Origin of the sequence: Nitrosopumilus sp. (assembly GCF_025699125.1) — an archaeon.
Taxonomy (GTDB): domain Archaea; phylum Thermoproteota; class Nitrososphaeria; order Nitrososphaerales; family Nitrosopumilaceae; genus Nitrosopumilus.
On record NZ_JAILWC010000001.1, the window covers coordinates 623327 to 679567 of the forward strand.

Consider the following 56241-nt stretch of genomic DNA (forward strand, 5'->3'; position numbering starts at 1 on the left):
GACCTTATCTGTTATTCGGACATAATTTTCTGGAGGAAATCATGGTAGAACTTTGGATGGAGTTATCTGCTTTAGCTATTCTCATAGGATTATCTGGTTTCTTTAGTGGTTTGGAAGTAGCTCTAGTTGGAACTAGACATTCAAAAGTAAATCAATTAAGAAAACAAAAAGTAAAAGGTTCCGAAGCCCTCTACAAATTAAAACATAATCCTGGATGGATGATGTCAAGTGTAAATCTTGGAAATAATCTAGTTAATGTAGGATCTTCTGCATTTGCAACTAGCGTTGCAATTAGAATTTTTGGGAACGATGGTTTGGCAATAGCAGTGGGAATCATGACATTTTTGATTCTAGTGTTTGGAGAAATAACTCCAAAAACATATTGTAATGCCAATGCTACAAAGATTGCATTACGATTTGCACCTGTATTATTAGTATTTAGTTATGCATTTTGGCCCGTAGTGAAACTATTTGAAATAATTACAAAAACAATGGTGAGAATAACTGGAAGTAGTTATCATGCACCACCAATTACAGAAGAAGAAATCAAAGGAATTATAGAACAGGGTTTAGCAGATGACGCATTAGAAAAAGATGAAAGTGATCTTGTTCACAGTGCATTGGAATTTGATGATACTGTAATTCGAACAGTGATGACCCCACGAACTAAGATGACAACACTACCTGCAAAAATGTTGTTGTTTGATGCTTTGCCTTTAATCAATCAAAATGCTCACTCAAGAATACCGATTTATGGAGAAACAAATGATGACATCATAGGATTTATTCATGTCAGAGATGTGTTAAAAGAAGTTGAATTAGATAACAAAATGAAAACTTTAGAACAAATTGCAAGAGAACCAGTATTTGTATCTCAAGAAAAGATGGTAAGTTCCCTATTAAAAGAAATGAAAGGCAGGAAAACACACATGGCAATTGTAATTGATGAACATGGTGGGGTAGAAGGTTTGGTAACACTAGAAGATTTAATCGAGGAGATTATAGGAGATATTGAAGATGAAACAGATATTTCACCAGGTGTAGACCATCAATCAATTGACAAAGATACCATCATCACAAGTGGAGAAATAGAAATAGAAAGAGTAAATGATATTTTTAAATCAGATCTACCAGAAGGAGATGATTATAGCACCCTTAATGGTTTATTGCATGAAAGATTACAAGATATTCCTCAAGAAGGAGACAAACTAGAACTTGAAAATCTTAGAATAATCGTAGAGAAAGTTAGTAAGAACATTCCAGTAAAGATAAGAATAGAACGTATGAAAAAATAAATTACTTTTTAGCAAAATACTCTTGTAGTTTTTCTTTTTTTTCCTTCATATGAAATATTGATTCAGTATGAACAAAAGCATCTTCGTATGATTTTTCAAACAGCATTGCTTGTAAAAGCATGTGATTTTCAGGAATTACAATACCTGTTTGGTCATCAGAATACATCATTTGAACGGTGTCGCCGATAGACGTAGTCATGTTTGCATGAATATGAATCATGTTTGTATCTGTAAAATTAAAGCCCATCTTTTCGGCATAATCTCGTATATCTTTAGTTCCTTTAGCAGTCCAAATAGTTGCAACACCGAATTCATTTGTAAAAAGTTCATGAATTTCAGAGGGTTTTGGAGCCACGTCTTGGAATCGAATATCCATAATGTGTAAATGCATTTGCCGTGTTGGAACCTTGATTGCCCGAACATAAAGGGGGGCTTCTTTTCCAAAATACATCTTAACATCATCTCCATGATGAGGTTTTTCAGACATTTCTATTGTATCTACAACATTTTTTTCTGTTTGCTCAATATCAGCCCATCTTCGTACTAAAGTTACATCAAAACGAATTAGCCTATCTCCAAATTTGACACGCAATGGTTCTAAAATTCTACCCATCCCAGTAACATTACAGCTTCCTTGCATTACATGCCGTTTTCCTAATGCTTGATCATAATTTACTCTTGAATTAAACAATAAATCCGAAACAGCTTCGTTTCCAACAACTGTTTCACCACCTTGATAAATTGCAGGGATATTTTTTGGCTCATAGAGATTTATTTTATTTTTATAACCATGGCCTCCAGGTGCTGCATCTATAACTAAATCACAATCATTAAGTGCAGATTCTATAGAGCCTGTAATTTTATAATTTGCAAAATCATCCATCTTTTTTTCTGGAACATATACATTCAAACCTCTAGAAATTGCGATGTTCACTTTGTCATCGGGAGAATACTTTCCCACACCAATAACCGTAATCTCAGGATCATCTTTTAGAAACGAAGTAATTCTACTGCCAATAGAACCATATCCATTAACAAAGATTTTCTTCATAAATCGTGTAATCTGGACCCTTTTATTTAGATTAATAATTAAAAATCATACATATGAAACGAATTTTGTAAAGACTATTTTCGAGGTCTTCTACGAGGATTTTTTTCAAAAAAACTTTCTATGTTTTCATTCCATTGTTTATTTTCGGTCAAACGTGAACAAGTATGAGGTCTTTTTCCTTTATTTGATAGAATTTCACTATGTTTTTCATAGAATTTGTCAATTTCATCAATCAGTACGTCAAGGAATTCAGAAGCTCCTTTTGCCTCCACACTTTTAGGATCTTTGTGGGCCATAATAGAATTTGATAATGTGTCAATTTTGGATTTTTTTATTTTAAATTCACTGAGTATTCTATAATCAAAAGAAATCAATTCAATTTCAGAATATCACACTAGTGTATGTTCATTGCGGTTATAGCAAAAAAGAACAAAATAGGTAATTAGACAAATTCGGATTTCAAAATGGTAAAAAAATAGACATAAAGGAGAATTTTCATGACTGACTCACATATAATCCTAAAATATGCATTCATAATAAAAATTGGACAAAAATTTCCTGATTTCAAAACTCACAGAGGCTATGAAAGAATCAAAGGGAGACTATGGGAGAAATCAATATCTCCTAAACAGGATCAAACATAACAAGGAGATAGTTAATTCAGATAAAATATATTTTAAGAAAATTACAGGATATGATATTAAAGAATCATTTGAGATTGAACCCAGACCATTAGAACCAACCATAAAAAAAAATGAATCATTTTTACTTAATCCAAATTTAGTAAATTGTACAGAATGTGGAAAAGAGATAAAGTTAGATGAGAGATCATCACGAAATCAAAAATTATGGTATCATGAAACATGTTATAAAATCAATCATAAAGATAATCCAGAACAAAAAATTACATCAATAGGAAAAAATCAAAACAGTTTTGGAAAAACCAAGCATAAAGACAGTTCATTTACTAAAGAAATTGGAAAAGCCACAAATCAACGTGTGAAAATCAAACAAGATCCTATACTAATCACACTTGCACTAACAATTTTTGTTTTTTTATTTTCCGTCTCATACCTATTAATTGGAAGTTTCAGTTTAGTAGCAATGATTCTAGGGGGAATTTTAGTTGCTTATCAGTTAACAGATGCAAGAAAATGGAGTACCAAAAAATACAGAACCGATAGAAAAGTTCCCGCAGTTTTTCCGATGTTTCTACTATTCTTGCCTTTTGTACTTGCAGGAATATTAGCATATGAAGGATTTACTGCATGGGAATCTGGATATAGAGCAATCATATTATGGGGATTAACATTAGTTTTCTGGAATACATTATTGATGATTCCGTTAGCAATTTACACTAAAAACAAAGAAGATAATGTACCAACAACTCCAAACACACCACTTGTGAGTATTATTATTCCTGCATACAATGAAGAAAAAGTAATTGGCAACACCATAGAAAGTACCATCGAGATCAATTATCCAAATAAAGACATCATAGTGATTGACGATGGTAGTGAAGACGACACATTACAAATTGCAAAAAGATATGAGAGTAAAGGAGTGAAAGTACTACACAAAGTCAATGGTGGAAAAGCATCGGCACTTAATTTGGCATTAAATTTTGCCAAAGGTGAAATAATTGCCATATTGGATGCAGACACACTGGCATCCAGAAATTCATTAACAGAAGTTGTCAAAGTGTTTGAAAATGAAAAAGACATAGCTGCAGTTGCTGGAAATATAAAAGTCAGAAATAAAAATAATTGGATCACGTGGTGTCAAGCATTGGAATATGTCGCAGGAATTCAAATTACACGACGTGCGTTTGACATGTTTGGAGCAATCACAATTGTACCAGGAGCTCTGGGTTGCTTTAGAAAATCAATATTAACAGAAACTGGAGCGTACGATAAAGGAACAATAGTAGAGGACTTTGATACGACAGTAAAAATTCTCAAGTCAGGAGCGATTATACGAGGAACAACAAAATCAGTTGCATATACAGAAGCACCTAATACATTAAAGGATTTTTGTAATCAGAGGAAGAGATGGTATAGAGGAAATTTACAAGTGGTATCTAAACACCATGATGCTCTAACAAACCAGCGATTTGGATTTTTACAAAAATTGGCATTTCCATACATGATAATTTCAATGATTGTTGTGCCAATAACGGGTTTTTTCGTTTTAGCCTCAGCTATTTTATCAATATTGGGAGGAGACATATTTTTTGTGATATCATCATTCGGATTCTTTATTGCATTACAATATCTAATTAATGCCATGGCAGTAAGGATAGATGGAGATGATCCAAAAATAATTCTCTATTCAATATTTTTCAATTTTGGGTACAAACAGTTACTTGATATATTATTACTTCATGCTGCTATATTACACCTCTTTAAACGAAAAGCAAAGTGGACTAGTGCGAAAAGGATTGGCATTGATGAAAAATAATAAAATAAAACCCATAATGGCAAAACTCATTTTAGTACTGCCCTTACTGATTTTTATATCTCTTACAGATATGACCACAGCAAATGCTATAGAAGATTTAGGCATAATAACAATTGATTTAAAATATACTTCAGGGGACAGAATAGACACCTATCAAACAGTTTTAAAAATATTCCAAGATGAAAACGAAATTCCATATCGGGTTATAGAATTCCCAGAAAAGAATCCAATTATAATTGATTTACTTCCAACAGGATTTAACTACAAAATTGATGTTTATGTAAACGGAATGTTAAGTGGTACGACTAAAAATGTAGTGGGTGACAATGTTGTTTTGTCAATTCCTGCTTCAGGAGGGATAATATTTCAAGCATTATACAAAAATGGGGAAACGCCGATAGAAGGAGCTGAAATTCTTATAAGATCTAACGATGGTCATATTTGGCAACAAGATACTGTAGGTAAAGATGGCAAATCAAAAAGATTTTGGATGCAGTCTAACAACCTAATTGATGATTATTACATAGCTGAAGTAATAATTGAGAAAAATATTTCATACACAAGTGATGAAAAAATTAAATTTTTTCCAAATTATCAGGGAGAAATTAAAATCAAGACACCTTGGCCTAAAATAATAGATGACCTAATTACTGTATCTGTTTATAATGACACATCTAACAAAGTCACAAAAACTGATGGGAAATTCATTGTAGAATTATATGATAATAAAAATAACAAAATATCTCAATCAATAGTAAATGATAGAGGAGAGAGTTATTTTTCAAACATAAAGGTAGGTCAATATACATTCAAAGCAATCATACAACCAAGCGATACAATTCCAAAAGCCAAAGTCTTTGCTGAAACAAATAGAATAATCACTGGAGAGGAATTAGAAATTAAAATTCCCAGAGACGAATTTGCGTCTAAAGGTTTAGAAAACACATGCAATTGTGTGGCATTTAGGCTAGATGATGTTCAAGATTACTATCTGAATGTCCCGCAAATAGAAATCATGTCAATGTTCCAGAAAAAAGTAGCTCCGTTAACCATAGGGATCATAGGCGGTTTTTGGGGAGAGGATCCAAAAATATTAAATTTTGTAAAACAAGATATGACTCGGCCAATCAAAACATTAGAGATTGGAAGTCATAGTTGGAATAATTCGCCACTTACGAACTATGATAAAGATGGGCAGCGGGAATTGCTACTAAAAGCAAATAATGCAATTAATAAAACTTTGGGAGTTGTGCCTAAATCATTCATAGCCGTAGAAAACAAATTCAATGAAGATACAAAAACGGTATTGCAAGAACTTAATTTTACTCACTTTACAGCACACATACAAGAATCACATTCGCCACCATATCCCCTTGAAAATTCAAAATTGTATTATCTACCAGCAAGTACTCAAACTGCAATTCTTAATGTAGAGACAAATCTTTGGGAAAACATCAGCAACGATGTCACATATAATGAAGCAAATAATTTTCTAAAACAACATGGATTTGCAGTAGTAATGATGCACCCATATGAATTTGCAGAAACAGATCTTGGGGTATATACTGGTAAAGCTGATTTAGCAGAAATAGAAAAGTTAGGAAAACTTATTGATCAATTTAGAATTAATGGAATAGAAATTGTAAGTTTAAGTGAGATTACCAAATCATCTGTTGATGAAGACATCCAGATTAAAGAAGAGTTGGAGCCAGATCTTGTAGAAGATACAGTTCAAGATTGTAATTGTGTAGCATTTAGATTTGTCACAGTTCAGGATTACTGGCTAAATGATGTACAAATAGATGTGATTGACACATTTATCAGAAATAATGCAGGACTTACAGTAGGAGTAATAGGAGAGTTATTTGGACAGGATGCAAAACTTACAAATTATTTGAAAACAAAAATTAACGTAAACAACAATATTGAAATTGCAAATAATGGATGGAGTTATGATAAATTTTCAGAATTAACAGAGTCAGAACAAAATGCACAGTTAAAACAAAGCAACGATCACATCAAAAATATTTTAGACAAATCCCCATCAGGATTTATTCCACCTTTTGACATTTTCAATCAGAATACAATATCCTCTCTAAACTCAAACAACATGAAATACATTAGCTCAAATGTACAAAATGACCCTCCCCCATACAACCCAAAATCAGAGATCCGTCATTTTCCTGCAAGTTCTGCCATCGGAACGTATACAGTAGAATTTAATGTGATTCAAGGGGTTGATCATGAAAAAACACTAAAAGACATACAAACCAGTCTGGAAAGAGATGGGTTTGCAGTGGTCGCATTATCCCCACAGGAATTCTCAAAAACTGAAAAGGACAAATATGTAAATCAAATTAATGAAAAACAAATTTATGAATTAGAGATCCTTTTAGAAAAAATACAAAAACAGGGTTTGGAGATAGTTCCAATAGTAAAAATAGACCAGTTATTTACAAAGAGAGCGATTACTGATACTGACAAAAATCTTGTAGAACATTGCAATCAACCATTAGCACCAAATGTTGATTTAAGTGGATGTAAACTAAAAAATCAACTCATCGAAGAGATAGAACTTGGAAATGCGATTCTGAGAAACACTGACCTTAAAGGTACAACAATAAGAAATGTAGATCTTAGAAATGCCACTATTACAGATGCAGATCTTAGAAGAGCTCAATTTTCAGGAGTAAGTTTTGCAGAAGGAAAGTTATCTGGAAGTAATTTATCAAATGTGAATTTATATGAAACTGATCTTAGAGGAACAGACTTTCAAGGAGCCACAATAAGATACTCAAATTTTGGAAATTCGGATGCTAAAGGGGCTAGTTTTATCGGAGCTGATTTAACAGGTAGTATTTTCAAAGGAGTTGGTTTTTCCAATGTAGATCTTGTAGGAGCTGATTTAACAGAAACAGACTTCTCAGGTATTAATTTTGGCGAATCAACGCTAGATAATGCCAACCTATCAGGAGCAAATCTTACAGGAGCTGTATTCATCAAATCAAAACTACTAAAAACTAAACTAATAGGAGCTGATCTTACCAATGCGAATTTTAAAGATGCCAACCTATCAGGAGCTGATTTGTCAGAAGCCAATCTAAAAGACATTAATCTATCAAATGCAATTTTGACAGAAATAGATTTGAGAGGAGCTGATTTAACGCAAGTTATTCTCAATGGGGTAGACCTAACCAATGCGGACCTTACAAATGCCAACCTATCAGGAGCTGATTTATCAGGGGTGAATCTAAATGGAGTAAATCTGTCTGGAGCTGATTTAACAGGGGTGAATCTGTCCGGAGTGCAAATTAAAAATGTAAAACTTACAGATGCTAATTTATCAGGGGTGAATTTATCAGGGGTGAATTTATCAGGGGTGAATTTATCAGGGGTGAATTTATCAGGCTCTAATTTAATGAAGGTAGATCTTACAGGTAATAACTTAACACAAGTGATTCTCAAAGGATCGGATCTCACCGAATCGGATTTGCATGGAACTAATCTCAATGGGGTAGACCTAACTAGTGTGAATCTAAATGGAGTAAATCTGTCCGGAGCTGATTTAACGCAAGTTATTCTCAATGGGGTAGACCTAACCAATGCGGACCTTACAAATGCCAACCTATCAGGAGCTGATTTAACAGGGGTGAATCTAAATGGAGTAAATCTGTCCGGAGCTGATTTAACGCAAGTTATTCTCAATGGGGTAGACCTAACCAATGCGGACCTTACAAATGCCAACCTATCAGGAGCTGATCTTTCTGGAGCTGATTTATCAGGCTCAGACCTAACACGTGTTAACTTTGAAAATTCCAACATGAACAGAATAAATCTTCATGCATCAAATCTTTCAGGAATTTTACTGAAAGAAGTAAATCTCTCAAATTCGGATCTGACTGCGACTGATTTAACAGGAGCTAACCTTTCGGGAGCTGATTTAACAGGAGCTGATTTAACAGGAGCTGATTTAACAAATGCCAACCTATCAGGAGCAAGTCTCACAGGAGCTGATTTAACAAACATTAAACTGAATGGAGCTGATTTAACAGGAGCTGATTTAACAAACACAGAAATTAATAAGAAAGATCTTGAAAATGCAAAATCAGACGATAAAACAAAGTTGCCTGAAAGAGGATTCTTTTTCTTCAGAGAATTATTTGCGTTCTTTGAATCTCTTTTTAATTGATCATAAGTATCGAATAAAATAAAAAATATTTTTTACAAATAATTTTCAATTATCTGATGATCTAATACAAACATCATTACCTGAATTTGTAATTCGAAATGTTTCTAATTCAGCATACTTTCCCTCGCCAACATACACATCAATATGTTTTCCTTTTATTGATGGACCAATATCTGAGGATTCAAAAATTATTTTATTCCATGGACTTGGCAACTTTGGAATAATCAGACTAGTTTTTTGATTTATTATTTCAGAGTCAACTGCGACTGATTGCACTAAGAGATTATCTCCGTGCGAATCAAGAGGAGCAGTACTAAGATGAAATGACTCATCATACCATCCAATGTATGTGCCCATTCTAGTTTTGCCCCAACCTTCAGTTTTAACTACAGAGATAAAATCAGATTTAAAATATTGAGGCTCACCATCCAACATAATTTTTAAAAAATTACCAGAATAATCAGTTTCGACAGGAGTAAAATATCCAGTAATATACCAATCAGAACTGCAATCATGAAATTCATTTAACAGTGATTCTTGTTGCATGGATGAGGTAATCAAAAAATTAGTTACTGGATCATAGTCTTCACCCATAATCAATTGAACAATTTCATGTTTTTGCAAATATTCAATCATAGTACCAAACTCAGTATATGATATTTTTTCATCAATAAAAAAATCATGTACAACAAATATCCAATCAGGTAAAATTAATTCTGCTGCAAAAGAAGCATTTATTGAGAAATTAACAAAAATTATGAACAGAATTAGAATTAAATATTTTTTCATAGTCATATTCACCAAATTAATTGTTCAAACATACGCTAATAATTAAAGAAATATAAAAAATCAGTAGGCATGTGTTAACTTGTATTCCATGCTTTCTCGCCAACGACCGTTATCAATTTTAAATGAAGTATTACATTTCAAACAAAGAGATTCATTAGATATGTCTTGAAAAATTTCATCACACTTCTTGCACAGATATCTATTATGCAATACTCTATAATCAACACCCAACGCCTTGATTTGTTTTTTACATTTAGGACATTTGTCATTGCCATATGTTGACTCAGGAGAAAAATTTCCACAGTCAAAATGTTCAATTAATTTTACTTGATCAAAATTAGAATTTTTGCAATTTGGGCATTGATAAATCTGAGCAAGTTTCAAACTTCCACAGGCATTACAACAAATCTCACGAATATTTTGTAGTTCTACAACTTTTCCTTCAGAAATAAGTTTTTTAAGATATGTTGTGACATCCTTTTCAGACAGATTGCTCTGTTCGATTAATCGTGATAGAGTTACACGTTTGTAAGTATTAAAGTAACGATCAATGAGATGATAACCATCATTGTCTACAGACGAAGTATGTTCAAGAATGGATTCTTCTTCTTCTAAAATTTTCATTACATTTTTTATCGCTTCAAAATGAATTGGCTTTTGAATGTAATGATAGGCTCCCAATCCAATTACTTCTTTAATTGGATCTTCGTCTTTACCGCTTGCGGTTTCGATTATGATTTTTGTATCGGGTTGAATTATTAAAATTTGAGACATTACAGATTTTGCATTTGTATCAGGAAGATTATAATCTAAAAACACCAATGGAATAATTTTGTTATTTATTAATTCTTTAAAAAGAGCCAATCCAGATTCTCCAGTAGTAGTAGTTTTTATGTCAGCATAACCTAATTTTTTAAGAAATTCAGTTAGTAAAATCCCAATAGCCGTACTATCATCAATAATTAAGACGACATCTTTTGCACCCATAACAAACTCTCTAATTTATTCTAGAATAATAATTGTTTATAAAACAATAAACGCTTATTTTTGATGCATAGAATGAAATTTTTCACATTATTTGGAATGTTAACCTTTTTGAGTTTTAGTATTTTTGGGAATTACCTTGCAGAAGCACAGGTTGATCCATTGAGCAATATTGTATTTTTACAGACAGGACAAATTAATACAGATGAAAATCAATTTCAAATTAGTAATGATGTAACGGTAAGGGAATTTTTTGGTGGAAAAATTATTCGTATTTCAGGTCAGACAATCGAAGGCTTTCCATACATAACATATTCCAAAGTATCTGAGGAAAAAACAGATTCAAGAGGCATAATTTTCATTAACGGTCAATTTGCCAATTTGAGTTTTCTGGAAAAAACAACAGACGATAAGACAATTACTGAAAAAAATGATGAACTAGCAATTGTAGTACAATATACTCAAAGAGTATATTCAGAAAAATATGTAAAGATAGATGTCAAAATTTTTGAAAAATCACAAAACAAACTAAATGATTTTTATCAAAATTATGGTTACAAACAAAACACAAACATTAGTGTGTCAATAATTAATGAGGATGATCAAAAAGTTTTTTCATCCAATGGGATTACAGATAAAAACGGCCTATATCAAACAGAATTTTTCATTCCAGAAAATTTCAAAAGACAGACATTGATAGTGACAATTACTGCAGAAAATAATGATTCAAAATCATCAAGAGTTTTACAGATTTTTAGTCTAGGCCAACAATCTGACGATGGCAAATCATCAATACCATAATAGCACAAAAGACTAAATGGGTCAGAAAAATTAATTCTTCATTGATACACGGTCCATCGCTTGGAATAGGTGCAGGTATTGCATCAATAGTCATAATTGTCATATTTTTAGGATTTCAAGGTAGTCAACCAGAATTAACAATAGAGCCAGCTCCTGAAATTCAAGAGTCAGGATCGTCAAAAATAACTATGAATACATTTTTGGCAAATGGTTCACCTATTCTTGGCAATCCAAATGCACCTGTCACACTTGTCGAGTTTGGGGATTACCAATGTCATTTTTGTAATGTATTTTTTCATTCAACTGAGGATCAGATATTAGAAAATTATGTAGAAACCGGAAAAGTACGAATGATTTTCAAAGACTACAACATTATTGGCCCTGATTCTGTTACTGCATCACATGGTGCTCATTGTGCTGATGATCAGAAATTATTCTGGGAATATCATGATATTTTATATTCAAACTGGACTGGAGAAAATAATGGGTGGGCATCATCAGAAAATCTTGTGAAATTTGCTCAAGAGGTCGGATTAGATTTGGATGAGTGGTCTGAATGTATGAATACTCAAAAACACTCACAAATAATTCTTGCAAGTAACGAGGATGCCCGATCTCTTGAATTAACAGGAACGCCGGCATTTTTTGTAATTGGTCCTGACGGAAAAACTACTCGTATTTTTGGAGCTCAGCCATTTGAAGTGTTTGAAAACATTTTTGAAACTGAACTTGGAAAAACAAAATAGCGATCAAATTATTTATAAATAATTTAAAAAAATTAGGAAAATTTCCTTCCTAGTTAGTTAGAATTCACACAATAACCTTATTAATGAAATATCGGAGCGAAGCTTATGGCAGCTGGTATTGATGATATTGCAATATACATTCCTAGATTGTATATTGATGCAGCTGATTTTGCAAAAGCAAGAGGATTAGACCCAGTTAAATTACAAAAAGGCTTGGGAGTGTCACAAATGGCAATCGTTGATGCAAATCAAGATCCAGCATGTCTTGCAGCAAATGCATGTTTGAAAATTATGCAAAAAAATAAACTGTCTCCAGAAGATATTGGTAGATTGTACGTTTCAACAGAATCTGCATTTGATGAATCAAAAGCAATGAATTCATACGTTATTGGAATGCTAGAGCAGGTTTATGGTCAGGGTGCTTTTGAGCACTGTGGAGGAGTTGAAACTAAATTTGCATGTGTTAGTGGTTCATATGCGCTTTATGACAACACAAATTGGATTAGAGCAGGAGAAGCAGAAGGGAAGCATGCACTAGTAGTAGTCTCAGATATTGCAAAATACGACATGGGTTCTAGTGGAGAGATGACTCAGGGTGCAGGAGCAGTTGTGATGTTATTAAATGATAAACCACGATTGTTGGCATTTGACCCTAAAGTAACAGCTACATCAATTAAAGACGAATATGATTTTTACAGACCATTTGGGAAAGAAACACCAATTGTGCACGGACAATATTCAAATTTACTTTATATGATTCAAGTTAGAAAAGCGCTTGAATCATACAAGAAAAAAGTAATTTCATCAGGATTAATCAAAATAGAACCTGGAGAAACAATTTTAGATCATATGGATTACATCAATATGCATTTACCCTATAGCAATATGGGAAAGAAAGCATTAGCATATCTAGTAAGACATGAATGGCGTCAACTACCCAGATGGAAACGAATTTTGCAGGAAATAGGAATTGACGAACCAAGACCAAAAGATCCTCGTGGAACAATTGAATCAGTATTGGCTGATGAAGAATTTATGGCAAAAGATCATGAATTTACAAAACTGTTTACCAAAACTCACGAATATCAAGAGGTGTATGAATCCAAACTTTCAAGTTCTTTAATTGCATCAAGCATGATTGGGAATTTGTATACTGCATCACTGTATTTGGGCTTTAGAAGTAGTTTGGAATATGAATTTCAGAAAGGTATTGATTTAGAAGGGAAAAGAATAGGATTTGGATCTTATGGAAGTGGAAGCAGTGCAATGGTGTTTAGCGGAGTAATTCAGCCAGAATTCAAAGAGATTGTCAAAGACATGAATTTAGAGGCAGAAATTGGAGACAGAAAGAAATTGACATGGGAAGAATATGAGGAATTACATGAAAACAGGCTTCTACCAGAAGAGTCCATGGTTCATTCAAAGAAAGAGTTTGTACTAGTAAATGTAAAAACAGATACGGAATCTAGAGGCGAAAGACGTTACATCTTTAATGAATAGATTTTAAAATAATTTTAAACATTGAATACCTTTTTCAAAATTTCCATGACTGTAAATATTAGCAATCATAGAAATTTTATAAAATTAAAAAAGGACTTAATTGACTAGGATTTTTTTATTGCCCCATTTTTGAGCAAATTCCTCCTTAGTAATTGGAATTCTAGATTTGCATTTTACACATCTACGCATTTTGGTGTGTTTTGAAAATCTCCAAACATGGGCTTCACTTTTTTGATGGCAGTTCATAACTATCTAAAGTTTATAACGACTTAAGCGTGTTGTTACTTGAATAGTTCTAATTCTTGCAATATTTTACTCATAGAATGTTTCCATCCTCTCATTGCAGCAATATCATGAGGACGATTCTTTTCCAACTCATCTTTTTGTTTTAATAATTCCTGATGTCTTTTATCCTCAATTCTAATCATCGTTTGTAACTCAGTTTAATCCTAAATTAAGCCTGTCTTTAATTGAATTTGATGGATTTCCAAGAGGATTGAAGAGTATTTTATCAAACACACATCTCCTTATTATAATAAAAAAGATAGTAAAGTTATGAATTCCATAGCTTGGAAATGTTATAGATGTGATTTGACTTTTAGAGAAAAACCTACTGCCAAAATACACAATGAACTTTCAAAACATCCAGTAGGGAAAATAGAATTAATTTCAGGATAAACCCAAATACATGAAGATAATCTCAACAGGATAGAGAATGGTCGAAGATTGCAATCCAATTAAGGAATACATATTTGAATATATTGAAAATTCACAAACTATTCCCAAATTAATTTCTGAGAAAAAATTTGATCAAATAATTGAGAATGTGACAGAAAATTGTTATGATAAAATTGTGTCAATGGGAGAAAAAGAAGAAGCAGTTGGAATTTTAGCAATAGTATTACTGCATTATTTGCTGACAAATGCTCTAATCACCAGTCAAAGAAAAATAAATTATCAAGGAACAGAGATAGACATTGTAATTCCAGACATTAAAACTCTAGAAAAAGACCAAAAAAAGACTTTATTAATTTGCATACCAAAATCTTCAGATGTAAACACAATTAATGAAAAAATATCCTTATTAGAAAAGATTCAACATGAAAAAGAAAACATTTGGCTAGTTTTATCAAAAAACACACCCATTAAAAAAAGATCATTCATACTATCTAAAAAAAATAATTCATTTTCAAAAATTATCTTTGAGATTGCACAGTTTAGCAATGTAGGTGGAATAAACAAATTTAAAATTTTACGAATTTGAATAATTATTTTAGAAAAATTCCCATATCTAGATTTTTTGTAAATATTCTATGCAATGAAGAATCACTCATGTTTTTAATGAACGGAATTGAACCTAACACTTTAACACCTGTTAGGTTTTCTATATCTCGTTTTAATTCAGATATGGAATAACCCTTTTCAAAATTATTAATTATGATTCCTTTAATTGGGATTTTGTAATTTTTACACATAATACAAGTCATTAATGTATGATTTACGGTTCCAATTCTACTACTAGCAACAATAACTGTGGGAATATTCATGTCTTTAATCAAACTAGAAACATAGTAATTTTTCTTAATTGGAGTCATGATCCCACCCATTCCTTCAACTAGAATTAATTCATGAAGTTGAGATAATTTTTTGAGGCTACTCAACACAGTTGCAATTTTTGGTTTAATTTTTAACATTCTTGAAGCAGTGTAAGGCGAAGCTGGAATAGGGAAAAATTGAGGGTTTACTAAATTTTCAGGATCACTTATACCTGCAGCGTTTGATAAAATTTCAATATCTTCGGATTTGAATCCCTTCTTTTGAGCCACGCCGGCAGCAAAAGGTTTCATCACGCCAACGTCAATCCCCATTTTTTTTAGTGTCACCGCTAATCCTGCAGTCACATATGTTTTACCCACATCAGTATCAGTTCCAGTAATAAAGAAAGACTTCATCAAATATCATCTAAAATTATAATTGATTAATCTTATCGTTTGATTATTAAGAAGATCAGAAATAACAGGTTTGTTTGAAAAATACAAGTTTTGTTTGGCATCCAAATACGCAGATGAAAGAATGGGGTTTGTTTGATGAAATTACTAGTGCGAAAGGAGTATGGTTAAAAGATTCAAAAGGTAACAAAACACTAGATGCGGTAGCATCAATGTGGTGCAATGTTTGGGGGCACTCAAATCCAGAATTAATAAATGCAATTACAAATCAAAGTAAAAAACTACAGCATTCCTCAATGTTTAATTTAACTAATGAACCTGCAGAAAAATTAGCTAAATATCTTGTGAAAATTTCTCCAAAAATGCACAAGGTGTTTTATTCAGATAATGGTTCTTCAGCAATGGAAATTGCCATCAAAATGGCATTACAGTATTGGAAAAACATAGGAGAGAAAAATAAAACAAAAATTGCAACGTTGGAAAACGGATATCATGGAGATACATTTGGGGCAATGTCAGTAGGATATATTCCAGAATTTTTTGGTAAGTTCAAAAAACAATTATTTACAACATTGCAATTTCCGGTACCTAACAAATACAGAGTTCCAAAAGGATTTACTTTTTTAGATTATCAAAATCATTGTTTAGAAAAAATAGAGAATGAATTTGCAAAAAAGAACAACATTGCAGCGTTTATCATGGAAAGTGGAGCACAAGTTGCAGGTGGGGTGATCATTTATCCAAAAGGATTTCAAAATAAAATAAATAAATTGTGTAAGGAATATAATGTAATATTTGTATTAGATGAAATTGCTACAGGTTTTGGAAGATTAGGTTCGATGTTTCAATTTCAAGAACAAAAAAGCACACCAGACATAGTAGCATATGGAAAAATGTTAACGGGAGGATATCTCACAATGGCTGCAACATTAACAAGCAAAAAAGTATATGATTCATTTTTAGGTGAATTCAATGATTGGAAACACCTCTTTCACGGACATACATATACCGGCAATCCAATTGCCGCAGCCGTTGCATTAGAAAATCTAAAGATGTATAAAAAATACAAATTGATTGAAAAAATTCAAAGCACATCTAAAATTTTTGAAAAATACTATCAAAAAATTTTGGAAATCGATATTGTGGGAGACATTAGACATAAAGGAATGCTAATGGGAATAGAATTAGTCACAGACAAAAAGAAAAAAACACCAATACAGCCTAAAAAGTCAATAAACAAAATATTTTTTGAAGAAGGGAAAAGGCAGGGGATCTATCTTAGAACTCTTGGAAATATTGTAATGATAGTGCCTCCATTGGCCATTACTAAAAAAGAACTAGAATTACTCTTAGAGAAGACAATTTTAACCATAAAAGCTGCAAGATCACAAGTGATTTGACCGTTAACCCCCATGATAAAGAAAGGTTAACCTTTCCATTATTGTTATAAATGGAATATTTATTATTCTGATTATGAGTACACTAGAATTTATCAAAGAGTGTCAAGAAAAAGTATTTTCAGGAATCAGTATTTCTTCAGAAGACGCAAAAAAATTATTGAATATACAAGACGAAAAATTAAAAGAATTAGCAAAATGCGCAAATGAAATAACTCGTGAATTTAACGGGAATAAAGTCGATGTTGAACAATTAAACAATATCAAAAAAAATGCCTGTAGTGAAGACTGTACATTTTGTGGACAATCGGCATTTTTTGACACTGATATAGACACATATCAATTACCTTCACCTAAAGAAGTAGTAAATAAAGCGCAAAAAGCTAAAGAGGACGGTGCGGAGTCATATTGTCTTGTTGCAGCTTGGAGAGAACCATCGACTAGGGATTTCGAAAAAGTTTGTAAAATTATAAGTGAGATCAATGATAAAGTAGGGATCAATGTGGAGTGTAGTTTGGGATTTCTAACACCAGAACAAGCAAAAAAACTAAAAGAACTTAAAGTCAAAAGATACAATCACAATTTGGAAACTGCAAAATCAAAATTTCCTGAAATATGTACAACACATACGTATGAAGATAGATTGAAAACATTGAAAATTGCAAGAGACGCAGGATTAGAATTGTGTACTGGCGGGATTATTGGATTAGGAGAAACACGAGAACAGAGACTGGAATTGGCACTTGAATTAGGAAGACTATATCCAGAAGAAGTAACAATTAACATTCTAGTTCCAATGCCTGGAACTCCATTAGAGTTACAAACAGATCTTCCAAATTCAGAAATAGTTAGAATTTTTTCAGTTATACGATTTTTACTACCTGAATCAGTAATCAAAATTTCTGGCGGTCGAGAATCAAAGTTAGAAGATTCTGGAGAGGAACTTCTCCAAAGTGGTGCCAATGGGATAATCACTGAAGGGTATTTAACTATGGGAGGAAATGAGGCTAAAAAAGACCGAGAATTAATAGAGAAAATTGGCCTCCAATCATAAACTAAATTTTGTTGATTCTGAATTAGAAAATCTAAAACGACTGAATCTTTATAGAAAATTACGATATGGAAAATCCAAAGGGTCTCACATTATTATCAATAATAAAAAATCATTGAATTTATGCTCAAATGATTATTTAGGGATACAGACATCACAAATTCAAATTAATCAACTTCAATCAAGTTCAAGATTAGTATCAGGAAACGATGAATTATATAAAAAATTAGAAAGCATTCTTGCAAAACATAAATCGCAACAAAACAGTCTGGTATATCCTACAGGATATATGGCAAATCTAGGGGCAATAAGTGCTATTGCCAAGAAAAGAGACATTATTCTAAGTGATGAGTTAAATCATGCAAGCATTATTGAATCATGTAAGCTTACTGATTCAAAAATTATTATTTACAAACATAATGACATGCAAGATTTAGAAAAAAAACTCAAATTAAAAGCAAATAACAAGTTCGTAATCACTGAAGGGATATTCAGCATGGATGGAGATTTTTCGTCATTGAAACAAATATCAGAATTGTCAGAAAAACAAAATGCAATAACAATAGTAGATGATGCGCACGGAGATTTTGTTGTTGGAAGAGATGGAAGTGGAACTCCGAGTTATTTTAATGTGGAAAAGAAAATTGATTTGTACATAAGCAGTCTAAGTAAAGGTTTAGGATCTTTTGGAGGGTATGTTGCGTCAAAAAATAATGTAATTGATTTATGTATAAATAAATCAAAATCCTTCATTTACACATCAGCGCTTCCTTCATTTTTAATTGAATATTCAATAAAGAGATTCAAATCAAATAGAGAAAAACGAAAGAAAAAACTAGAAAGAAATACTAGAAAATTAATTAAAGGATTAAAGCAAATTGGATTTGAAATTAATTCCACCACTCATATAATTCCAATAATCATAGGAGATGAAAAAACGGCCATGGAATTTGGAGAATTCTTGATGAACAGGGGAGTTTTTGCCCAGCCAATTAGATATCCGACAGTTCCCAAAAACAAGGCAAGATTAAGAATTTCGGTCACAGCATGGCTGTCAGATAAAGACATTGAAAGATCGCTTGAAATTTTTGAGAAAGCATTTAGAAAATTTTGCAACTAGCGCATAGAATCAAATCCACCAATAGCAGGAGAACCAATAATTACAGCTAGTGTAATTACTATGCCCAAGGCAATACCCACTAGGATAAATCGCTTATTCACACTAAAAGTTACAATGACCTAGATAAAAACGGATTGTAGATTTATCGAATAATTTGGAAGAATGCTTTAAAGGAAAAATAGTACATTTAATGCATGAGTGAGATCAATCTGGCAGTAGCTGCACTTGCAGGATTAGGATCATTTGTAGCTCCATGTATCTTACCAATGATACCGGCATTTTTGGCATATATTTCAGGAACAACACTTACAGAATTAAATCAAGCAGGAAATGCCAAAGTATTCACTATAAACAGAACCAATATTGTTTTAAACTCAGTATTCTTTGTTCTAGGATTTTCAGTGGTGTTCTCAATATTAGGAGTAATTATTAACAGTGTGCTAGGAACAGCATCTGAAGAATTTATAGATGTATTAAATCAAGTAGGAGGAATTATCATCATAGGGTTTGGAATATTCTTACTTCTTTCAACAAAGATCAATAAATTAAACATAGAAAAAAAATTCTTTCCTAAAAGATCAAAAGCAAGTTATCCTATGTCATTTGTTTTTGGATTAGCATTTGCTGCAGGTTGGACACCATGTGTTGGTCCAATATTAGGCACAATACTTACACTGGCTGCAACAACTCCATCTGTTGCATTTAATTTATTATTAGTTTACTCCTTAGGATTAGGAATTCCATTCATTTTGATTGGAGTGTTTTATTCTAGGGCAACCAGAATGATTCGTTCTATGAGCAAACATTTGAAATATTACAATTTAGTATTAGGTGGATTTATTATGATTTTAGGAATTTTGGTTTTCACAAATCAATTGGCATATATTGCAAATTTTCCACTGCTTAACGAATTATTATTTTTAGGGTGATCATTTGAAATCGGAAATTAAAACTGCATCAATCTTAGGAATTGTGATAGCCATGGGACTTGTGATTACAAGTATTACTTTCTCAACTTTAGATGAAAAATCTGAAACAGCAAATATTCAGGAAACAAAAACACTTGGTAAAATTGACAAATCAGGATTCAAAATGGCTCCAGATTTAGTAGGCATATCAAATTATTTGAATACCACTCCAGAAGAATTAAAAAAACAAATTGAAAATAAAGTGGTGCTTTATGATATTTGGACATACAGTTGTATCAATTGTGTAAGAACACTACCTTACATCACTGCATGGGACGATAAATATGAAGAACAGGGATTATTAGTTATAGGAATTCATTCACCAGAATTTGAATTTGAAAAAAATCCTGAAAATGTCAAAATGGCAATTGAAAAATATGGCATAGAATATCCTGTTGTGATGGATAATGATATGGAAACATGGAAAGCTTTTGAAAACAGATATTGGCCAAGAAAGTACATTGCAGATCATGAAGGATACATAAGATATGATCACATTGGAGAAGGCGGATATCAGGAAACTGAAAAAATCATTCAACAGCTTTTAGAAGAACGCGATGCATCACTTGGAATTCAGATGGCATCATCTGCACCACTTGTAGAATTAGAAGAATTTGAACATACAATGTTCAGAACACCTGAATTGTATTTTGGTTACAATTTTGCTCAGAATAGAAATCAGTTAGGAAGTGATGAAGGGTTTCAACCAGAAAAAGTTGTAACTTATTCAGATCCGGAAAAAATTGATCTACACAAGTTTTACCCAATAGGAGATTGGAAAAACCATGAAGATAGTATGGAATTGGCATCTGCAAATGGATCAATCAAATTACTTTACAACGCAAAAGAAGTAAATCTAGTTACTGCAAATAATGCAGAACTAGAGATATATCTTGATGGAGAACCACTGCCATCAAGATATTCAGGTAAAGACATCACATTTGAAAATAAAATAGCAGTTTCAGAACCAGGATTATACAATATCATTAGCAGTGAAACTAGTTCTTCACACACTATGGAAATTAAGGTTGTAGGAAAGGGGTTTCAAATATTTACATTTACATTTGGATAGTGTATCCAAAGCCTCTTGTCACCCCAGTTACAGTACCAATGGTGACAAACCTCTTTAAAACAAAAATTTTCATTAATATTGAGGAAATTAAGGTTTGATAAGCAATTCATGGAATAAAGCAGAAAGAGAAAGCATATCTCAGAAAGTAATGGGAAGGGTAAAACCAGACGAGCCATTAAAGAACAAAATTGACTTTGCACAAAAAAAATTACAATTTCAAATTTCAAAATTAGAATCAATAAATGAAAAATTGCAGAAAAAACACGATATTATCTTTGAGAAGATAGTAAATGCACAAAGAAACAACAAACCCAGTTATGCACAAGCATATGCAGGAGAATTAACTCAAGTTAGAAAAATGAAAAACATGGTAAGCGGTGCCAAACTTTCAATGGAGCAGGTCAAACTTAGACTAGACACAGTATCGGAATTAGGAGATGTAGTCGTAACACTTAGTCCATGTATGTCAATCATTAAAGGTCTTAGTCCTTCACTTAATGGAATAATGCCAGAGGCCAATGCTTCAATGCAAGATTTGTCACAAATACTTGGCGATGTGATGTCAGGCTCATCAGTAAACATGGGAGATGCTATGAATATGGGTACCGAGACAAATGCAGACACATTGGCAATTCTTGAAGAAGCACATAATGTAATTGCAGGTCAAACCAAATCATCAATCCCAGATGTTCCAGACAGTCTGAAAAAACAAATTGTTGAGAGAAAATCAGATATTTTTATCTAGAAATTTTATAGATTTGAAATAAAAATCACTGGAAATTGGTTGTTGACCAAAAGTGCCAATAGAAATACTTCTTGTCGGGCAGAATGAAGACTATTGTAAATTCCAATTTTCCAATGATTTTGGTCTTGGTTGACTTGTATGGTATGATAGACCAAACATACAAGACCAATATTATTGAAATTATGAAATTATTATAGATGTCTGAAATTATATTTTCATATTATATGATAATAGATTCATAATTTTTGTGATTTCATTTCACAAACATATAACAAAAAACTGGATCAATCATCATGTTTAATACGAAAATTGCATTATAAAAAATATGAATCAAGAAACAAAGCCTTGGGTAATAGTAAGTAGTATACAAAAAGAAACAAAACCAGTTGATCTTGAAATGATAACCCCTCAGATATCAACTCTTGTGGATGAATGGCAATCACACGGAAAAATAATGTGGTCAGGGGCATTTGATAATCAAGTTTCATCTATGGCAGTTTTTGAGGCAACAGAGCAAGAAGCAAAAGAATTTTTCAAAAAATATGAAAAGATTTGTTCAGGAATACTAACTTATGAAATGTATCAATGGGATGCAATGCCAATTCTATCAATCTTATCAAATTAATGATAAGACTTTTTCTTATTCTAAAAATAGAACAAACCGTAAAAACAAGAATTGAATTAAAATGTAAAGTGAAGAAGAAAAATCATAATGAATAAAGCAATCCGTTAAAATATATCTAATATATTCGAAAAGAATTACTTTGATTTCTTTTTACTTTTTTGAATTAATATTTTCTTTATTCTAGAAATTGTAGGATAGCTGTATCCACGTCGACGATAATTTGCTATCATCATCTTCCAATTTTTTAATCTCCATTGAGCTTGTTCTGCAGTAACAGAATGAACTTCTTTTTGAATAATGCTTTTTCTTCCAACCTTGAGAGTTCCCGCATCTTTTGCAGACCATCGGTTTTTTGCAAATTTTAAACCTGTAAGAATTTCTTTTACAGGCATTTCTTTGAAATATTCTTTAATCTTTTTTAATTCTGCATCTGAAGGGTTATCAGAAATAGGTAATTCAATAGTGGTTTTTATCATAAATAACCTATTACCCAATACTTTAAGAGAATCATGCTAAACCAGAATTAACTAAAATAGAGAAAATTAGAAATTATTTGATACTGATTAAATAATTCAAACAATGAATGAAGTTTGATTAACAAGGCAATGGAATGGCGGTATTTTTACACAAGGTATTATACATGCCAAATCCAAAAATGATGGTTGCAAAAACAACTAACGGAATCAAAATAAAAATTTTAGTTTTAAGACCCATGTTTAAAATAAAATGAGTCAATATAAAATTGTGACAGTTTCAATCAATATTAATAGTAAAAGTACCTTTTGTTTTTGGATTTTGTAATAAAGATACCATCGTCCTAGGCAACAAATCCGATGCCTTATCACATTTTATTGCCAAAGTTCTAGGACAAATAAAATCACTTTTTCGTATTACAATGTCTTTAGTATGAGCAAGGATCAATTCTGGATGCCCTCTTCCTTCTAAAGTAAATTTATCATCACCTACACTAATAGTGAATTTTATTTTTGAATTAGAATTTTTCAATTTATTTTTTAATTCTAATGGTAAATCAGCACAACTGGATGTTGCATTTACACCCACAATGCAATCCCCTTGAGGGGTTAAATGAGATTCCTTTGTAATTTCAATAGTTTTTTGATGGTTGGATCTAATATTTTTATGTCCAAAAAATTCAATTTCAAATTTCACAATACTTGAATAAAAAAAACTCAAATTAAACGTTCATGAAGATTATTTTAAATCATAATTCATCGTTTCCATTTTTGTGCTTCTAGAATACATTTATCATAAAAATCAGCAGACACATAATTACAAACTCTATCTTGAAATTTTCGAAAGAATTTACTTAGACAATCATATTGATTTTCTTCTTCTTCAAGATAGTTCAAACATGTTTGTGGACTTCGTTTCATGTATGCAAAATTACTAATACATTCTTGAGGATTGTCAAATTTCAGACACATTTTTGGTTCGTCCATATTTAATGCAGAATTTACTTCTTTTACTAAAGACTTTTCAGAAGACACTGAAGTAAATGAGCCAATTATTGAAAATGCAATAACCATGATTACTGCTATCATCATCAAACCGCCAATTGTAAAACCAAACATGGGATTCATTTTCTAGGATCTATAATTGTGTAAAATTTTTAATAAAATACTGGGTATTTTATTTTGATAAACACGATATTATATGTAAAATCAATTTTTTGCAAAATAATAAAAACGATCAGTGTTTTTTCGAGCCTAGTTAAAGTAGCTAAATATTTCTCAGAGTACGGTTTAAATTGTACATTCAAAGCATTGGAATCAAATGCTTCCTGCACAACAAGGTTACGATAGAGCAATTACTGTATTTTCGCCTGATGGCAGATTATACCAAGTAGAGTATGCAATAGAGACGGTACGAAGAGGAACAATTGCTGTAGGAGTAAAATGTAAGGAGGGCATAATTATTGCAGTAGAAGAAAAACCAAGAAAATTACAAATCTCAAACACTGCTCAAAAGATTTTTCAAATTGATGATCATGTAGGAGTGGCTGCAGCAGGATATATCCCAGATGCAAGAAGTCAAGTAGACAATGCACGATTCTTTTCTCAAAGTAATAAAATGATTTATGATGAACCAGTTGAAGTTGAAACTATTGCGAAACATCTAGCGGATCAATGTCAACAATACACGCAATATGCAGGAGTAAGACCTTACGGTGTTGCGTTAATTCTTGGTGGAGTTGTAAATAATACACCACAATTGTATCTAACAGATCCTAGTGGAACTTACATATCATATGATGCAATTGCAATTGGTTCAGGTTCAGATCAAGTTACAGACTTTTTAGAAAAAACATACAAAGATGATCTTTCACTAGATGAAGCAGCAACATTAGCCGCTGCCGGAATTTATCTGTCAAGTGAAGATAAAGAAGGAACAAGCCATATCAGAATGGCACATATTAAAACAGAAACTGAGTTGTATGAACTAGTTTCAGATGAGCAAATTGCAAATTATGCAAAAACTGCAAGAGAAAAATACCCACACGACCAAAAATAATTACATTGAGTGGTTTGGAGAGATCAAATTACATTGAAATTATCTGTTGCAATACCAGAATCAGCATTATCTGACGAATCACTTAAGATAGATAAAACAAGGAAAATTTCTGTTCTTGCAAGAGCATGTGCCATTTTTAAAATTGATACGATATATGTCTACCAAGAAGGAAATAACAGAACAGATGGAAGTCTAATGGTAATGATTTTAAAATATTTAGAGACACCACAGTTTTTGAGAAGAAGGTTATTTCCAAAAATGAATGATTTAAAATTTGCAGGAGTTTTACAACCGCTAAAAATTCCAAGCCACATAACTCCAGTGAATTCTAAAAAAATCAATGCAGGAGACATCAGAGAAGGAATTGTAATCAGTGTGAAAGGTAAAAAGTTTGTTGATGTAGGAATAAATCAACTAATCCCATTTTTTGGTAAGACATCAATTGGTAAAAGAGTCACAGTTCAATTTAAAGAAGGATTTCCAAAATTATCTGTAAAAGAGATAGACAAAAGTGAAGTTAAAACATATTGGGGGTATTCTGTCAAAGAGAGAGCAAATTTATTTTCAGTATTGACAGAATGGAAAGGAAATGTAATCATCACATCCAGAAAAGGCAAAACTGCGACAAAAGAACAGATTTCCAAATACACAAAATCAGAACAACCCACACTCATAGTTTTTGGATCTCCCGAAAAAGGAGTTCATGAAATTCTTGGAGGTAAAATGAAAAATGTTCAAAATGCAAAAGCATTGAATTTTTTCCCCAATCAAGCCACTGAAACTATACGGTTAGAAGAAGCATTGTTAGGAACATTGGCAATAATTAATGCTCAAAGTACTTCATAAAATGGCAGAAAGAAAAAATTTCTTATTGTTGGCTATTGCATTAGGGGTTGTAGGAATTATAATTGGCGGAATTACTATTTGGAATAGTGCATCAGATTTGATAAAGCCATAATATTTTAGGCACATATGGTTAACCAGTATTTTTTTAGTGGTTAACGAAGTCTCACATGGTTTAATAGAGGGAAATCGAGACGCGTTTTATCCATGGGCGCTAGAAAGAACCATCAACCACGTAGAGGAAGTCTTGCATACTCACCTAGAATACGTGCTAAAAGTATGGAGGCACGAATTAGATCATGGCCAAAATTAAATTCAGAAGAACCAAAGATTTTAGCTCATTGTGGTTTCAAAGCAGGGTGTGTACAAATAGTAACTATCGATGATCGTGAAAAAGTTCCAAATGCAGGAAAACAACTCGTAAGCCTTGGAACAGTTCTAGTTACACCACCGGTATTAATTCTAGGAATTAGAGGATACTCGAAAGATCATGATGGAATGCATGCAGAATTTGATGTATACGCAGAAGATATTCCAAAATACATTTCAAAAGAAATTACAGTGAAAAACAAAGAAGGTGCATTAGATAATGCAGAAAAATCCCTTCGAAAAATTAAAGAGATTTTTGCAATTGTTGCTGTATCTCCACGTGCAGCAGGATTAGAACAGAAAAAACCTTACATCTTTGAAGCTTCAGTTAGCGGAGGAGACATACAAAAACAATTTACTCATGTCAAAGAATTACTTGGAAAAGAGATCAAGATTGATCAGATTTTTGAAACAGGCGCAAGTGTAGATGTTGCAGCAATCACTAAAGGTAAAGGATGGCAAGGAGTTATTCAAAGATGGGGAGTAAAAAAGAAACAACACAAATCAAGAAAGACAGTTAGAGAAGTAGGTTCACTTGGTCCAATTTCCCCACAAAGTGTTATGTATACAGTACCAAGAGCAGGACAAATGGGATTCCATCAAAGAATAGAATATGATAAACGAATCATGATTATGGGCAACACAAATGACGAACAGATTAAAATCAATCCAGACGGAGGCTACAAACACTTTGGATTAGTAAAAGGAGACTTCATTATTCTAAAAGGATCCGTTCCAGGAACATATAGAAGATTGATTAAACTCAGAAGTCAGATTAGAAACGTACCAGTTAAAATTACCAAGCCAAACATTTTGGAGGTTGTAATTTAATGAAAACAGCATCTTATTCAATAGCAGGAGTAAAGGATGGCGAAATAGAGCTTCCACTAGTATTTTCAACTCCTTTTAGAAGAGAATTGATTCACAAAGCTTTCACCAATTTAACTTCACATAAATTCCAACCACAGGGAAGACACCCATCTGCAGGTCAAGATGTGGTTGCAGATTCTAATGATCCGCCAACAGGTCAAGGTGTAGCACGTGTTGCTAGAAGTACTGGTGGCGGTGGCGGAAGACAAGGACAAGGTGCAGAAGTTGCATCAACCAGAGGCGGGAGACAAGCACATCCACCAATTGTAGGTAAAGTGATTTATAAAAAATTAAATAAAAAAGAAAACAAATTAGCATTATGCTCCGCAATAGCTGCAACTGGATCAAAAGAACTTGTTAAATTACGAGGCCATAAAATTGAAGGTATTGAATCATTCCCAATCATAGTATCTGACGAAATAGAATCAATGTCAAAAACAAATGACATCTTCAAAGTATTAGACGCATTAAAACTCACACAAGATGTAGAAAGACTAGAATCAAGAAGACCACGTTCAGGACAATCAAGACTTAGAGGACGAAGTAAAAAAGTTGGAAAGAGCGTTTTGTTTGTTACAAAAGACGCTTCAAATATCAAAAAGGCAATAGGCACACTACCAGGGGTAGAAGCAAAAAGTGTCAAAGATTTAAGCATATTAGATTTAGCTCCAGGTTCAGATCCAATTAGATTAACAGTATATTCCAAATCAGCAATTGAAGAAATTGCAAAAATTAAATCAACACATCTAGAGGTTATGGTGAAAACACAATGAACGTAGATCAAGCAAACAAAATCATTCTCAAACCATACATTACAGAAAAAACGTTTGCCATGGTAGAAAACGAAAGCAAAATTTGTTTTATTGTAGAACGATCAGCAAGTAAACCAGAAATTGCCGAAGCCGTAAAAGCACTATACAAAGAAAATGTCACTAACGTTAACACCGCAAGAACAATTTATGGTAAAAAAGCATTTGTTCAATTCGAAAATACAGAAAAAGCAAGAGATTTGGCGACAAAGATAGGAATGCTATAATATGGACCACAAAGCTCGATGTACATTAACAGAGGAGAAGAAGATTGGTTAAAGAATTTCTATACAGAGGCATTCCAAAAGAGGATCTTGACAGCATGTCCTTAGAAAAATTATTCCTATTATTCAATTCTAGACAAAGGAGATCCCTTACAAGAGGAATTACCGATGGAAAGAGAAAATTGATTGAAGAGATCAAAGCTGCAAAAGCAGGAAAAGTAAAAAATCCCATAAAGACACATGTTAGAGACTTGATTGTTTTACCATACATGGTGGGTGTTACAGTAAATGTATTTTCAGGAAAAGAATTTCGTCCAGTAAGTATCACCGCAGAAATGATTGGGCATTACTTAGGAGAATACGTAATAACAAACAAGAGAGTTTCACACGGTGCACCAGGTGTGGGTGCATCAAGATCCAGTCTCTACGTACCACTAAAGTGATTATTATGGGCAGATTCAATTACGCTTTCCAAAATTATGATGCAACAAAACACGTACGTTCATCATTACGAGAAAAAGATATTTCACACAAGCATGCACGTGAAGTAGCTGTTTCTATCAAAGGATTATCAATTGAGAAAGCAAGAGATTATCTGATTGCAGTAGTTAACAAAAAAAGAGCGGTTGCGTTTAGAAGATATAAGAATCAAGTAGGACATAAATCAGATCCAGGAATGATGTCAGGACGTTATCCACAAAAAACAGCAAAGGAGTTTATCAAAGTTTTAGATAATTTAGAATCAAATGCAGAATACAAAGGAATGGATTTAGATAGATTACGAATTATCAATGCCACTGTCCACAAAGGAGTAATTGTCAAGAGATTCATCCCAAGAGCTATGGGAAGGGCAACTCCCAAAAACAATGTATTGACACATGTAGAATTGGTGGCACAGGAGATTTAGAAATGTCAGCGGTCAAAAACGTAATCAAAGATAACTACAACATGATGCTTCTGAAAGACTATCTAAGAGAAGCAATTAAGGATGCAGGATTTTCTCATGCAGAGATTTCAAAAACTCCAGTAGGAACCAGAGTTGCGTTACATGTAACTAGACCAGGTATAGTTATCGGAAGAAAAGGTTCTGGAATCAGAACATTAACAGATAAACTTGCATCAGACTTTGGATTAAAAAATCCACAAATATCAGTAGTAGAAATTGAAAAACCAGAATTATCTCCAAGCGTCATGTGTAATAGAATGGCGGCTCATTTAGAGAGAGGAACTGCTTTTAGAAGAGCAACTATGTGGACACTAAAACAAATCATGGAAAATGGTGCCATGGGCGTTCAAATTACAATATCTGGTAAGCTAAGAGGAGACCGTTCTGCATTTGAGAAACACACAGCAGGAATTTTACCAAGAGCAGGTCACCATGCAGAAGTAATAGTTGCAGAAGACATTGCACATGTAAAAACAGCCATGGGTTTAATTGGAATCAGAATAAGAATTGCTAGAAAAGATAAATTAATTCCTGAATTTGAAATGAAGACTCAGAAAGCAATGAAGATTAAACAAGTCAAAGATGAAGACACAGGAAAAATGAGAGATGAAACTATAGCAGAGACAAAAGCAAGAACAGAATCAGAACAAATTGCACTTGAAGAAGAAAGAATGAAAGAGCTTGAAACACTAGAGGAAGAAGAGGCCAGATTCAAATGACCAGGATAAGCATGAAGACAATAAAGCAGTTAAATGAAAAAGATCTTAAAAGTAAGATTCAAGAGGCACGTAGTGAACTTGCAAAACTCAGAGTCGATGCTTCCAAAGGAACTCTAAGAAAAGAAAGCGGTAAACTAAAACCCCTTAGACACGATATTGCAAGGATGCTAACTAGAATAAACGAGATGAAGAAAGAGAAATGATCACAGCAGACAATATTACGTCACATGAATTTATTGGATTACACACAGAGATTGTCAAATCTACAAATCCACAAGTTATAGGATTAAATGGAAGAATCATAAATGAAACAAAATCGATGTTTACAATAAATACAGAAAAAGGAACAAAATCAATTGCAAAATCAACAAACAATTGGAAATTTTCAATTGAGAATAAAGATGTGATTATAGAGGGATCTAGAATTACAAAAAGGCCATTTGACAGGATAGGAGCTAAGGCATGACACGTGATATTGGATTAAAAGTGAAAGAACCAAAGGAAGAATGCGCAGACAAACATTGTCCATTCCATGGAAATTTGTCAATTAGAGGAAAGCTCTTTGATGGCAAAGTGACAGGAAGTAAGGCAAGACAAACAATTACGTTACAAAAAGATGCACCAATTTATTTTAGTAAATTTAAGAGGTATGCAAGAGGGACAAGTACGATTCATGCACATGTACCTGAATGCATTAATGTTGAAACAGGAAATCATGTTTTAACTGCAGAGTGCAGGCCGATATCAAAATCAGTATCGTATGTAGTTGTAGAGGTTAGATCATAATGGCAAAACAAGCAGGTAAGGGAGTAGAGGAATTCCGCCCATATGTCACACGTTCAATACCCGTAGGAGCAAATATTGTATGTGCAGACAACTCAGGTGCCAAAATTTTAGAGATTATCAATGTACCAAGACATAAAACAAGAGTATCACGACTTCCTGCAGCAGCAGTAGGAGATTTCTGTAATGTCGTAGTAAAGAAAGGACCAGCAGAGTTAAGAAAACAAGTGTATGGCGCAGTTATTGTTAGACAAAAATATGCAGTTCGTAGATTAAACGGCGTTAGAGTTTGTTTCGAAGACAATGCAGCGGTATTAATCACACCAGAAGGAGAAACAAAAGGGACAGACATCAAAGGACCGGTAGCTGCAGAAGCTTCAGAAAAATGGCCAAGAGTAGCTAACTTGGCATCAATGGTGGTATAAGAAAATGAAGCCAACAAAAATGCGTAACAAGATGATTTATCAAGCAACATTCCAGACCAGAAGTAAGCAACTTGGAAGTGCGTTATCAAAAGAACTTCGTAAAAAATATGGCAAGAGAAGTGTTCGTGCTATTGAAGGGGACAGTGTAACTATACTTAGAGGAGAATTCAAAGGGGTCGAAGGAAAAATATCCAAAGTGTCTACAGAAAAGAGCAGCGTTGCAATTGAAGGAGTCAAAAAAGAAAAAACAAAAGGAGACAAATTTGATGTTTATATTCACACATCCAATCTGGTAGTAACATCACTTAGTACTGATGATAAGTGGAGAATTTCAAAACTTGAAGGTAAAGATCCAAGGAAACAACCTAAAGAAACACCTGTAAAAGATAAACCAGTTGAAGAAGAGACTAAAGAAACAAAAGTAGTAAAGAAAGAAGAAAAAAAGGAAGATGAGAATTAATGGTAAGTATTAGCGGAAGTAAAAAACTCAAACGTCAAATGGCCCCACAGTTTTGGGGGATTGCTAGAAAAGATAAAAGATTTGTAATTAATGTAAAGCCAGGTCCACATAAAAGGAGCCATGCAATACCAACGGCAGTATTTCTAAGAGACATGTTAAAAATCGTAACTAGTCTTAGGGAAGCAAAAGCTTCAATTTATTCTGGTAAAGTAAAGGTTGACGGGGTTGTAAGAAAATCATTACATCATGCAATAGGATTAATGGACGTAGTAGAATTAGAAAATGTTTCAGATATTTATCGTCTGGTTCCAACCGAAGAGAAATTACTAAAACCAATAAAGATTAACGAATCAGAGAAATCAAAAAAATTAGTTAGAGTCACAACCAAAACTACAATTGGCAAAGGCCAAACACAAATAGGATTTCATGACGGACGTTCAATCATTTCAGACAGTAAAGTAAATGTTGGCGATACATGCTTGATACAAATTCCAGATGTAAAAATACTTGAAACAATAAAACTGGAAGTAGGAAGTCACGGATTAGTCACACGTGGAAATAATACTGGTAGAATTGGCAAAATAGAAACAATCGAAGCAGGAACATTCATTCTTCCAAAAAGAGTTATCCTATCATTAGATGAAAGAAAAATCGAGATTCCAGCTGACATCATTATGTCAATAGGTAAAGGAGAGCCAGTTATTCAAATAAAGTGATCATATGTCTCAAACAACAGAACCAATAATGAAAAAAATATCTCTCGAGAAAATAGTTCTCAATATGGGAGTAGGTAAATCAGGAGATGTAATTAACATTGCAAAAAAAGCACTTGATCAAATATCAGGAAAAAAATCATCATCGAGAGCTGCCAAAGAAACACAAAGAGATTGGGGAGTTAGAAAAGGCGAACCAATAGGTGTAGCAGTAACAATTCGTGGAGATGACGCAAAAGAATTACTAAAAAGATTGTTAGAAGCAAAAGGAAATACAGTCAATGGCAAATCATTTGATAATTTTGGAAATTATTCATTTGGGATTAAAGAACACATAGACATTCCAGGGGTAAAATATGATCCACAAATAGGAATTTTGGGTTTAGGAATCTCAATCACATTAACAAGACCAGGTTACGGAATTAGAAATAGAAGTAAACACAAAGCAAGTATCGGAAAAAAACACATAATCAGCAATCAAGAAGCAAAGGATTATCTAGTAAAAGAATTCGGAGTGACAGTAGCATAATGGCAAAAGATAGATCATACGAAGCTACTGGAAGAAAAAAGCATGATTTTGGCAGAGGTTCAAGATGGTGTAAAAGATGCGGAGATTATACAGCTGTAATTCAAAAATATGATTTAATGCTATGCAGACGATGCTTCAGAGAAGTCGCAACATCTTTAGGGTTTAGGAAAAATAAGTGATATAACATGCCAGCAACGAATATTTTAGCAAATCTATTTGTCACACTATACAATAATGAAACAAGAAGGAAAAGAGATTGTGTAATTCTTCCAACGTCAAAACTTGGAATCGAAGTTTTAAAGACACTTCAAAAGGATGGGTATATCGGAGAGTTTGAACATATTGATGATAAAAGAGGAGGCAAATTCAAAATCAAATTATTGGCCAAAATTACAAAATGTGGAGCAATTTCTCCAAGATTCAAGGTAAAAAATGACGAATATAATAATTGGGAACAGCAATACTTACCTGCATACGACAGAGGCATGTTACTTGTTACAACTAATCAAGGAGTAATGTCCCATCATGACGCATTAGAAAAAGGAATTGGAGGATTTTTAATCGGATATGTCTACTAAACAAATGGAAAAATTTCAGGATGAAGTGATCATTCCAGAAGGCGTTAAAATCACATTAAACAAACACATGTTGTCATTTGTAGGACCACTTGGCAAAACTTTCAAAAATTTTAGAACTATACCAGTAAATCTTGAGATCACTGAAAGTAAAGTTATCTTAAACACTATAGGCAGTAGAAAGAAAGATTATGCAATTTTACATACAGCAAGATCTATTATTAGAAATATTTGCGAAGGCTTGGTAGAAGGATATACAATTAAAATGAAAATTGTTTATGCACACTTTCCAATCACATTAAAAGTAGAAGGGAAAAAAATCCTAATTGAAAATTTCCAAGGAGAAAGAGCTCCAAGAATTACAAAAATTGTGGGAAACACCAAAGTAATTCCTAAAGGTGAAGATGTAATTCTAACAGGTGAAGTATGGACAGACATCACTCAAACTGCAGCAAATATTGAACAAAAAACCAAAGTAAAAAATAAAGACCACAGAGTTTTCTTAGATGGAATATACGCTTTTGAGAAAAAGAAAGGCTTAGAAAAATAAAATCACTAGTTTTTCTAATGACCCTTGATCCTGAATTTTCAAAACAAACAATAGATTTGATTGAACAGACTCTAGAGTTATACAAATCTGCCGGGGCATCACCCAGAGTTGGAGAAACGTGGGATTGTGTAAACATAGGAGATTTTTTGTGTGGTTTTTTTGTTGGAGAGATGGTGGGTTCAGCACTCAGTGCATTTCAGATTGTGCATCAAAGAGAACCAACAGCTGATGAACACCTAGAAATCATTGAATTAGTTGAAAGTCATGCAAAAGAAATCAAAGAATTTTTTGCAAAATTCAATTAAGTCTTGTATTTAGTTACTCTATATGGCTAGTCGGAAAGATTAAATCACTTTTGCCAAGGTACAATCTTGTGCCTCCCTAGCTCAGCGTGGTAGAGCATCCGGCTGTTAACCGGATGGTCAACAGTTCAAGTCTGTTGGGAGGCGCCTCATATTTTTAAACTCGAGTTATGAAACATTATTTTTTCACTTATTGGATAACACCGTAGAAAATCAATATATTTCTAAATTCGAATTTAGAAATATTGATCGGTTGATAGTAATTAGTTTAGACTATTAGACAACATAGATCTAATAGATGATCGCATATCAAGAATAATGCAGGAGGTTTACATTGGTCAGGACTAGAAGGGCCAACAGATATTGCGTAGATTGTGGGGCAAGGTTGGTGTATTATCCAAGATTATCCAATCCTAAAGCACCAAATGAACATAGAGTCTTAGTATATGCATGTCCTGATTGCACTGACGACTTTGAAAAGCCTAAAATGTTTTCCATAAGACGAAATCAGGTGGAAGATCCGTTAGAAACAGTAGAAATAGAGATCACACAACTACAGAAAAAATCAATAGTTACAAAATAATTAGAAAAGTATGACATATTCTGAAAAACCAAGAAGTAATGCATGGTTTTTGTTGCCAGTATTTTTAGGAATAATTGGAGGGATAATAGCGTATTTTATTTTACGTAACGATGATCCACATAAAGCCAAGAATTGTTTGTATCTAGGTCTTGTTTTGATGGGAATAGGTATAATATTCAACATGTTGGTGGCATCGTCAATTCCAGGCATGGAATCAGGATTCAATGTTAATGTATAGCCACAAAAGACATTGTTTTTCAGATAGTAATTTTGAATATTTCTAAACTCGAAATTAGAAACATCATTAATTTACACTTGTAAACTATTGAATTTAGAATCATATAGAACTAGTTTAAGTTGTTTTAACATGAGTGCATCTAGGTTACGCGATAATGTTGAAAGATGGCTAATACACGAAGGGCTTTCTTTCGAAGAAATAAAGAGTAAAGAAAATTCTTTCCAAATTTTAGCAAAACATGCAGGTAAAACAGACATCCCTGTGGAAATATTTGAACCAAAAGGACAGCCAGGAATTCTAGTAATCGGAGCCAAAGTTGTAATGAAAAACAACCAAATTGCACGTTATTTGGGATTTAATGAACAAGAAAAAGAGAACTTTGAAAAAAAAGTGACAGACTTTTGCCATTCAATTCAAGCTATTAATAAAATCATTACAGAAGATGGCAAACAAAAAATTGGAGTTTATGTTGTTCTAGACGATAAAGAAAATATCAACCAGCAAGCAGTTTTTGATGCAATAGATAGCGTATCAGAAAAACATGAAAAGACGTCGAGATTTTTGTTAAAGACTTTCTAAAAATAGATGATTTATCAGTTCTACGCGGGTCTTATATCTAAAATTCACCAAGATAGGGTATGAAAACAACAATTTTTCCAAAAAAAAATACAAAAAGACAGAGTTCGAAAGGAAATTTTTTAGAAAACCAGATTTTGAAATTCAAGGCTTCAAAGAATAAAGTATTCATTTTGACAGCAATTGCAACAATAATGGTGGTTGTAAAATGAGTATTTTCAACATATTATTCAAACACACCGCAAAGAATTATGAGATCAATGTAAGCATCAATGTCAATAGACTCAGACTAGAAAAAACAACATCAAGATTGGAGGTCATTCAAAATTGAGCATATTAGAAATCATAGGAGAAATTCTAGAAGCATATGAAAAAACAGAAGGTCAGCCACCATGAGTAATTTTTTCAAAGTAATCGGGATTGCATTAGCCATACATTTCATTGTGAAAACAGTTCAAAAAGAATTGAAACAATTTGAAGTGTAGATGGCCGTGTACCTCTTTTGGGGGATAAACCCCCCTTATCAGACATAAAATGTGTGTTCAAAATGCATACACACCATAAAATCAAATTTTGAACAAGAATGAAAAAATAGAATTGCAGATTGATGAATCAGTAATTAATAACACACTTGCATCCATAGATAATATCTTTGATGAGTTTAAAGAATTATCATCAATTCTTTTTTTCAAATATTTGATTGGACAACACATATTTCTGAAAATAGTCTAAAATGACAGAGTTTATCAAAATCAAGCCTAGGCGTTAAACCCCCCTTGAAAAATGGTGTATTTAGTCACAAGATGATTTTTTCAAAAGTACTCGTTTTGAGGGGGGGTGTAACACTTGTGCCTGAATATGAGATGCAACCATCAAACCACCAAGATCTCCCATCTAATCATGCCCCAAGTTTTATTGTCGTGCGTAAAAGCTAAACCCCCTAAATTTTGATCAAAAAAGTATCAAAATCAGACAATATTATGATCAAAGAATTTAGGCAATTACATATTCAAAAACCACGAATATTCATCAAATCTCAAGATGACAAATGTGCGCTTTTAACAAAAAATTTGGCTGAAAAAGAGGGGGACATAGGATATCTTTTTGCCATTATTTGGTGCGTTTCAACTATATATCAAAATAATCAGAGTTATTTCATGGCAGGAATGGGCGTAATTATTGTGATCGGCGCCATCATAGTTTCGATGGTTGTTGCAAATTACATGTATACACAATATACAACAAATTACATCGAGGCAGTTGCAGGAAAGCCAATAATGGTAGGTCCAGTGGAATACACCATAACATTTGAGGGAACTCATGAAGGAAGTAAAGAAATGAAGCCAGAAAACACATTTGTAAAAATTGGAATCACAGCTAAAAACACCAGTGATGAAAAAACAATCCTTTCGGGAGGGCAATTTTACATTGTTGATGAAAAAGATCAAAAACATGAGGCAGTATTCGGAGAGTTTTCTTCTAAAGACTTATTCCTAGAATCATTAGAGCCAAACAAACCGGTTGAAAGAACAACTCAATTTGATATTCCATTTGATGAAGAAAAAAAATACAAAATAATTATTCGACCACAAAAAGATCAATCAACAGTTGATACAGCTGTTGTTTGCATAAGAAATTGTTGATCGTAAAGCAAAAAATGTGTCAAATTTTTCTATAGTTTGTGTTGTAATGTATGACTTTTACCATATAACACACATGATTTTCGCAAAAAGTTATGGCAATATCCAAAGCCAAAAGAGCAGAAGCAGCTAAAAAAGCAGCAAGAACTCGAAAGAGAAATGCAGCTAAAGCAGCAGCAGATGCACTAAAAGCAGCAGCAGCTCGTAAGAGAAAGGCAGCAGCAACTCGAAGGAAGAACGCTGGCAAGACAGCTCCAAAGAGAAAGGCAGCAGCAAAACGCAGAGCCGCTCCAAAGAGAAAGGCAGCACCTAAGAGAAGAACTGCAGCTAAAAAAGCAGCTCCAAAGAGAAAGGCAGCAGCAAAACGCAGAGCCGCTCCAAAGAGAAGAACTGCAGCTAAAAAAGCAGCTCCAAAGAGAAAGGCAGCAGCAAAACGCAGAGCCGCTCCAAAGAGAAAGGCAGCTAAACGAAGACGTTAAGCTGTCTATACTATCTTTTTTCTTATTTTACATGTTGGATTTAGTATGTTTCTAATTTCGAGTTTAGAAACATTCTAAATCGTTACTCATTCATCTTTAATTCAGGCAAGACAAAAACTTTGATTGGTTTTATTTTCAGTATGATTCTTTTTTCACCATCACGTTTGAAGGGATAATGTTCACGTCCCATGTATTGTTGTGTGAGTTTATCCGCATGTTTGTATTCATAATCCGGAATCAATTCCTCAACTGTTCCGCGAATTGTTGTCATGTCAAGAGGATTGTCTCTAGATACAACAGAAACTGCAACCCTCGGATCACGTAAAACATTTTTGTGTTTTAGTCTTCCCTCTGCAGTGTTTATCAAAATATATCCATCTTCATAGTTTGCCCAGACAGGGGATACTTGTGGGGAACCGTCTTTCATAACAGTCGCAATGAAAACGAGATTTTTTTCTGAAAACAACTTTACTGCTTTTGTATCAATCATTTTTCACATACCAAAGGAGGATCAGTTGTTGTAGTAAACATTTTCAATTTTTTTGTTTTTTTCGGGGTTTTTTCTTGAAAATGCATAGGAAAACTAGAGGAGTAAATGATCGCATTTGTTGATTTATTCACAACAATTTTCAAATGCTGTCTATCTTTTATTAGATTTTTCAAGAACATTAGTCATTGCCCTATTCATGATTTCCATCACCAAATATTGAGAATAGTCTTCAGATTTTTTTCCTTTTGATGCAGTTTTTGGCGTCAATCCTTTTAGAATTTTTTCAATTTTTGTAGAGGTGTTGGTGATTACCTTTGAATACGTGGAATCAAAGTCCACAGGAGTTTGAAAATCTAACAATTTTGTTGATGTACTATAGTATTTTGTAATTGCGCCACGAGACTCCTCAATTCTAACAATTTCAACTAATCCAGATTCTTTCAGAATTTCCAGGTGATGACGAACTGTAGTCAATGCTTTTTTGTACCCAGTTTTTTTCAGAGCTGTTGAAATTTGATCTGCAGATAATGCTTGACGGTATAAAATTTCCATAATTTTTGCCCGTGCAGGGTCTTCAATTGCACGTGCGTGTTCAATACTTGTCGTAACAATACGATTAACTTTGATTTGCTTTTCTAACAACGTAGACATACAAAATACCCTTCAAATCTGATCTAAAAGATCCTTGTATCATATTTTTTTGTCTAATCGCATCAATTTTTGTTTACTTTAATAAATATTGGACCGCTATCAAATTAAGCTATACCACTACAATGAATATTGTAATCCATTACAATATTTTGATACCACTACAATGAATATGATATCAGTAGAATAATTATTGTAACGGTCTAAAAATTTTCAAAAAATATTGAAAAATGAGAAATCCAGAAAAATATGTCAGAAAACGGCGACGATGACAGTATTTTGCGAATAGTCAAAAACACAATTCGAGTTGAAGGAAAGGTACTATGCGTAGACTAGGAGTTCAACGATGAGATTATCTCTTGTTTAATATCTGCCAATCTATCATTGAACACTTCAGATATCAAATTCATCATTTCAAAAGTAGACTCTGCATTAGTTTCTTGTTTATTATCAATCCGTTTGTTATTTAGATAGTCAGTAGACTTTACAACAAAAGAATGGTAAACCATTCCAAGAATACAATCATCTAAATTCACATCCCAATGTTCAGAGTTTATCATGTTTGTGTAAGAGGGGATTTGGTTAATCACAATGTTCATCAATGTTTCAATTTCTTTTTTGTCTTCAATTCCCATAACTCAACAATTATTCTAGGGTTAAAGAGTATTTCCAGTTATCTTCTCATATGCAATAACATATCTCTGAGTCATTTTTTGGATGATTTCATCTGGAATTTCAGGTGGTACTGGCTCCCGTCCAGCATCACGCTCATCATCAAATTTTTTCTGATAACCATTAGCGACTAACCAATCCCGCAATAGCTGTTTGTCATATGCTTCTTGGATTTTTCCTATTTCATAGGAATCCTTTGGCCATAGTCGATACTCGTCTGGGCCGATAGAATCACCCAAAGTAATTTTTCCATCTAAAATTCCGAATTCCAGTTTCAAATCAGCCAAAATAAAACCCGCATTATTTGCAATTGCAGCCATTTTTTTGTAAATGTCAATCGAAGTTTTCTTTAGCCACTCATATTGTTCTTCAGTTACCAAGTTCATATCCAACGCTTTTGATTTATTGATGGGAATGTCATGTTCCGACTTTGTTGTAGGATCAAAGATTGGTTCAGGTAGTTGTGCAGCAAGTGTTGTGTTGGTTCCTTCTGGAACAGAAACCTCACCTTGTTTCCATCTGCTTACAAGACTGCCATAAAAATAACCTCTAACTACACATTCTATAGGCAACATCTTCATTTTTTTTACAACAATTTCAGTATCAGATTCTCTTCGAACAAAATGGTTTGGTACGGATAATTCGTTAAACCAAAATTCTGCAAATTTGCACAAAACTTCCCCTTTACGAGGAATATCTTGTTTGAACTTGACATCAAATGCCGAAACTCTATCGGAGAACTTGAAAAGTAAGGTATCTTCATCAACGTCATACAGATCCTTTACTTTACCGCGTGTAAGAAACTTCAAACAATAAGACATTATTTTTATTGGATTTAACTGCTAGGAAAACTAAGAGCCCATCATCCCAACCATTTTAGGCATTTCACGATACGCTTTGTTTACGAAAATACCATTATCTGCAGATATCATAACAAATTCCATTGGATTGTCGGATGGCGGTGAAACTATGATTTTTTCACCAACATTTAACGTTCCTAACTCTAATGTATCACCAGCTCCAAAATTCACATGAACGTTAGTAAGTGGCAAAAATCCAGTGTTTTGGACAGTTACACGTCCCATTACAAACATGCTTTGTTTGTCTAAAATAGGATCAACAAAAACATCATAATCTTGTGTGGAGACAGATAATTTTAGAATATCCATACCAAATATTAGCGCCATTATTCCAATGCCACTAACACCTACTGCAATAATCACAGTATACCGTTTCACGAATAATTGGTTGTTTTTCTAATAATTAAGACTAACCAGAAATAGTAAATTGGCCTAAACGATTACCATTGTTTCCAATACAATTTCATTCTAAAATAGTATTTTTTAAACAAGCATCCAGTTAGGAATCAATCACTTTAACGCCATTCCAAAATGCCACCATTCCCTTTATTTTCATGGCCGCATCGTTGGGTTGCTCGTAATACCAAGCACAATCCTTGTTGGTTTTACCGTTAACAGTTACTGAGTAGTAGTTTGCCATTCCTTTCCATCCACAAAAGGATGTTTGATCGGTTTTTTCAAAATATTCTTTTTTGATAGAAGCAAATGGAAAATAATGATTTCCCTCAACAACTACAGTGTTATCACTTTCAGCAATTACCACATCATTCCATATTGCTTGCATAGTATCAATTCAGAAATACAATATTTAAAGAAATTTCCAAGATTAATTCTTATTTTGCTCAGGTATCACAGATAAAGTTGTAGTAGATATCACATATGGGATTTTTCTAATTTGTCTTGTAATGATATCTGCAATTTCCAACGAAGAGTTTGCCTCAATTTTTACAAAAATATCATAAAGGCCAAAAGTACCCTTTGCCTCTTTGACTTGATCAATTTTTAAAAGTTGACGCATGACATCCATTTCATGACTAATTTCACTTTTTACTAAAACCAAAGCTGTTTCCAACTTATTCACCCTTCATTTCTTCTCTACTTCGGAATTCAGGAGTTATTCCAAGTGACTCGTAATTTCCAGTGGAGCATGTAAAACACATAGAATCTTTTGGAATGCCTACAGCCGCTGCAAGATTTTCTGCATCATTGTATCCCAAAAAATCAGCACCTATACTTTGTCTAACCATTTCAGTAATTTCAACATCACTCATTTCTTTGCCATCGGAAAATGTTGCAAGTTCTTCTCGTGATGGAAAATCAATTCCGGCATAACACGGAAATTTAATTGGAGGGTATGTTATTACCATGCTGATTTTTCTAGCACCCGCTCTACGTAATGCTTTAATGATTGCTTTGGAGCTTGTACCTCTAACTAAACTATCATCAATAACAACTACGTGTTTGCCTTCAATGATTTCCCTGATTGGAATAATCCATCGATTGATTTCTATCCTGTCTGATTGATGAGGTTCTATAAAACTGCGTAATGGACCTTTCTTGCTATATCTATCTTTTAGAAGACCCTCATCAAATGAAACACCAAGTTCTTGAGCATATCCTAATGCAGCAGGTCTGGCAGAATCAGGTACAGGAATTACTAAATCTGCATCACGTATTGGAAATTTTTTTGCCAAAAATCTGCCAATATTTTTTCTTGCAACATAGATGTTGGTTCCCTCCATATTGCTGGACGGATGTGCAAAGTAAGTAAATTCAAAAGAACAATGGGCTCTTGTAAGATCATCAGAGAAGCGTTCAGTCTCCAAACCATTTTTACTTAATTTTATTAATTCGCCGGGATTTACATTTCGTTGAAGTTTTGCTCCAACTGCAGATACTGCTGAAGACTCAGATGCAACAATGTATGTGTCATCAGATTCTTTGTATCCTAGAACCATTGGACGGAAGCCTTTTGGATCACGTGCTGCATAAACTGAATTATCATCAGAGATAAATGTAAAACAATAAGAGCCAACCATTTCATTTTTAAGAATTGAGAGTGCTTTTCCCATTTGACCGTTCTCAGAGATTAGTGCAACTAGTCGCTGTGCTGCAACAAGAGTATCACTTGCATTCTGGGGAGTAAACGAACATCCACCTACTAGATTTGACAATTCCTGTACATTTGCAATAGTTCCATTATGTGCAATACAAAGATCCTTTACTTTAAGAGGTTGAGCATTTTCCAACGAGCTTCGTCCCATTGTAGAATAACGAACATGTCCTATTACTGCTGGAGAAGAGTATTCTTCAGTTATTTTTTTGAATTCAGAGGAAGATCCAGAAACCAATCCCAGCCGTTTAAGCGGAGGTTTGTTTGGAATTGCCAAGCCCCATGCTTCTTGTCCTCTGTGTTGAAGTGCCCTTAGTGCATCAATGACCATTGGGACAACATTAGTCCCACTCAGACTAAAAATTCCAACAACACCACAATTTTCTTTAACCATGAAGTACCAAGTCCCTTAACGAATTTAACCAAGTTTTTTGTGCTTTATCAACTCTTAGATCAATGATAGAATTTGTTCCATTCACAAATTGAATTTTATCTCCTTCAAAGTGCCCAATAATTTCGAAAGAGACTTTGTTCTTTTTTAACAGAATTTCTAGTTTTTTTAGATTTTTCTTCTCAAAAGTTAAGAGATATCTAGAATGACTTTCAGAAAATAGAGTTCTGTCAACGTCAAGTTTACCTCTCGGAATTTTTTCCAGAGATATTTTACAGCCAATCATGTTTTGCATACATAATTCGGACACAGCTACTGCAAGTCCACCTTTGGAGCAGTCATGAACAGACTTTAGGATTTGGGCATCTATGGCATCCAATACGGCATTCATATTTTTCTTTGATTCTGAAAAATCCACTACGGGACATTTTCCCCCAATAAAGTTGTGAACATATTCAAAATATTCAGAACCTCCCATTTCATCTTTAGTATCCCCAATTATTACAAGGCAATCATTTTCAGAAATTTTTTGAGGCACTAGTGGTTTTTTATCAATTAATCCTAAAACACCAATTACAGGAGTAGGTTTTATGGGTCCAGCAGGAGTTTCGTTGTAGAGACTAACTTTTCCGCCAACGCAAGGAATTTCAAAATATTTAGCAAAATCAGTCAATCCTTTTAACGATTCCAGAAAAGTCCAAAATATTTCAGGATCTTTTGGGTTTCCAAATTGAAGATGGTCAAGCATTCCAATCGGTTTTGCACCAGTGCAAACAACATTTCTGCATGCCTCTTCAAAACAGCCTATTGCACCTTCTCTTGGGTTAATGTAACAATGTTTTGGATTGCCATCAATTTTTGCAGAAAGAAATTTTCCATTATCTAACCTTAAAACAGATGCGTCACTGCCAGGTTTTACAACAGTTCTTATTCCAACTTCATGATCATATTGTCCATAAACCCAAATCTTACTTGCAATATTAGGAGATGCAAGCAATTTCATCAGAATTTTAGAATAATCAGATATTGATTTGAGTTTCTTTTCATTCTCGATTGTTTTAAGATATTCAGGGTATTTTGATGGCAAATCCAATAATGTCGCATTTGCAACAACATCAGTGGGAAGATTTGCCAGTATCTTTGTACCTTTCTTCACACGCATTTGACTATCCGTTGTAACATGTCCAATTACTGAACATTCAATGTGAAATTTTTTGCAAATAGATTCTAGTTTTTTTAATTTAATTTTATCAGTAACAATTAGCATTCGTTCTTGAGATTCAGAAACCATAATTTCATCTGGATGCATGTCAGATTCTCGGGTGTGGACTTTTCTAACATCCATCTCAATTCCAATATCTAGCGCATCGGCAGTTTCGGAAACTGCACATGATAACCCACCACCGCCAAGATCTTTCATAGCATGAATTAATTTCTCATTTCTAGCCTCCAAAATTGCCTCAATGATCAATTTTTCAATGAAAGGATCTGGAATTTGTACTGCTGAACGATCTTCAGATTCTAATGAATCAGAAGCAAATTGAGAGCCGCCTATTCCATCTCTGCCGGTAGAACCACCCAACAAGACTACAAGATCACCTTTTTTCGCATGATTTTTAATTAAATTTTCTTTTTTACCAAAACCGATTGCGGCAACATCAACTAGTGCATAATTTTTATAACAATCATCAAATTCAACCTCACCTCCAATTGTTGGAATCCCCAAACAATTGCCATAAGCTGCAACACCACTAACGGCATTTTTGAAAAGCCATCTAGCATGTTGATCTTTCTCAATGTTTCCAAATCGCAATCCATCAAAAATTGCAATAGGTCTTGTTCCAGCAGATAAAATATCGCGTATTACTCCGCCAACACCGGTTGCGGCTCCACCAAAAGGTTCAACAGCAGAAGGGTGGTTATGACTTTCAATATGTGCAGTTACTACATAACCACCTCCAACATCTAAAACACCAGAATCATATCCTTTTTCATTAATTACTAATGGTCCAGCCATGGGTAACATTTTGAGATGCTTTTTTGATGATTTGTAAGAACAGTGCTCAGACCATTCTGCAGATACAATCTGAAGTTCTGTAGATGTCGGATTCCTGCCAATTTTAGATTTTAATTCAGATAGTTCATGGGATTCTAAACTCAATTATTAACACCCATCTTTACCAATAATGATTCAAAAATTAATGAAGACGGTTTGTTATCAATTGGGTTAATTTCTGGCTCAACAGCTCTTTCTGGATGAGGCATCATCCCAACAACATTTTCATCTTCATTGCACACTCCTGCAATTCTATCTGTAGAGCCATTTACAACATCACTGTATCTAAATACAATTTGATTTTTTTTCTTTAATTGTTTTAACACAACATCGTCTGCATAATACCGTCCTTCACCATTTGCTATGGGAATTGGAATTTTTTGATGGAGTTCAAACTTATTCGTAAATGGAGTAGTATTGTTTTCTACGATAAGACTGGTCCATTCACACATAAAATTAAGAGATTTATTTTTCAGTAAAACTCCTGGCAATAATCCAGATTCTACTAAAATTTGAAATCCATTACATACACCTAATATTGGGATCCCTTTCTCAGCCAATTTTTTGACATCTTTTATAATTGGACTATGAGCAGCGATTACTCCTGCACGAAGTCGATCACCATAAGAAAAGCCCCCTGGAAGAATTACTGCATCAATATTTTTGGGAAGGGGTTTTTCATGCCAAAAGTATTGAGCGTCAAGATTAAAGACATCGGTTAGAACATGATACATATCACGATCACAGTTACTACCTGGAAAAACTATAACCCCAACTTTCACAATTGTTTTTAGATTCAGAGATATTTAATTTGAATCGAGTCTGAGAAAAGTTTTATGTGAATGAAATCCCTGATCGCTACCAGTCAAATCAAAGATAACATGAAAAAAATGCAATAATTACATAATTTGAAAAATATCAGGCTTCAAAGACATCTATTGTCACTTTGCTCACCATAGGATTGTAAATTCGTAATTCATCACAAATTTCTTGTACTTTTGATTGAGCAGATTTCTTATCTTTTTCTTTAATAGTAAACTTCAACATTTTTGCAGTTTTGATTTTTGAAACTGATTTGTGAGTTCCTTTTAGCACCAGATCATTTAGAATTGTATCGCCTTCGGGATCACTCATGCCAGGTTTATTTTCAATGGTTACATGAACATCAAAAATAGGCATTATTAATTTAAAAATCGAAAATGAGGTTAATCTATCTTCCGAATAAATTTGTGTTTTTATACTTATTTTGGGATATTTGTTAGGTATCCGATTCTGAGGACTTGTATTGTTGCAGATATGACCAGCCCAGGATCGGTTACTTTAGATTTTTTTAATGTATTTGATGTAATCCCAGTAAAGACAAGATGGAAAAAGGGTGAATTGCAATTAATGATTTGTTTTTCAGAACTTCTTTTGAATGGGATGTATCTTTTGCAAAAATTCCATTTTCATCCAAAATGATGCAGAGATAACCATGAAAAAAATCAGGATTCTATTTGCCGTTGCATAAACACATACAATAAACTAAGATTATTGGATTTGCCCAAGACAGGATTTTTCCACAGTATGATTTCTTTTTAATGTTTGAAAATAGATCAATCAATACAATTACAATTCAATTATTCAGACATGGTTCTGATCACTTATAAAAAAAGTCATTTTTTGCATCCATTGCATATATTGGAATTTATAGCTGATGATTTTAGAGAATCATATAATGGCAAAAGGAAGAATGAGATATTGGAAGATTACTTCTGAGGAATTAGGAGGATATGCTTATGATGAAAATAACTTACTTAATTGGGAAATAAAATGCGTTAGAGAACCTGATGACGAGGCCAAATTCATAGGTGTTTTCATGTACAGACATGGTACTGCATATGATTATGAATCAGTAAGAGGGATTTGTTATTATCACAACAATATTGACAGAAAAGAGCTCCCATCAATCACCAATTTCCTTCAAGGAAAATTTAACGGTAAAGAGATGGAAAAAGGAGACAGAGTATTCCTCAAAGATTCAAAAGAAATCTTCTCGGCTAAGGACATTTCAGAATTGGCAAAGGAGATGGAATCGAAGTTTAATACCAAGGCAATAATTTCTTTAGAGTTTGAGGGAATTACTGCTGAAAAACTAAAAGAGGCAGGGCTTCCAGAAGCAAAATTGTTACCAATCCCCACTTGATTGATATAGTTTAAAACACAAAGATATCCGATGTCAGAATTGGATGGGATTAACCAGCACTTAGAAGAGCTAAGAAAAAGACTTCTCAGGATTGTTTTAGTGATAGGAATCATTACTGCATTCATCTTAACTTTTCATGCAGAACCAATTCACATATCTGGAATTACAATGTACTATCCCTCCCCAGATCCGCTAAACAACATTGCAGCACAAATTACCAACCATATGAAAACAAATCTTGTTCCAGAAGATGTTCAACTAATTCAAACTGCACCGGGACAGGCTTTCTTTGCTCAAGTGTACATTGCGGCACTGGTAGGAATAGTTGTAGGGATGCCAGTGATTGTAAAAGAGCTAGTAGGTTTTATCAAACCAGCATTAAAAGAAAATGAGATTCATGTAAGCAGAAATATCACTCTTCCAGCATTAGGCCTATTCATTACAGGTTGTGTGTTTTCTTACAATTTGGTCATCCCATACATCTTAGATTTTTTATATCGATATGGAGAATCTGCAGGACTTGTAACTTTTCTTAATGTTATAGAATTTGTGACATTTGTTTTACAGTTTTTACTTGCATTTGGATTTTCTTTTCAGCTACCACTAGTAATGTATGCAATTTCAGTATCAGGTATTGTAGATTCAGATTTTTGGAGAAAGAATATCAGATATGCAATTGTGATCATAACGATATTTGGTGCAGTCATCACTCCTGATGGAAGTGGGGTAACAATGTGGTTCATCGCAGGTCCAATGATTGCACTTTATCTAGTAGGCATGATAATAATTGAGCGCAAAGAACGCAAAAAGTTGAACACTTAAATCCAAATTTAATCAAATAACAATAACATGTTAGGAATGGGATTATCCAATTTCATAGCTGGACAAGAATGGATCTTTATCATCATTATTGCAGTAGTGTTCATTTTTGGTGCAAAGAAAATCCCAGAACTTGCAAAAACCTTTGGTAAAGCTAAAGGAGAATTTGAGAAAGGGAAAATTGAAGGGGAAAAAGAACTCAAAGACCTCAAAGATAAAGAAACAAAATCAGACTAGGTTTCAGCAGTTTTTAGAAAATCATCAATAATTTTAGAATAGCTATCTTCATATTTTTTGTTTCCAAAAAGTTGACCAATCTTCATTTTACCTTTTAATTTCAAATTTACATCAATTGATATTTTAGTTCCTTCCGCATGTTCAATAAATTGTTGTTTTATGTGACTGCCTTTAGCATCCCCACCTATTACAAAAATTTCATGTAATGCAGGTTCTTGAGAAACATGTTTTGACATTATCACCATTTCTTCCCCTCCAAGATTCAAATGCTCTTCAACTACTGCAACATTCCCACGAATTGAGCGAACCCTGATTGAAGGAAAATGTTGAGGGATTAATTTTTGATAATTTTCATAATTAGATAGAATATCAAAGACAACTTCGCGTTTTGTATTGACAATTCTTTCTAAGGTAAACTCGGACAAATGTAATTTAGAAAGTTCCCCAACGAGGGTATAAATCGTGCTCTACATCAAATTGGTCCAGACATTTTCCCACACCATGATTTACAATATCATCAATGGATTTGGGTTTTGTGTAAAATTCTGTTACAGGGGGCAATATTACAACTCCTAATCTAGAAAGCTTTAACATGTTTTCCAAATGGATTGCTGATAACGGAGTTTCCCTTACCATTAAAATTAATTTTCTGGATTCTTTTATTGTCACACCTGCAGCTCTTGCAATTAATGTATCATCATACCCATTTGCAATAGCTGCCAAAGTCTTCATGCTACATGGCGCAACAATCATACCATCAATTCTATGTGTTCCACTTGAAACACTGGATGCCATGTTTTTTTCGTCCGAAATGCTTGTTGCCAGTGACGTTACGTATTCAAGTGAATAATCAGTTTCCATTGAAATGCATTTCTGAGCCCATTCAGACATAATCAGATGTGTTTCAATATTTGATTTCTTGAGAGTTTCCAGCATTCGTATACCATAGATTACACCAGTACTACCAGTTATTCCTATAACTAATTTCAACAAAATATCTATCAAAGTACAGTATTTTATGTATTAGATAACAGGGTGTTCAGCATTAGAAATTTTGAGCGTTATCGGCTTCTGCGGATTCTTGTAATTCCTTGTTGAGTTTTCTTCGCTTAAGCCACAGCGAAATTCCACCGATAGTCATTGCAGTAAGCAAGATCACTCCTGCCATTTGGAGTTCAAAGTGGTACAACATATCTAAAATAAACAATTGGTTTGGGAAAAATCTTGTGATCTCATTCGATCTTGAAAATTAGCTATATTACCTCCCATCTTCTAGGCATAATGTGATCAAGAGTTCTGAGATAAAGAAGATAGTAAACGAATATTCGGACGTCAAGATAGGAGTCCTAGGAAGTCATTCAGCATTAGAAGTAATGGACGGGGCAAAAGATGAAAATTTCCAAACTATCGTTTTCTGTCAGAAAGGCAGAGAGGGACCTTACCAAAGATTTGGAAGAATTGCAGACGAAATAATTGTTTTAGATAAATTCAAGGACATGGCTTCTGCCAAATATCAAAAAATGTTAAGGGATTCAAATACAATTATTGTCCCACATAGATCACTTACCGTTTATCTTGGATACAAGACAATTGAAAATTCATTCAAAGTTCCAATTTTTGGAAATAGAAAATTATTCCAAGCAGAAGAGAGGACAGCAAAAAAGGGGCAATATTACTTGTTAGAAAAAGCCAGAATAAAATATCCCAAATTATTCAAAGATCCTAAAAAAATTAACAAACCATGCATCGTAAAAGTTCAGGAAAAAAATAGACCTCTAGAAAGAGCATTCTTTACAGTTTCATCATACAAAGATTTTGTTGAAAAATCAGAAGCAAAAATCAAACAAGGAGTAATCTCAAGAAATGATCTAGCAAAATCAAGCATTGAAGAATTAGCAATTGGGACATACATGAATTTCAATTTCTTTCACACACCGATATCAAATCAAGTTGATTTTATCGGAATTGAGCGAAGATTACAAACCAACATTCATGATTACAATGCCCTTCCTGCAAAACAACAATTAGATATCAATGTGGATTTACAAAATATTGAAGTAGGACACACTCCTGCCAGCATTAGAGAATCATTACTAGAAAAAGTCATTAAAATGGGAGACAAATTCGTAGCAGCAGTCAAAAGAGAATACGCCCCAGGAATCATCGGTCCGTTTTCACTTCAAAGTGTAATTACAAAAGATTTAGAATTAGTTGTGTACGATGTATCTTTACGAGTTCCTGGAAATCCAATAGTTGCAACTACTAGCCCATATACAAAATACCAATATGGACAAACATTTGGAGTCGGTAGAAGAATTGCCATGGAAATAAAGCGAGCTCAGGAAGAGGAACGTCTTGACGAGATTGTCACATAATTTCAGTTCTGACATTTCAAGTTGAAAATATTCCTGATATTCTACAAAGATTTTTTGTGAAATTAAAAAGAATGTGTTTGAAAAGAAAAATTAAAGGCGCAAACCCCTAACTGCAGAACTCTGAGAGATTCCCTCTCGTGGTCAAACGTCTAAACGTCTGATTGCCTTTTTTGTTCTGCGGGGCAGCGCAATCTAATCGCCAGATTTTATAACTAACGACATCCATTAGTATAAGACATATAACTATTTAACATTTAGTATGATTTTTTTGAATAAAGTTGATGAAATATTGTAAATCTCATCTAAGCATAAAAATCATAGTTTGACTAAAAATTAGCGCAGGTAAAAAAGGAAATTTATTCAAATACAAAAACGAAGAAAGAAAATTCAAAAAATACATTATTTGATTGGTTCAGAACAATAAATGATAATTTAAAAAATACCTAAAAAATTACAAAAGCATATTTTCAGTGAACACCATGCATTTTTGTTAATTGGTTAGATTGGAAATATGTTGAATACCATTCGTTCTAATTTTGAATGATTAAAGCGGTTTGACATTCAAAATTGAATTGCTGAGGCCAATTAACAATACAAACTCTTTTGTTGTCATTTATTGATTAAACAATGATGGGGAAAACAATTTTCATTAAAGAAATAATCCTAATTCTAAAAGAGCCAAGATTATGTCCAACTTGTGAAAAAGAAGACAGATTGGAAAAAGATATTGTGAGAGAGGAGAGAACAAATGGTAAAACTATCTTATGCTCCAGATGTGAGGCACTAATAGTAATAACTAATCAGCATCCAAGAAAAGTAGAACTATCATCAACCATGGGCGACATCATAATGCTAAAAGAACCACATTTAATTAGAAAAGTAAGCTACTAAGTTTTTGATTTTCCAAGCAATTCTTGAATTACATAATTTCTAACATTTGCAAATTCCCACTCTTTTAGATCAGCATTCCTGCATTCTTCCTTGATGATTAATCCTGCCAAACCATGACTCCAGATATGACGCTTGGTATCATAAACTTCAATGATTTTGCCATGTTTAGTGATTTTGATTGCCCCATGACATCTTTGGACCACTTTGGATGCTACTCTTTGATAGATTTTTTCAAAATTTACCACAACATTACATCATTGAATCACATCAAAAAGGTTCTGATTTTTTAGATGGGATAATAATATACCATAGAAATTACAAGAAAAAATGCTGATGATTAACCAACAAACTAAGCTATAACTGATAGATGATGAGTTTGCCGAATTATGAAGCAATTTAAAAAATATTGGGATTTCATAACCAGTATTAGGAGGAGACTCCAATCATAGGCAATGGGCAAACTTCCTGAAAAATTTCCAGAATATTCTATAATGTATAAAACATTATCAAAGCAAATCAAAGCATTAGAAAATATTAAAGAAAATGCTCAAGAAAATGAGATAAATGAAATCAATTTAAAAATTCAAAATTATCAGTCAGAATTATTGAAAATAAAGAGAATGTTTCCAGATGATTTTTTTGATGGAGAAAATTAATCATTCATGAAAATGGTCATGATCGCAATTACATTGATGATCATCATCTTTTACAGATATTAATTTCTGCACCATTTCATCACGGATTTTAAGTAAATCGCCAACTTGATGTTTTAATGATTGAGAGTCCCAATTACCTTGATGAAGTTCCCGGACAACATCTATGATTTCAAGATCAACATTTAGCAAATTGTCCATCAACTGCTCTTGTTCATTCATAAAATTGTATAACTTCTGTATGAAAAAAACTATTCTAATTAAAAGAAAACAGTGTTTATGCTTCCATGCTTTCTTTTAGAAGATTTTTTCTAACGAGAATAGGAATTTTGTAAAATGCGCCTAATGCCATTGCATCGGACGCTCTATAATTTCGCAGCACAAGATCTTTTTTTCCTGTAAAATACAAATTTGCACGTAAAACTTCTCCACTTTCATATATTTTCACCTTAACTAGAATCAGCTCATTCTCCTCACAAATCTCCTCAATCATCTTATAGATGGAAGGGGCAGATTCTCCCTCAGGATCGTTAAAACTGGAGATATGCCTGGCAACCTCACCAGAAAAAGCCCTCATATGAAATTCTTTTCCATTATCAGATTTTAGAACAACCATGCCTTCAACAGCATATGGATCAACAAACCCAACATAATCAATTTTCACAGATTCATAATCAGGCTCTTGTGCTTGATCAATTTCCATGGTATTACGCATAAACTACTTGTTCAGAGTTTATAAAGATAGCAAATTTTTTGGATCAAAACTAACCATGTTATTTTGTGAATTATTTTTTGACGATCAAGGATTGAGCATGACCCCAAATTATTTAAAATCCCCAACAATGGTAGCTTTATGTCGGAAAATCCTGAACGTGCAATATCATATGTTCTAAGTAGGTACGTCAGAAAATACATGGATAGTGATGTACTCATATTGAGTAAGAACACTCCCACCAGAGAAGCAACTAGAATGTTGCATCACTATGAAACAGACGACATAGTTGTTACGGATGAAAACAATATTCCGGTAGGAATTGTAACAGACGAAGACATTCTAAGAAAAGTGAGTGATGTTACAGTGTACGCAGAATCTACTACATTAAAAGACATCATGACTACACCCCTAATCACAATTAATGAAAAAGCAACATTGCAAGAAGCATTGCATAAAATGAGAGATAACGGAATTAGAAAATTGCCAGTTTTATCAAATAAAAATGAGATACTTGGTATGATCTTTCAGACAACTATCGCTAATGTAATTCGAGACGCTACGGCCACACCAGCTCGTCTACTGAGTCCTCCTGTAAAAGCAATATTGGGAAATCTTGGTTTTGTATTACAGTTTGCAGGAGTATTGTTACTTGTACCTGCTATTCTCGCCACAGTTTTAGAAGACACAGTGATTGCTACAGGAATTTACCTAACCACAGTTCTTTTACTTGTGACAGGATTCTTTTTGAATTCATATGGGGAAAAAGCAAGTCTTAACCTTCAGCAGGCATCAATACTGGTATTTTCTAGTCTGTTTTTGCTGACTTTGTTTGGCACAGTTCCATATCTGTATGTACTGCCAAGTGATGAGACTAGCATAGAAGCATTTTCAAATGCGTTCTTTTCAAGTGCTGCAGGATTTACAACTGGAGGAATATCCTTATTTTATGAACCGGAGGAATTGAGTGAGAGTTTTACGTTTTTCCGAAGTTATACTCAACTTGTAGGAGGAATGAGTTTCATCTATTTAGTAATCACAGCATTTTATCCAGAGTCAAAACTGCAATCAATGCGCGGTTTTATTTCAGGTAGAACACTCCATATGAAAGAACTATTCCTTACAATCACAGTTATTTTTTCAATTTATATCGTAATTGTTGCAACATTGTTGTATCTCTTTGGAGAGGGAAACATTATAGATAATTTCTCATTGGCAATGAGCACGCTTGCAACAGGAGGATTCTTGCCCACATCCACAATTCTTAATGATCTATTGTGGCAAGAGCAAATTATTCTTATGGGCGCAATGATACTGGGCGCATTACCATTTACATTCCATTATGCATTTGTTAGAAAAAAATTCTTGTCCCCAAAACTTGGAAAAGAGGTTTTAACGTATTTTGCAATTTTGGGAAGTGCAATAATATTATTCGTTTCAATTAGCGGTTTAGACCCTATGGAAAGTGCATTCATTACTGTCTCAGCAAGCACCACAGCTGGACTTCAACAAGAAAGTCTTGCGGAACTTTGGAGTGGAGCTCAGACAATTTTGATAATTTTGATGTTCATCGGAGGATGTGGATTCTCAACAGCTGGCGGTTTTAAAATTTTTAGGTTATTACAATTGAGACATTTTCTAGATTTTATCAACAAAGTAAAAAGAGCAGAATTAACAGCAGAAACAAAAAAAGAAATGACATCTACTTTGATCATCATAGCATTATTTCCAATAATTGCATCTATTACTGGATTACATCTTGCAGAAATTGAACAGGTCTCATACGAAGATGCGTTTTTTGAAGCAGTAGGAGTGATTACAACTGGAGGATTGTCAGCAGGGGTGATTGATCTCAATACAGATCCGGCTACAAAAATTGTGTTAGGATTTTTAATGATATTTGGCAGATTGGAAATAATTGCGATAATTTACATATTCATTCCAAAACTCATCTAAAAATATTTCAAATTCCACGGAATGGTTTTTTGTTATTCCTTGTAAGGTTTTAGCAGCGAACTAATGAAATTTCAAAAATCATAGAAATTAGGACAAATGATTCGAGATAAAAATAACTAGAGAGCAATTGTCAAGTATCCCAATACGACATATGAAAGACGTACAAAACTTGTAAGAAATCAAATGAGATAGGATTTAATTTCATTGAAATCGGAGATAAACAATGAATGAGCAAGTAGGAAAAAGTGTCAGCAAAGGAAAAAAACTCATCACATTAGGATTCATAACAATTATTGCTCTATTCATATTGTATGGAAGATACCAGGATCCAGAGCTTCTTACTCCCAGTGCAATTGATTCAATACAAAGAATCGCATATGGATTTTACATTACACTAGTTGCGGCATTTGGGGCCATTGCTTTTGGATTGTATCGTTATCATAAAGGGAAAGTGGAGGCTAATCAGAAAAATCTTTCAACAATAATCGCCTTAACAACATGGAATTCAAAATCACGTAAAATTTTTGTTGCCACCTTTATTGGGTACGGCATATTTTTTTCGCTGGCATCAGGAACTCTTGTTTATCAACCAGAAGTTAATTTTGCAATTCATTATGGTGCTACGATTCCATCAGGATTTATTGCGCCATGTTGTGATGGTCCAGGATACATGCCAAAGATAATCGTGTATCTGACTGAACATGTAGGTTTACAAATTATTCCGATAAATTTAGTTTTACAGGTAATTGTGTCTTATTTGGTCGGATTAAACGCTGCAATTGCTGTAAGTGCATATGGAATATCAAAGAAAGGCAGAGGAGCAAGTACGATAGGAGCTGCAACAGGATTGTTTATTGCGTGTCCAACTTGTGCAGGGACATTTTTGTCAATATTTATTGGAACAGCTAGTGGAATAGCATTATCTATTGCATTAACTCAAATGCAGACATTATTTATTGCAGTTTCAATTCCAGTATTAATCATAACTCCATTTGTAATGGCAAAAAAATTGCAAAATTCAGATGGAAGTTGTAAAATAGATCCTAAACAATGAATTTTTTGACTTCAGGAACCTTATGATTACCAATATCATAACCGTCCCGTCTTAGAAATTTTAGAGTAAGTTTGTAGAGAAGTTCATCATGATCTACTTTTTCTAAAATTTCAGTCCATAAAACACGACCATTTGTTTCAATGTATTTTTTAAAGTCGGGATTCATAGATTCTGCAATTTCTTTACACTGATCAAATGTTTTTCCGTTTTTATAAGCACGAA

General features: G+C 33.4%; 74 protein-coding genes and 1 tRNA gene (1 of these 75 running past the window's edge). 48 read left to right on the forward strand and 27 right to left on the reverse strand.

The features are described from left to right. Nucleotides 1-41 precede the first annotated feature (41 nt). Nucleotides 42-1295, forward strand: coding sequence for a hemolysin family protein (locus K5783_RS03815; protein ID WP_297472209.1), 1254 nt, complete (start codon nucleotides 42-44; stop codon nucleotides 1293-1295). Nucleotide 1296: 1 nt separating this feature from the next. Here the strand turns inward: K5783_RS03815 and K5783_RS03820 are convergent, their stop codons facing one another. Beyond that, the gene (locus K5783_RS03820; protein WP_297472210.1) at nucleotides 1297-2346 is read right to left on the reverse strand and encodes a type II glyceraldehyde-3-phosphate dehydrogenase; all 1050 of its coding nucleotides are present in this window, start codon (nucleotides 2344-2346) and stop codon (nucleotides 1297-1299) included. A 74-nt stretch (nucleotides 2347-2420) separates the two neighbouring features. Further along, nucleotides 2421-2642, reverse strand: coding sequence for a hypothetical protein (locus tag K5783_RS03825; RefSeq protein WP_297472211.1), 222 nt, complete (start codon nucleotides 2640-2642; stop codon nucleotides 2421-2423). A 286-nt stretch (nucleotides 2643-2928) separates the two neighbouring features. Between K5783_RS03825 and K5783_RS03830 the strand changes: the two genes are divergently transcribed. Continuing rightward, nucleotides 2929-4806 carry a glycosyltransferase family 2 protein gene (locus K5783_RS03830; RefSeq protein WP_297472212.1) on the forward strand — a complete coding sequence of 626 codons (1878 nt, stop codon included), beginning with the start codon at nucleotides 2929-2931 and terminating at the stop codon, nucleotides 4804-4806. Next, nucleotides 4775-8995, forward strand: coding sequence for a pentapeptide repeat-containing protein (locus tag K5783_RS03835; RefSeq protein ID WP_297472213.1), 4221 nt, complete (start codon nucleotides 4775-4777; stop codon nucleotides 8993-8995). Before K5783_RS03830 ends, K5783_RS03835 begins: the two co-directional genes overlap by 32 nt. A 45-nt stretch (nucleotides 8996-9040) precedes the next feature. Here the strand turns inward: K5783_RS03835 and K5783_RS03840 are convergent, their stop codons facing one another. After that, nucleotides 9041-9784: a 3D domain-containing protein gene (locus K5783_RS03840; RefSeq protein WP_297472214.1), complete on the reverse strand. Its 744-nt coding sequence runs from the start codon at nucleotides 9782-9784 to the stop codon at nucleotides 9041-9043. Nucleotides 9785-9844: 60 nt separating this feature from the next. After that, nucleotides 9845-10771 (reverse strand): response regulator, encoded by a 927-nt coding sequence (locus K5783_RS03845; protein WP_297472215.1) that lies wholly within the window; start codon nucleotides 10769-10771, stop codon nucleotides 9845-9847. 72 nt (nucleotides 10772-10843) lie between these two features. On the opposite strand from K5783_RS03845, the gene K5783_RS03850 reads away from it, so the two are divergent. The 3 genes from K5783_RS03850 to K5783_RS03860 all read left to right on the forward strand — a co-directional run bounded on the left by K5783_RS03850 (nucleotide 10844) and on the right by K5783_RS03860 (nucleotide 13815). Beyond that, nucleotides 10844-11569, forward strand: coding sequence for a hypothetical protein (locus K5783_RS03850; protein ID WP_297472216.1), 726 nt, complete (start codon nucleotides 10844-10846; stop codon nucleotides 11567-11569). 41 nt (nucleotides 11570-11610) lie between these two features. Beyond that, nucleotides 11611-12315, forward strand: coding sequence for a thioredoxin domain-containing protein (locus K5783_RS03855; protein ID WP_297472217.1), 705 nt, complete (start codon nucleotides 11611-11613; stop codon nucleotides 12313-12315). Between the two features lie 105 nt (nucleotides 12316-12420). Then, complete coding sequence (locus K5783_RS03860) at nucleotides 12421-13815, forward strand: hydroxymethylglutaryl-CoA synthase (protein ID WP_297472218.1); 1395 nt, start codon at nucleotides 12421-12423, stop codon at nucleotides 13813-13815. Between the two features lie 281 nt (nucleotides 13816-14096). Here K5783_RS03860 and K5783_RS03865 read toward each other — a convergent pair whose 3' ends face one another. Continuing rightward, nucleotides 14097-14243: a hypothetical protein gene (locus K5783_RS03865; RefSeq protein ID WP_297472219.1), complete on the reverse strand. Its 147-nt coding sequence runs from the start codon at nucleotides 14241-14243 to the stop codon at nucleotides 14097-14099. A 287-nt stretch (nucleotides 14244-14530) separates the two neighbouring features. Between K5783_RS03865 and K5783_RS03870 the strand changes: the two genes are divergently transcribed. Beyond that, a complete protein-coding gene (locus K5783_RS03870; protein WP_297472220.1) occupies nucleotides 14531-15079 on the forward strand; it encodes a hypothetical protein in 549 nt (182 codons plus the stop codon). A 4-nt stretch (nucleotides 15080-15083) separates the two neighbouring features. On the opposite strand, the gene bioD is transcribed toward K5783_RS03870, so the two are convergent. Beyond that, on the reverse strand, nucleotides 15084-15767 hold the full coding sequence (bioD, locus tag K5783_RS03875) for a dethiobiotin synthase (RefSeq protein WP_297472221.1): 684 nt from the start codon (nucleotides 15765-15767) through the stop codon (nucleotides 15084-15086). 74 nt (nucleotides 15768-15841) lie between these two features. Here bioD and bioA point away from each other — a divergent pair, with 74 nt between their 5' ends. From bioA to K5783_RS03910, 7 genes are all read left to right on the forward strand, one after another. Then, a complete protein-coding gene (bioA, locus tag K5783_RS03880; protein WP_297472222.1) occupies nucleotides 15842-17164 on the forward strand; it encodes an adenosylmethionine--8-amino-7-oxononanoate transaminase in 1323 nt (440 codons plus the stop codon). Between the two features lie 73 nt (nucleotides 17165-17237). After that, on the forward strand, nucleotides 17238-18215 hold the full coding sequence (gene bioB / locus K5783_RS03885; RefSeq protein ID WP_297472223.1) for a biotin synthase BioB: 978 nt from the start codon (nucleotides 17238-17240) through the stop codon (nucleotides 18213-18215). Further along, entirely contained in the window at nucleotides 18199-19332 is a 1134-nt protein-coding gene (locus K5783_RS03890; protein WP_297472224.1) for a pyridoxal phosphate-dependent aminotransferase family protein, read from the forward strand. The genes bioB and K5783_RS03890 overlap by 17 nt, the downstream gene beginning before the upstream one ends. 194 nt (nucleotides 19333-19526) lie before the next feature. Further along, nucleotides 19527-20261: a cytochrome c biogenesis protein CcdA gene (locus K5783_RS03895; protein WP_297472225.1), complete on the forward strand. Its 735-nt coding sequence runs from the start codon at nucleotides 19527-19529 to the stop codon at nucleotides 20259-20261. Nucleotides 20262-20265: 4 nt separating this feature from the next. Further along, on the forward strand, nucleotides 20266-21372 hold the full coding sequence (locus K5783_RS03900) for a redoxin family protein (RefSeq protein WP_297472226.1): 1107 nt from the start codon (nucleotides 20266-20268) through the stop codon (nucleotides 21370-21372). A gap of 94 nt (nucleotides 21373-21466) precedes the next feature. Next, nucleotides 21467-22117 carry a Snf7 family protein gene (locus K5783_RS03905; RefSeq protein ID WP_109875898.1) on the forward strand — a complete coding sequence of 217 codons (651 nt, stop codon included), beginning with the start codon at nucleotides 21467-21469 and terminating at the stop codon, nucleotides 22115-22117. 325 nt (nucleotides 22118-22442) lie between these two features. Then, nucleotides 22443-22742, forward strand: a complete 300-nt coding sequence (locus K5783_RS03910) for a hypothetical protein (protein WP_297472227.1) — start codon at nucleotides 22443-22445, stop codon at nucleotides 22740-22742. 134 nt (nucleotides 22743-22876) lie between these two features. Here K5783_RS03910 and K5783_RS03915 read toward each other — a convergent pair whose 3' ends face one another. The 3 genes from K5783_RS03915 to K5783_RS03925 all read right to left on the reverse strand — a co-directional run bounded on the left by K5783_RS03915 (nucleotide 22877) and on the right by K5783_RS03925 (nucleotide 24343). Then, a complete protein-coding gene (locus K5783_RS03915) occupies nucleotides 22877-23218 on the reverse strand; it encodes a hypothetical protein (protein ID WP_278975770.1) in 342 nt (113 codons plus the stop codon). 277 nt (nucleotides 23219-23495) lie between these two features. After that, complete coding sequence (locus K5783_RS03920) at nucleotides 23496-23912, reverse strand: DUF371 domain-containing protein (RefSeq protein WP_297472228.1); 417 nt, start codon at nucleotides 23910-23912, stop codon at nucleotides 23496-23498. 59 nt (nucleotides 23913-23971) lie between these two features. Continuing rightward, nucleotides 23972-24343 (reverse strand): hypothetical protein, encoded by a 372-nt coding sequence (locus K5783_RS03925; RefSeq protein ID WP_297472229.1) that lies wholly within the window; start codon nucleotides 24341-24343, stop codon nucleotides 23972-23974. A gap of 193 nt (nucleotides 24344-24536) precedes the next feature. On the opposite strand from K5783_RS03925, the gene psmA reads away from it, so the two are divergent. The 26 genes from psmA to K5783_RS04055 all read left to right on the forward strand — a co-directional run bounded on the left by psmA (nucleotide 24537) and on the right by K5783_RS04055 (nucleotide 37907). Beyond that, a complete protein-coding gene (gene psmA, locus K5783_RS03930) occupies nucleotides 24537-25274 on the forward strand; it encodes an archaeal proteasome endopeptidase complex subunit alpha (RefSeq protein WP_297472230.1) in 738 nt (245 codons plus the stop codon). A gap of 33 nt (nucleotides 25275-25307) precedes the next feature. Next, a complete protein-coding gene (locus K5783_RS03935; RefSeq protein WP_297472231.1) occupies nucleotides 25308-26120 on the forward strand; it encodes a putative RNA uridine N3 methyltransferase in 813 nt (270 codons plus the stop codon). A 204-nt stretch (nucleotides 26121-26324) separates the two neighbouring features. Next, entirely contained in the window at nucleotides 26325-27317 is a 993-nt protein-coding gene (locus K5783_RS03940) for a 50S ribosomal protein L3 (RefSeq protein WP_109875903.1), read from the forward strand. After that, nucleotides 27317-28129: a 50S ribosomal protein L4 gene (gene rplD, locus K5783_RS03945; protein ID WP_297472232.1), complete on the forward strand. Its 813-nt coding sequence runs from the start codon at nucleotides 27317-27319 to the stop codon at nucleotides 28127-28129. The genes K5783_RS03940 and rplD overlap by 1 nt, the downstream gene beginning before the upstream one ends. Next, entirely contained in the window at nucleotides 28126-28392 is a 267-nt protein-coding gene (locus K5783_RS03950; protein ID WP_109875905.1) for a 50S ribosomal protein L23, read from the forward strand. Before rplD ends, K5783_RS03950 begins: the two co-directional genes overlap by 4 nt. A 44-nt stretch (nucleotides 28393-28436) precedes the next feature. Next, nucleotides 28437-28832, forward strand: a complete 396-nt coding sequence (locus tag K5783_RS03955) for a 30S ribosomal protein S19 (protein ID WP_109875906.1) — start codon at nucleotides 28437-28439, stop codon at nucleotides 28830-28832. Between the two features lie 5 nt (nucleotides 28833-28837). Further along, nucleotides 28838-29296 carry a 50S ribosomal protein L22 gene (locus K5783_RS03960; RefSeq protein ID WP_109875907.1) on the forward strand — a complete coding sequence of 153 codons (459 nt, stop codon included), beginning with the start codon at nucleotides 28838-28840 and terminating at the stop codon, nucleotides 29294-29296. 2 nt (nucleotides 29297-29298) lie between these two features. Continuing rightward, a complete protein-coding gene (locus K5783_RS03965; protein WP_109875908.1) occupies nucleotides 29299-30054 on the forward strand; it encodes a 30S ribosomal protein S3 in 756 nt (251 codons plus the stop codon). Then, nucleotides 30051-30257, forward strand: a complete 207-nt coding sequence (gene rpmC / locus K5783_RS03970; protein WP_109875909.1) for a 50S ribosomal protein L29 — start codon at nucleotides 30051-30053, stop codon at nucleotides 30255-30257. The genes K5783_RS03965 and rpmC overlap by 4 nt, the downstream gene beginning before the upstream one ends. Next, nucleotides 30254-30520, forward strand: coding sequence for a ribonuclease P protein subunit (locus tag K5783_RS03975; RefSeq protein WP_297472233.1), 267 nt, complete (start codon nucleotides 30254-30256; stop codon nucleotides 30518-30520). The genes rpmC and K5783_RS03975 overlap by 4 nt, the downstream gene beginning before the upstream one ends. Continuing rightward, nucleotides 30517-30840 carry a 30S ribosomal protein S17 gene (locus tag K5783_RS03980; protein ID WP_297472234.1) on the forward strand — a complete coding sequence of 108 codons (324 nt, stop codon included), beginning with the start codon at nucleotides 30517-30519 and terminating at the stop codon, nucleotides 30838-30840. Before K5783_RS03975 ends, K5783_RS03980 begins: the two co-directional genes overlap by 4 nt. Further along, nucleotides 30840-31262 carry a 50S ribosomal protein L14 gene (locus K5783_RS03985; protein ID WP_109875912.1) on the forward strand — a complete coding sequence of 141 codons (423 nt, stop codon included), beginning with the start codon at nucleotides 30840-30842 and terminating at the stop codon, nucleotides 31260-31262. Before K5783_RS03980 ends, K5783_RS03985 begins: the two co-directional genes overlap by 1 nt. Nucleotides 31263-31266: 4 nt before the next feature. After that, nucleotides 31267-31722: a 50S ribosomal protein L24 gene (rplX, locus tag K5783_RS03990; protein WP_297472235.1), complete on the forward strand. Its 456-nt coding sequence runs from the start codon at nucleotides 31267-31269 to the stop codon at nucleotides 31720-31722. Beyond that, nucleotides 31722-32438 carry a 30S ribosomal protein S4e gene (locus K5783_RS03995; RefSeq protein WP_297472236.1) on the forward strand — a complete coding sequence of 239 codons (717 nt, stop codon included), beginning with the start codon at nucleotides 31722-31724 and terminating at the stop codon, nucleotides 32436-32438. Before rplX ends, K5783_RS03995 begins: the two co-directional genes overlap by 1 nt. Nucleotides 32439-32442: 4 nt before the next feature. Further along, nucleotides 32443-32964, forward strand: coding sequence for a 50S ribosomal protein L5 (locus K5783_RS04000; RefSeq protein ID WP_297472237.1), 522 nt, complete (start codon nucleotides 32443-32445; stop codon nucleotides 32962-32964). Next, complete coding sequence (locus K5783_RS04005; RefSeq protein ID WP_008300270.1) at nucleotides 32964-33143, forward strand: 30S ribosomal protein S14; 180 nt, start codon at nucleotides 32964-32966, stop codon at nucleotides 33141-33143. Before K5783_RS04000 ends, K5783_RS04005 begins: the two co-directional genes overlap by 1 nt. A gap of 6 nt (nucleotides 33144-33149) precedes the next feature. After that, nucleotides 33150-33542, forward strand: a complete 393-nt coding sequence (locus tag K5783_RS04010) for a 30S ribosomal protein S8 (RefSeq protein ID WP_109875917.1) — start codon at nucleotides 33150-33152, stop codon at nucleotides 33540-33542. After that, nucleotides 33532-34089 carry a 50S ribosomal protein L6 gene (locus K5783_RS04015; protein WP_297472238.1) on the forward strand — a complete coding sequence of 186 codons (558 nt, stop codon included), beginning with the start codon at nucleotides 33532-33534 and terminating at the stop codon, nucleotides 34087-34089. Before K5783_RS04010 ends, K5783_RS04015 begins: the two co-directional genes overlap by 11 nt. 17 nt (nucleotides 34090-34106) lie before the next feature. Next, the gene (locus K5783_RS04020; RefSeq protein ID WP_297472239.1) at nucleotides 34107-34394 is read left to right on the forward strand and encodes a hypothetical protein; all 288 of its coding nucleotides are present in this window, start codon (nucleotides 34107-34109) and stop codon (nucleotides 34392-34394) included. Nucleotides 34395-34464: 70 nt separating this feature from the next. Then, nucleotides 34465-34538, forward strand: a tRNA-Asn gene (locus tag K5783_RS04025). Between the two features lie 187 nt (nucleotides 34539-34725). Then, entirely contained in the window at nucleotides 34726-34974 is a 249-nt protein-coding gene (locus tag K5783_RS04030; RefSeq protein WP_297472240.1) for a hypothetical protein, read from the forward strand. Nucleotides 34975-34984: 10 nt separating this feature from the next. Next, entirely contained in the window at nucleotides 34985-35212 is a 228-nt protein-coding gene (locus tag K5783_RS04035) for a hypothetical protein (RefSeq protein ID WP_297472241.1), read from the forward strand. A gap of 129 nt (nucleotides 35213-35341) precedes the next feature. Then, complete coding sequence (locus tag K5783_RS04040) at nucleotides 35342-35791, forward strand: DUF2299 family protein (protein ID WP_297472242.1); 450 nt, start codon at nucleotides 35342-35344, stop codon at nucleotides 35789-35791. 59 nt (nucleotides 35792-35850) lie between these two features. Then, complete coding sequence (locus K5783_RS04045; RefSeq protein ID WP_297472243.1) at nucleotides 35851-36000, forward strand: hypothetical protein; 150 nt, start codon at nucleotides 35851-35853, stop codon at nucleotides 35998-36000. Between the two features lie 945 nt (nucleotides 36001-36945). After that, on the forward strand, nucleotides 36946-37431 hold the full coding sequence (locus K5783_RS04050) for a DUF4352 domain-containing protein (RefSeq protein ID WP_297472707.1): 486 nt from the start codon (nucleotides 36946-36948) through the stop codon (nucleotides 37429-37431). 92 nt (nucleotides 37432-37523) lie between these two features. Further along, nucleotides 37524-37907: a hypothetical protein gene (locus tag K5783_RS04055; protein ID WP_297472244.1), complete on the forward strand. Its 384-nt coding sequence runs from the start codon at nucleotides 37524-37526 to the stop codon at nucleotides 37905-37907. Between the two features lie 82 nt (nucleotides 37908-37989). Here the strand turns inward: K5783_RS04055 and K5783_RS04060 are convergent, their stop codons facing one another. From K5783_RS04060 to purS, 11 genes are all read right to left on the reverse strand, one after another. Continuing rightward, the gene (locus K5783_RS04060) at nucleotides 37990-38394 is read right to left on the reverse strand and encodes a PPOX class F420-dependent oxidoreductase (RefSeq protein WP_297472709.1); all 405 of its coding nucleotides are present in this window, start codon (nucleotides 38392-38394) and stop codon (nucleotides 37990-37992) included. Nucleotides 38395-38547: 153 nt separating this feature from the next. Beyond that, nucleotides 38548-39048, reverse strand: a complete 501-nt coding sequence (locus K5783_RS04065; RefSeq protein WP_297472245.1) for a winged helix-turn-helix domain-containing protein — start codon at nucleotides 39046-39048, stop codon at nucleotides 38548-38550. 329 nt (nucleotides 39049-39377) lie between these two features. After that, entirely contained in the window at nucleotides 39378-39680 is a 303-nt protein-coding gene (locus K5783_RS04070) for a hypothetical protein (protein ID WP_297472246.1), read from the reverse strand. A gap of 21 nt (nucleotides 39681-39701) precedes the next feature. Next, nucleotides 39702-40526 (reverse strand): phosphoribosylaminoimidazolesuccinocarboxamide synthase, encoded by an 825-nt coding sequence (gene purC, locus K5783_RS04075; protein ID WP_297472247.1) that lies wholly within the window; start codon nucleotides 40524-40526, stop codon nucleotides 39702-39704. A gap of 42 nt (nucleotides 40527-40568) precedes the next feature. Continuing rightward, on the reverse strand, nucleotides 40569-40955 hold the full coding sequence (locus tag K5783_RS04080; protein WP_297472248.1) for a hypothetical protein: 387 nt from the start codon (nucleotides 40953-40955) through the stop codon (nucleotides 40569-40571). 121 nt (nucleotides 40956-41076) lie between these two features. Next, nucleotides 41077-41361, reverse strand: coding sequence for a DUF427 domain-containing protein (locus tag K5783_RS04085; protein WP_297472249.1), 285 nt, complete (start codon nucleotides 41359-41361; stop codon nucleotides 41077-41079). 42 nt (nucleotides 41362-41403) lie between these two features. Beyond that, the gene (locus tag K5783_RS04090) at nucleotides 41404-41649 is read right to left on the reverse strand and encodes an Lrp/AsnC ligand binding domain-containing protein (protein WP_297472250.1); all 246 of its coding nucleotides are present in this window, start codon (nucleotides 41647-41649) and stop codon (nucleotides 41404-41406) included. Nucleotide 41650: 1 nt separating this feature from the next. Next, the gene (locus K5783_RS04095; RefSeq protein ID WP_297472251.1) at nucleotides 41651-43084 is read right to left on the reverse strand and encodes an amidophosphoribosyltransferase; all 1434 of its coding nucleotides are present in this window, start codon (nucleotides 43082-43084) and stop codon (nucleotides 41651-41653) included. Further along, nucleotides 43077-45242: a phosphoribosylformylglycinamidine synthase subunit PurL gene (purL, locus tag K5783_RS04100; RefSeq protein ID WP_297472252.1), complete on the reverse strand. Its 2166-nt coding sequence runs from the start codon at nucleotides 45240-45242 to the stop codon at nucleotides 43077-43079. The genes K5783_RS04095 and purL overlap by 8 nt, the downstream gene beginning before the upstream one ends. Further along, nucleotides 45239-45919: a phosphoribosylformylglycinamidine synthase subunit PurQ gene (purQ, locus tag K5783_RS04105; protein ID WP_297472253.1), complete on the reverse strand. Its 681-nt coding sequence runs from the start codon at nucleotides 45917-45919 to the stop codon at nucleotides 45239-45241. Before purQ ends, purL begins: the two co-directional genes overlap by 4 nt. 136 nt (nucleotides 45920-46055) lie before the next feature. Next, on the reverse strand, nucleotides 46056-46316 hold the full coding sequence (gene purS, locus K5783_RS04110) for a phosphoribosylformylglycinamidine synthase subunit PurS (RefSeq protein ID WP_109875933.1): 261 nt from the start codon (nucleotides 46314-46316) through the stop codon (nucleotides 46056-46058). A gap of 538 nt (nucleotides 46317-46854) precedes the next feature. Here purS and K5783_RS04115 point away from each other — a divergent pair. From K5783_RS04115 to K5783_RS04125, 3 genes are read left to right on the forward strand one after another with little or no spacing between them, the layout of a single operon-like run. Then, entirely contained in the window at nucleotides 46855-47322 is a 468-nt protein-coding gene (locus tag K5783_RS04115) for a hypothetical protein (protein ID WP_297472254.1), read from the forward strand. A gap of 30 nt (nucleotides 47323-47352) precedes the next feature. Then, entirely contained in the window at nucleotides 47353-48144 is a 792-nt protein-coding gene (gene tatC, locus K5783_RS04120; protein WP_297472255.1) for a twin-arginine translocase subunit TatC, read from the forward strand. A gap of 27 nt (nucleotides 48145-48171) precedes the next feature. Then, nucleotides 48172-48378, forward strand: a complete 207-nt coding sequence (locus tag K5783_RS04125; protein ID WP_297472256.1) for a twin-arginine translocase TatA/TatE family subunit — start codon at nucleotides 48172-48174, stop codon at nucleotides 48376-48378. On the opposite strand, the gene K5783_RS04130 is transcribed toward K5783_RS04125, so the two are convergent. Genes K5783_RS04130 through K5783_RS04140 form a run of 3 tightly spaced genes read right to left on the reverse strand, consistent with a single transcriptional unit; the run spans nucleotide 48375 to nucleotide 49570 of the window. Continuing rightward, the gene (locus K5783_RS04130; protein WP_297472257.1) at nucleotides 48375-48803 is read right to left on the reverse strand and encodes an SRPBCC family protein; all 429 of its coding nucleotides are present in this window, start codon (nucleotides 48801-48803) and stop codon (nucleotides 48375-48377) included. The genes K5783_RS04125 and K5783_RS04130 overlap by 4 nt on opposite strands. Before the next feature lie 7 nt (nucleotides 48804-48810). Then, the gene (locus K5783_RS04135) at nucleotides 48811-49368 is read right to left on the reverse strand and encodes a UbiX family flavin prenyltransferase (RefSeq protein WP_297472258.1); all 558 of its coding nucleotides are present in this window, start codon (nucleotides 49366-49368) and stop codon (nucleotides 48811-48813) included. 55 nt (nucleotides 49369-49423) lie between these two features. Continuing rightward, nucleotides 49424-49570 (reverse strand): hypothetical protein, encoded by a 147-nt coding sequence (locus K5783_RS04140; RefSeq protein WP_297472259.1) that lies wholly within the window; start codon nucleotides 49568-49570, stop codon nucleotides 49424-49426. Between the two features lie 91 nt (nucleotides 49571-49661). Between K5783_RS04140 and K5783_RS04145 the strand changes: the two genes are divergently transcribed. Beyond that, complete coding sequence (locus K5783_RS04145) at nucleotides 49662-50753, forward strand: formate--phosphoribosylaminoimidazolecarboxamide ligase family protein (RefSeq protein WP_297472260.1); 1092 nt, start codon at nucleotides 49662-49664, stop codon at nucleotides 50751-50753. A gap of 630 nt (nucleotides 50754-51383) precedes the next feature. After that, complete coding sequence (locus K5783_RS04150) at nucleotides 51384-51644, forward strand: hypothetical protein (RefSeq protein WP_297472711.1); 261 nt, start codon at nucleotides 51384-51386, stop codon at nucleotides 51642-51644. Here K5783_RS04150 and K5783_RS04155 read toward each other — a convergent pair. Next, nucleotides 51641-51889 (reverse strand): hypothetical protein, encoded by a 249-nt coding sequence (locus K5783_RS04155; RefSeq protein WP_297472261.1) that lies wholly within the window; start codon nucleotides 51887-51889, stop codon nucleotides 51641-51643. The two genes, K5783_RS04150 and K5783_RS04155, sit on opposite strands and share 4 nt — an antisense overlap. 207 nt (nucleotides 51890-52096) lie before the next feature. On the opposite strand from K5783_RS04155, the gene K5783_RS04160 reads away from it, so the two are divergent. Next, on the forward strand, nucleotides 52097-52300 hold the full coding sequence (locus K5783_RS04160) for a hypothetical protein (protein WP_297472262.1): 204 nt from the start codon (nucleotides 52097-52099) through the stop codon (nucleotides 52298-52300). Here the strand turns inward: K5783_RS04160 and K5783_RS04165 are convergent, their stop codons facing one another. Then, nucleotides 52301-52519, reverse strand: coding sequence for a hypothetical protein (locus K5783_RS04165; RefSeq protein ID WP_297472263.1), 219 nt, complete (start codon nucleotides 52517-52519; stop codon nucleotides 52301-52303). A gap of 55 nt (nucleotides 52520-52574) precedes the next feature. Next, entirely contained in the window at nucleotides 52575-53000 is a 426-nt protein-coding gene (locus K5783_RS04170) for a bifunctional nuclease domain-containing protein (RefSeq protein WP_297472264.1), read from the reverse strand. A gap of 150 nt (nucleotides 53001-53150) precedes the next feature. Here K5783_RS04170 and K5783_RS04175 point away from each other — a divergent pair, with 150 nt between their 5' ends. After that, nucleotides 53151-54965, forward strand: a complete 1815-nt coding sequence (locus K5783_RS04175) for a CBS domain-containing protein (RefSeq protein ID WP_297472265.1) — start codon at nucleotides 53151-53153, stop codon at nucleotides 54963-54965. A gap of 223 nt (nucleotides 54966-55188) precedes the next feature. Continuing rightward, a complete protein-coding gene (locus K5783_RS04180; protein ID WP_297472267.1) occupies nucleotides 55189-56019 on the forward strand; it encodes a hypothetical protein in 831 nt (276 codons plus the stop codon). Here K5783_RS04180 and K5783_RS04185 read toward each other — a convergent pair. Next, nucleotides 56009-56241: the 3' portion of a hypothetical protein gene (locus K5783_RS04185; RefSeq protein ID WP_297472269.1), read on the reverse strand. The gene runs 22 nt beyond the window's last position; 233 of the gene's 255 nt are visible here — the last part of the coding sequence; its start codon lies beyond the right edge, outside the window; its stop codon occupies nucleotides 56009-56011. The two genes, K5783_RS04180 and K5783_RS04185, sit on opposite strands and share 11 nt — an antisense overlap.

Excerpts from the sequence above, each read along its gene's own strand:
- K5783_RS03815 (WP_297472209.1), top strand. The coding sequence starts at position 42 with ATGGTAGAACTTTGGATGGAGTTATCTGCTTTAGCTATTCTCATAGGA.
- K5783_RS03820 (WP_297472210.1), bottom strand. The coding sequence starts at position 2,346 with ATGAAGAAAATCTTTGTTAATGGATATGGTTCTATTGGCAGTAGAATT.
- K5783_RS03825 (WP_297472211.1), bottom strand. The coding sequence starts at position 2,642 with ATGGCCCACAAAGATCCTAAAAGTGTGGAGGCAAAAGGAGCTTCTGAA.
- K5783_RS03830 (WP_297472212.1), top strand. The coding sequence starts at position 2,929 with ATGAAAGAATCAAAGGGAGACTATGGGAGAAATCAATATCTCCTAAAC.
- K5783_RS03840 (WP_297472214.1), bottom strand. The coding sequence starts at position 9,784 with ATGAAAAAATATTTAATTCTAATTCTGTTCATAATTTTTGTTAATTTC.
- K5783_RS03845 (WP_297472215.1), bottom strand. The coding sequence starts at position 10,771 with ATGGGTGCAAAAGATGTCGTCTTAATTATTGATGATAGTACGGCTATT.
- K5783_RS03850 (WP_297472216.1), top strand. The coding sequence starts at position 10,844 with ATGAAATTTTTCACATTATTTGGAATGTTAACCTTTTTGAGTTTTAGT.
- K5783_RS03860 (WP_297472218.1), top strand. The coding sequence starts at position 12,421 with ATGGCAGCTGGTATTGATGATATTGCAATATACATTCCTAGATTGTAT.
- K5783_RS03865 (WP_297472219.1), bottom strand. The coding sequence starts at position 14,243 with ATGATTAGAATTGAGGATAAAAGACATCAGGAATTATTAAAACAAAAA.
- K5783_RS03870 (WP_297472220.1), top strand. The coding sequence starts at position 14,531 with ATGGTCGAAGATTGCAATCCAATTAAGGAATACATATTTGAATATATT.
- bioD (WP_297472221.1), bottom strand. The coding sequence starts at position 15,767 with ATGAAGTCTTTCTTTATTACTGGAACTGATACTGATGTGGGTAAAACA.
- bioB (WP_297472223.1), top strand. The coding sequence starts at position 17,238 with ATGAGTACACTAGAATTTATCAAAGAGTGTCAAGAAAAAGTATTTTCA.
- K5783_RS03895 (WP_297472225.1), top strand. The coding sequence starts at position 19,527 with ATGAGTGAGATCAATCTGGCAGTAGCTGCACTTGCAGGATTAGGATCA.
- K5783_RS03910 (WP_297472227.1), top strand. The coding sequence starts at position 22,443 with ATGAATCAAGAAACAAAGCCTTGGGTAATAGTAAGTAGTATACAAAAA.
- K5783_RS03915 (WP_278975770.1), bottom strand. The coding sequence starts at position 23,218 with ATGATAAAAACCACTATTGAATTACCTATTTCTGATAACCCTTCAGAT.
- K5783_RS03925 (WP_297472229.1), bottom strand. The coding sequence starts at position 24,343 with ATGAATCCCATGTTTGGTTTTACAATTGGCGGTTTGATGATGATAGCA.
- psmA (WP_297472230.1), top strand. The coding sequence starts at position 24,537 with ATGCTTCCTGCACAACAAGGTTACGATAGAGCAATTACTGTATTTTCG.
- K5783_RS03940 (WP_109875903.1), top strand. The coding sequence starts at position 26,325 with ATGGGCGCTAGAAAGAACCATCAACCACGTAGAGGAAGTCTTGCATAC.
- rplD (WP_297472232.1), top strand. The coding sequence starts at position 27,317 with ATGAAAACAGCATCTTATTCAATAGCAGGAGTAAAGGATGGCGAAATA.
- K5783_RS03950 (WP_109875905.1), top strand. The coding sequence starts at position 28,126 with ATGAACGTAGATCAAGCAAACAAAATCATTCTCAAACCATACATTACA.
- K5783_RS03960 (WP_109875907.1), top strand. The coding sequence starts at position 28,838 with ATGGGCAGATTCAATTACGCTTTCCAAAATTATGATGCAACAAAACAC.
- K5783_RS03965 (WP_109875908.1), top strand. The coding sequence starts at position 29,299 with ATGTCAGCGGTCAAAAACGTAATCAAAGATAACTACAACATGATGCTT.
- rpmC (WP_109875909.1), top strand. The coding sequence starts at position 30,051 with ATGACCAGGATAAGCATGAAGACAATAAAGCAGTTAAATGAAAAAGAT.
- K5783_RS03975 (WP_297472233.1), top strand. The coding sequence starts at position 30,254 with ATGATCACAGCAGACAATATTACGTCACATGAATTTATTGGATTACAC.
- K5783_RS03980 (WP_297472234.1), top strand. The coding sequence starts at position 30,517 with ATGACACGTGATATTGGATTAAAAGTGAAAGAACCAAAGGAAGAATGC.
- K5783_RS03985 (WP_109875912.1), top strand. The coding sequence starts at position 30,840 with ATGGCAAAACAAGCAGGTAAGGGAGTAGAGGAATTCCGCCCATATGTC.
- rplX (WP_297472235.1), top strand. The coding sequence starts at position 31,267 with ATGAAGCCAACAAAAATGCGTAACAAGATGATTTATCAAGCAACATTC.
- K5783_RS03995 (WP_297472236.1), top strand. The coding sequence starts at position 31,722 with ATGGTAAGTATTAGCGGAAGTAAAAAACTCAAACGTCAAATGGCCCCA.
- K5783_RS04000 (WP_297472237.1), top strand. The coding sequence starts at position 32,443 with ATGTCTCAAACAACAGAACCAATAATGAAAAAAATATCTCTCGAGAAA.
- K5783_RS04005 (WP_008300270.1), top strand. The coding sequence starts at position 32,964 with ATGGCAAAAGATAGATCATACGAAGCTACTGGAAGAAAAAAGCATGAT.
- K5783_RS04010 (WP_109875917.1), top strand. The coding sequence starts at position 33,150 with ATGCCAGCAACGAATATTTTAGCAAATCTATTTGTCACACTATACAAT.
- K5783_RS04015 (WP_297472238.1), top strand. The coding sequence starts at position 33,532 with ATGTCTACTAAACAAATGGAAAAATTTCAGGATGAAGTGATCATTCCA.
- K5783_RS04020 (WP_297472239.1), top strand. The coding sequence starts at position 34,107 with ATGACCCTTGATCCTGAATTTTCAAAACAAACAATAGATTTGATTGAA.
- K5783_RS04035 (WP_297472241.1), top strand. The coding sequence starts at position 34,985 with ATGACATATTCTGAAAAACCAAGAAGTAATGCATGGTTTTTGTTGCCA.
- K5783_RS04040 (WP_297472242.1), top strand. The coding sequence starts at position 35,342 with ATGAGTGCATCTAGGTTACGCGATAATGTTGAAAGATGGCTAATACAC.
- K5783_RS04045 (WP_297472243.1), top strand. The coding sequence starts at position 35,851 with ATGAAAACAACAATTTTTCCAAAAAAAAATACAAAAAGACAGAGTTCG.
- K5783_RS04050 (WP_297472707.1), top strand. The coding sequence starts at position 36,946 with ATGGCAGGAATGGGCGTAATTATTGTGATCGGCGCCATCATAGTTTCG.
- K5783_RS04055 (WP_297472244.1), top strand. The coding sequence starts at position 37,524 with ATGGCAATATCCAAAGCCAAAAGAGCAGAAGCAGCTAAAAAAGCAGCA.
- K5783_RS04065 (WP_297472245.1), bottom strand. The coding sequence starts at position 39,048 with ATGTCTACGTTGTTAGAAAAGCAAATCAAAGTTAATCGTATTGTTACG.
- K5783_RS04070 (WP_297472246.1), bottom strand. The coding sequence starts at position 39,680 with ATGGGAATTGAAGACAAAAAAGAAATTGAAACATTGATGAACATTGTG.
- K5783_RS04085 (WP_297472249.1), bottom strand. The coding sequence starts at position 41,361 with ATGCAAGCAATATGGAATGATGTGGTAATTGCTGAAAGTGATAACACT.
- K5783_RS04095 (WP_297472251.1), bottom strand. The coding sequence starts at position 43,084 with ATGGTTAAAGAAAATTGTGGTGTTGTTGGAATTTTTAGTCTGAGTGGG.
- purS (WP_109875933.1), bottom strand. The coding sequence starts at position 46,316 with ATGCCTATTTTTGATGTTCATGTAACCATTGAAAATAAACCTGGCATG.
- K5783_RS04115 (WP_297472254.1), top strand. The coding sequence starts at position 46,855 with ATGGCAAAAGGAAGAATGAGATATTGGAAGATTACTTCTGAGGAATTA.
- tatC (WP_297472255.1), top strand. The coding sequence starts at position 47,353 with ATGTCAGAATTGGATGGGATTAACCAGCACTTAGAAGAGCTAAGAAAA.
- K5783_RS04125 (WP_297472256.1), top strand. The coding sequence starts at position 48,172 with ATGTTAGGAATGGGATTATCCAATTTCATAGCTGGACAAGAATGGATC.
- K5783_RS04140 (WP_297472259.1), bottom strand. The coding sequence starts at position 49,570 with ATGTTGTACCACTTTGAACTCCAAATGGCAGGAGTGATCTTGCTTACT.
- K5783_RS04150 (WP_297472711.1), top strand. The coding sequence starts at position 51,384 with ATGGGGAAAACAATTTTCATTAAAGAAATAATCCTAATTCTAAAAGAG.
- K5783_RS04160 (WP_297472262.1), top strand. The coding sequence starts at position 52,097 with ATGGGCAAACTTCCTGAAAAATTTCCAGAATATTCTATAATGTATAAA.
- K5783_RS04165 (WP_297472263.1), bottom strand. The coding sequence starts at position 52,519 with ATGAATGAACAAGAGCAGTTGATGGACAATTTGCTAAATGTTGATCTT.
- K5783_RS04170 (WP_297472264.1), bottom strand. The coding sequence starts at position 53,000 with ATGGAAATTGATCAAGCACAAGAGCCTGATTATGAATCTGTGAAAATT.
- K5783_RS04175 (WP_297472265.1), top strand. The coding sequence starts at position 53,151 with ATGTCGGAAAATCCTGAACGTGCAATATCATATGTTCTAAGTAGGTAC.
- K5783_RS04180 (WP_297472267.1), top strand. The coding sequence starts at position 55,189 with ATGAATGAGCAAGTAGGAAAAAGTGTCAGCAAAGGAAAAAAACTCATC.